Source organism: Halovenus halobia, assembly GCF_051414135.1.
In the GTDB taxonomy this organism is placed as follows: domain Archaea; phylum Halobacteriota; class Halobacteria; order Halobacteriales; family Haloarculaceae; genus Halovenus; species Halovenus halobia.
Genome location: NZ_JBLKOA010000008.1, coordinates 1 through 57671 on the forward strand (window position 1 = coordinate 1; position 57671 = coordinate 57671).

Below are 57671 nucleotides of genomic sequence, written 5' to 3' on the forward strand. Positions count from 1 at the left end.
AAGCCGATGCTGAAAATCAGCAAACGACGCTTGGAACGTATGCGTCTTGAAACCTGAAACGGCGAAGCCGGGAATCCTTTGCCGGGATTCCTCCGCCTTCAGGCGGAGGAGGAGGTCAATCTCGAACAATAACCCGGACACGAACTTCTATGACGGCGGCCGTCGACTGTGCTCGTATGTCCGACTCAGAACCACCGATGACGCGCTTTCCCGTTCCGGATCTCGAGGACCTGCCCGAAGACATCCGTGAGCATATCGAGGAAGAGACCGAACGCTCCGGGTTTATGCCCAACGTCATGCGCGCGTTCGCCTACGCCCCCCACCAGTACCGGGCGTTTTTCGACTATCACGACGCCATTGTCGAGCACTCGCCGCTAGAGCGCGAAGAAATCGAGATGATTATCGTGGCGGTCAGCGGCGCGAACAACTGCCTGTACTGTGTCGTTGCCCACGGCGCGCTGGCCCGCATCTACGCGAAAGACCCGCTCATCGCCGAGCAGCTGGCGACCGACCATACCGCCGCGAACATCAACGACGCCCACCGTGCGATGTGTGACGTGGCGGTCAAACTGACCGAATCGCCCGGCAGTATCGAGGAGTCGGATTTCGAGCGACTCCGCGAACACGGCTTCAGCGAGCAGGAAATCTGGGACATTGGCAGTCTTACCGCACTCTTCAACCTCTCGAATCGGATGGCCACCTTCGCCGATATGCGACCGAACGAGGAGTTCTATACGCTGGGTCGCGGCGGGGAGTAACAGGGCTGCACTGCCGATACAGAGTGTACTCCGTAACGGGGGTTGACGCCACCGGAGATGGAGTGTGTCGAGCGGTAGCTACATTCTTATAATTCCACACATTAACAGCCACTAACGTGAGTGATACAGCGGATATTCAGGTTCTACACGTTGACGACGACCCGGCCGTGACCGAGATTACGGCCGAGGTTCTCGAACGCGAGCGCGACCGGCTGGATGTCGACACTGCACACAGTGCGAGCGAGGGTGCAGACACACTCGCTGCCGAGTCCTTCGACTGCATTGTCTGTGATTACCAGATGCCCGGGCAGACTGGCCTCGAGTTTCTCGAGACGATTCGCGAGGAGTATCCCGAGTTGCCGTTTATTCTCTACACGGGCCGAGGGAGCGAGGCGGTCGCTAGCGACGCTATCGCTGCCGGCGCAACCGATTATCTGCAGAAAGCCAGCGGCACCGAGCAGTACGAACTGCTGGCGAACCGGATTGAAAACGCCGTCGAGCAGTATCGCTCCCACCAGCGTGCGACCGAATTGAACCGAATTCACAACATTACCGGAGAGATCAAACAGGCGCTCGTCCGGGCAGATTCGCGGGTAGAAGTCGAAACACGAACCTGCGAGATATTCAGTCAGTCTGAGCCCTACATGTTTGCCTGGATTGGCGACCATAAAACCGACTCCGAGCAGCTCGAACCACGGGCCTGGGCAGGCGTCGAGGAAGGGTATCTGGAGAATATCACCGTCACTGCCGATGACACCGAGACTGGCCAGGGGCCCGGTGGGACTGCAGTTCGCGAGCGACGGGTTGCCGTCTCGCAGAACATCCACGAGGACGCGGAGTTCGAACCCTGGCGTGGCAATGCCCTCGAACGTGGCTATCAGGCGGTTGCCGCTGTCCCGCTGGAGTACGAACAGACACTGTACGGGGTTCTTGGCGTCTACTCGGCGCGACCGTATGCCTTCGACGAGGAGGAACGCGAGTTGCTCGCAGAACTCGGCGGTGACGTTGCCCACGCAATCCACTCACTGGAACTACAGGCAACCCTCCGTGCCGAACGCGAGTTCATCGAACAGGCGCTCAGTGAGGTTCGGGATATCTTCTACGTGGCCGACACTGATGGCACGTTGCGCCGATGGAACGACCGGGCGGTGGCCGTCTCTGGCTATTCCGAGGACGAACTCGACGGCATGGCTGTGACCGACTTCTTCGGCAAAGAGGACCAGTCCCGAGTGCTCGAGGCACTTGACGAGGCGCTGACAACCGGCGAATCTGTCGTCGAGGCTGCGTTTCTGACGGCCGATGGCGACAGCATTCCTTACGAGTTCAAAGGCTCACGCCTCACCGATACCGACGGGGACGTGGTTGGTGTCATCGGCGTCGGGCGGGATATCTCTGACCGACAACAGCGCGAGCGAGAACTGCAGCGCTACGAGACGATTGTCGAAGCTATTGGCGACCCCGTGTATCGACTCGACGCCGAGGGCAACTGCACGTTCGTGAACGACGCGCTTGTCGAGATGACCGGATACGAACCTGCAGACCTGCGCGGCGAGCACGTCTCGATGGCGGTCCCCGACGAACACGTCGAGCGAGGACGAGAGGTCGTCCGGCAACTACTGGACGAAGAGCACCCCAACTCGCTGACGTGGGAGATGGAACTCCACACGACCAGCGGCGATGTCATTCCCGTCGAGAATCACGTCGCATTAGTCCCCTCGGAAGACGGATTCCGCGGAACTGCAGGTGTCATTCGTGACATCACTGACCGAAAACAACGAAAGCGCGACCTCGAGGAAAAGAACCAGCGTCTCGACGAATTTGCTGGCATCGTCAGCCACGACCTTCGAAACCCACTGAATGTGGCCCAACTCCGACTCGAACTGGCTCGCCAAGAGTGTCCCAGCGAACATCTCGATGACGTGGCCCACGCCCACGAGCGGATGGAAACGCTCATCGACGATGTGCTGGCAGTTGCGCGGCAGGGCGACGATGTCGATGAAACTCAGGCTGTCAATCTGGCGACCCTCGCCGACAGTTGCTGGCGAACTGTCGAGACGGCCGACGCGACGCTCCGAACCGAGACAGAGCAGACGATTCGAGCCAACTCGGGTCGACTCAAGCAACTGCTGGAAAACCTGTTCAGCAATGCGGTGGCCCACGGAGGCGACGACGTGACCGTGACGATTGGCTCCATCGACAGTGGCGGCTTCTACATCGAAGACGATGGTCCCGGAGTCCCCGAGGACGCTCGGGACAGGCTGTTTGAGGCGGGCTACTCGACCACGACGGATGGGACCGGCTTCGGGCTGAATATCGTCCAGGCGATTGCCGACGCCCACGGCTGGACGATTGCTGTCACTGACAGCGACGCTGGCGGCGCACGATTCGAGATTACCGGTGTCGAGTTCGCTTGAGGCCCGACGAAGTTACTCCTGCTCGGGTCGCCGACGGTCACGCCGCTTTGCGAGCACGCGTGTAAGGCCCTTCCCCGGGCCGCCGTCAATTGGCCACCCACCCTGTCGCCATGTCGGCGGCTCTGGCTCGAACGCTCCACAGGAACTGCTGCACTGCCGCGGCGTCTGGTGGCAGTTTTTGGTCCGACAGACCGGCCGAAAGGCCGCGTCTGTCTCAGCAATTTCGAAGTGCCGGCAGTCCGAGCGCATCGAGTCGATGTACGAGCGCCAGCCGCGTTCGTAGGCACGCTCGGCTATCTCTCGTCGCTTTCCGGCCTTCCAGTCTGGGCTGTCGTACTCGAACCGACAGGCGGAGGCGTCGTGGTTGCCGCCGGAGGGCCGCTCGAGGATTCGCGTGCCTGGCTTCTCGACCGGGAGTCGTTTGGGTTGCCAGCGAACTGTCGCGGCGTCGGGACCGCGCCGTGTCGGGTCGATGCTCAGCACGCCAGCCTCGACTGGCAGGTCTTCGAGCAGGACTCGGGGAATCCGTTCGTCCGTCCGCTCGGTGGCGACCCACACTTCGTCGGCCAATGCGAGCGCAACGTCGCTGTGCAGTTGGTCGGCCAACTGGCGGGCAGCGCTGGCGTCGAGGTCGGGCTTGTTCTCGATGGCGACGATTCGCTCGACCCACTCTGGATACTCGAACTGGCGGCGGAGTTCGATCCGGTTGCCCTGCCTGCGGCGTTCGATGACGCCGCGGTCGGCAGCGCGATGGACTGCCTCCCGGACGTACCGCCACGGGTAGCCGGGGTCGGGCAGGCAATCCTGGTACCACGCCCACTCTTCGGGGGCGTGACGGACCACGTGTAGCAGGTCGCTGTCGAGTCGTTGCGCGCCAAACTTGGCGCGCTGGCGCAGTCCCTCGGGGTCGCAGACGAGTACGAGCGTATCCCAGCGTCGGTGTTTCGTCCCGAGTTGCCGAGCGACAACCAGTGGCTGCTCGCGCTCGCGTCCCGGTGGCCAGTGCTCTTCGGTGTACTGGCAGACACTCAACTCGAAGCCAAACTCGCTGTCCACACCGGAAGTCAGCCCCTGCGTGAAATTGAAGCTATCGGCCCAGCATGGCTTACTTGACGCTGTAACCCGAACGACTGGCTATGGCAACAATCGACCCCCACTCTCTGTTCCCGAACGACCGAACAGTCGAAGCCGTTGCGGCCGGCAAGATGACACAGATTCACCGCGGCCAGCAGTACGCCGAGGAAGGCGACACCTTCGAACTTGACGGCGAGACGTTCGAGGTGGTCGACGTGACTGAACGGACACTCGGCGATATGACCGACGAGGACGCTCGCCGGGAAGGCTCTGAGGACCTGGATTCGTACAAAGAGCGGATGGTTCGTGCCCACGGCGGCAACTTCGAGTGGAACGACGACGCCGAAGTCATCCGCCACCGCGTCGCGAAACAGTAGCTACACCAGCGGCTCGCTCTCGCCGTAGGTTGCGAGAACGACCGCAGTCGTATACTCGTCGGGTGCCGACTCGGCGGTCACAATCTCTGTCTCGACATCGCCGTAATCTAAGTCGCGGATGTAACAGCCACGCTCGATACCCGCCCGGAGCAGTTCGCCGACCGTCTCGGGGTCGGTGTCGGCGACTTCGTAGAAGACGCCCGTGCCATCCTCGCCGCGAACCCACGCCAACCCGGCGGCGGCGCGGGCCCCCGGCGGGCTCGTCTGGCGGGCCAGCACCACATCAACTGCGTTGCCGGTCGAGCCAAGGTCTGGTGCGGAGCCGACTCGCTGCAGGTCGACACCGGCCGGAATCACAGACGAGAGTTCGCGCAGATTGTACTGGTGGACTCCGGCGTCAGCCAGCGCCAGGTCGAACGACGCTTTCTCGGTGGAAGCGTGACCGGTTCCCCAGACGAGCCGAATCATACACGTTCTCACCTTCCGAGCGGTTTCAGCGTAGCGATTCGAGCCAGACCAGAACGTTGAGGACCCTCGGCGGCGACAGAGTCGGTAGTGGCAGACGAGCCGCCTGATACTGCCGAGGACCCCTCCGCAGCGCCCACTCCGAGTGACGACACTTCCGACACCGAAGACGACTCAGACTCCGAGCAGTCCATCACCGAAGGGAGTCTCCTGCGACCGCTGTTCCGACTCGCGTGGCCAATTGTCGTCATCCAGCTGTTGCAGGTCATGTACAACGTCGTCGACACGCTGTATCTCGGCCGGCTCTCCGCGGACGCTGTTGCGGCGATCAGTCTCTCCTTTCCACTTATCTTCCTGCTCGTCTCCGTCGCCGCCGGATTCACCACAGCCGGCGCGATTCTCGTTGCGCAGTACACTGGCGCAGAAGGCGACCGCTCGGCGGGGCTCGTTGCTGGTCAGACAGTCGTCTTCGTCAGCACGCTGTCGCTGGTTATCGCCGTCGTCGGCTTCGTCTTTACCCGGCCGGGGCTGAGACTGCTCCCGACTGCGACCGAGACCGGTGACCGAATCATTCCGCTGGCGGCGGCGTACATGGAGATTTTCTTCATCGGGATTCCGTTCCTGTTCGGCTTTTTTGTCTTCTCGGCGCTGCTGCGCGGGTACGGCGACACCCGCACGCCGATGTACATCATGGTTCTCTCGGTGGTGCTCAACATCATCCTCAATCCGTTCCTGATCTTTGGCTTCGCCGGCAACCCACTGTTGAACGTCCTCTTTCTGGACGGCCTCCAGTCGTCGCTGTTCTCGGCGACTGGCTTCACCGGCTTCGGGGTTCGCGGGGCAGCGCTGGCGACGATTATCGCTCGCGGCGCAGCGAGCGTGATTGGGCTGTATCTGCTCTTCGGAACAACCATTGGACCACAAGTTCGGCTCGAACACCTTCGCCCGAATTTCGAGTTCATGGCCGACATTGTCAGGCTCGGCGTGCCGAGTATGGTCGAGAACTCGATGAATGCGCTGGCACAGATTACACTCATCGCCATCGTCGTTGGCTTCTCGCCGGCAGTGGTCGCCGCCTACGGCCTCGGCAACCGCATCGTCTCGCTGGTCTTTCTCCCCGCGATGGGACTCGGTCGGGCCATTGACACGATGGTCGGCCAGAATCTCGGTGCGAACCGCTCCGACCGGGCCGCTCGCTCGGTGTATCTCGCCGTCTCGACAGCAGCAGGCGTGATGGTGCTGGTTGCTGTCGTCGTGGTTGCCGCCACGGAACCGCTGGTGGGTGTCTTCCTCGGCGATGTCCCCAACGCGGCTGAGACGATTGCCAGCGGTGTCGAGTACGTCCGCATCCGCTCGGTAGAATTTGCCTTCATCGGCATTACGCAGGTTATCCTCGGCGCGTTCCGCGGTGCCGGCAACACGAAGACGGCGATGACCATCTCAATTATCACGCTGTGGATCGGTCGCGTTGGCACTGTCTGCCTGCTCGTCTTTGGCTTTGGCTTCGGCGAGCGTGGTATCTGGATTGGAATGGCTGTCGGGAACATTCTCGGCACGGCAGTCGCTATCCCGTGGTTCCTGCGTGGTGGCTGGAAAGACGCGTACATCGACGAGACGGGCAACGGCGTTGCCGCCGACGACTAACGACGTTGCGATAGCCGTCCAATCCCGACGAGCAGAAACGCCAACACGAGAAAGAACGCGCCGATGCCAGCCACGCTCGTGAGGACGAACTCGTAGCCGTACTCAGCCACGTCCAGGAACGGGTACGGATAGCTGTTGGCGAGTTCACCCCGAACGAGGACGAACGCTGTGTACCCGGCCGGATAGGAGAGCCACACCGGCGGCCCACGCCACGAGAGGGCTGACTTTGGCGTGACGAGCCACCAGTAACCTACGAAGGCAACTGGCACAACGTAGTGCAACAGGAGATTGAGTATCAAGTCGAGACTGAGTGGACTCCACCCACTCCGGAGCAACAGTTCGTAGACGAGCGCAACGAGCGCGATGCTCGCGGCGGCCCCGGTGACGACGCCCGGGCGGCGGAAAAATCGCCCTGGACGGGAGTTCGGAGCAACGAGCGGGAGCGTCACCGCAAGCGCAACGACGATGTTCGTCCAGTAGGTAAAAAAGCCGCTGAACACGAGTATTCCCTCTGGAATCGCTCCGAGACCGCTGCCGGCCGCGAGCAGGGTTCGCAGGAAGGAGGTCCCAACCGCGAACCAGCCAGCAATCGCAATCACTGTCGCCAACTGTACCGTCCGGTCCGTCTGCGTAATCGATGTTCCTGACATTGTTAGCGGACGAAGTACGGTTCGCCGTCTGGGAGAAATCGCCCGAGGTCTGAAATCTGGTGGTACTCCGAGGCGAGGAGGTTACGGAGGCGGTCAACCAGTGTCTGCTCGTCCTCCTTAGTCCACGCGTTGGGCGCTTTGATTGGGATAATCAGCCAGCCCGACCCGCGCTGTTCGGTCGCGTGCAGGTCGCCCATCTCACTCGCTCGGTCGGCGTCGAGTGCGGTGTACTGCTCGAAGACGTGTCTGGTTGCACGCTCACCAACAGGGAGCAGAACGTGGGCGGTGATTGCCCGAAGTTCGGCGTCGAAAAACGGTTCGAGGTCGGCGTACGACGACTCAGAGGGTTCGCCGTCGACGGCGCAGGCGTGAATGTACGAAAAGTACGTCCGTGCGGTGTCGACCCGGCCAGCACCGAGGTCGTACTCGTCGATGAGTCCGCCGCCGGCGAGCACCTCGAAAAATCGCGCTGACCACGGCTGGTCGGTGAACGGAATCTGTGTATCGAGGCCGCCGTGAACGTCTGGATGGTCGCCGATGACGTGAAAGTCGGCGTCCGTTGGGCCGTAGCCCGGGATAGACTGCTCACAGGGCGGACGCATGCCGAATGGGTTGCGGCTGCGGTCTGCGACAAACTCCACACCTGCGGTATGTCGGCGTCCGTCAAGGATATTTCGGGCGCAGCTCACCCGGGTACGGGCGAGAGCAACTGGCCGCCGTCGACGACAAAGTACGACCCAGTAACGTAGGCGGCCGCTGGACTCGCCAGAAAGACGGCCATCGGCACGCAGTCTGCGGGGGTTCCGAGTCTGTCCGCCGCGATGTCTTCTTTGACCAACTGCTCGGCAGTCGCCTCGTCCATCACCTCCATCACGCCCTCGGTCTTGATGACGCCCGGTGCAATGGTGTTCGCTCGCACTCCGTATGGGGCCCACTCCGCGGCGACCGACTGCATCAGGTTGTGGACGCCGGCTTTCCCCGCGCCGGAGTGGGCATAGTACGGCGCACCGCGAACGGAGTTCGTCGCGCCCATCGAGAGAATCACGCCGCCGTCGCGGTCGAGCATTCGCTCGCCAACCTCGAAGGTACAGTAGGCGGTGCCGTCGAGAATCGTCCCGACCACGGACCGCCAGCCGTTCGTCGAGAGGTGTTCGGAGGGCGTGAGAAAGTTCGCCCCGGCGTTGTTGATGAGCACCGTAATGGGACCGAGCTCGTCCTCGACGGTGTCGACCATCTCCTCGACACGGTCCGGGTCACGAACATCGACCGTGGTGGCACAGGCCGCACCGCCGCGCTCCTCGATTGCCTCGGCGGTCGGTTCGAGATGCTCCATCGACCGGCTGGCGATGGCCACGTCCGCGCCGTGGTCGGCGAAGGCCAGCGCGATCTGCTCGCCGATACCCGTCCCGCCGCCGGTGATGAGTGCTGTCTCCCCTGCGAGCAGGTCATCGGCGAAGATCTCTGTACTGGGCGGTGTTTCGGGGAAGTGCTCGGTTCCGCTCATTTTCCCACCCCCATGATTTCGCGGGCCTCGTCCGGCGTTGCTGGGTCGCGGTCGACCTGTCGGGCCATCTCTGCCGTCGCTGCGACGAGGTCGGCGTTGCTTTCGGCCATCTCGCCGCTGGGCAGGTAGAAGTTGTCCTCCAGCCCCACACGGACGTTGCCGCCCATCGCCAGCGCGGCGTTTACGAGTGGCCACTGGTCGCGGCTGATACCGATGACCTGCCACGTCGAATCGTCGGGCAACTGTCGGACCTGATGTGCGAGATTCTCAACAGTCGCGGGAATCCCGCCGAGGACGCCCATGATGAGGCTGACGTGGAATGGATTTTCGAGGACCCCGTCCTGCAAGAGCGGGCGCGTGTTGCCGATGTGGCCGGTGTCGAAACACTCCAGTTCTGGTGTGACGCCGGCGTCGTTCATGCCCTCCAGCAGAGTTGTAATTTCCGAGAACGGATTGTCAAAGACCATATCGAAGACGAAATCCTCCCGCTTCTCCGAATATTTCGCGTAGTTCATCGACCCCATGTTGAGTGCCGCAACCTCTGGCTGAACTTCCTCGACGTACTCCAGTCGGTCTTCGACCGGCGTTTCGACCGCACCAGTCGAGAAGTTGATGACGATATCTGTCCGGTCGCGCACTTCGTCGTAGATTTCCTGATACGTCTCCGTCGAAAATGTTGGTGAGCCCTCGGGCGTGCGAGCGTGGATGTGCGCGACAGCGGCACCGGCCTCTCGTGCGGCGGCGGCCTCCTCGGCAATCTCCTCGGGCGTGTACGGAATTGCCTCGCACTGGTCGCGGGTCGTCAGCGCGCCGGTCAGTGCCGCCGAGATGACGACTTTCTCGGGGTCGTTGCCTTTCGTGGATTCCTGTCGTTCGTAGATAGACATTATCGACCCCTCCAGTCTGGTTCGCTGTCGGTCAGGAAGGCGTTGATACCCTCCTCGGTCTCGTCGCTCATCGCAATCAGGGTAATCATCTCCTTGAGATAGGAAAGTGCCTCCCCGAAGCCCATGTCGCGCTGTTCGTAGTACGCCTCCTTACCCATCGCAATCAACACGGGCGAGTTCGCTGCGAGCGTATCCACCAGTTCGTCGAGTTCAGCGTCGAATTCGTCGGCTGGTACGATGTCGGTCACGAGGCCAATCTCCTTTGCGCGCTCTGCGTCGACGCGCTTGCCAGTAAAGAGCAAATCGAGGACGGCTTTCTCGCTGCCCGCGCGGGCAATCGGTGCCATTGCCTGGGCTGGAAAGAGCCCAACCTCGACTTCGGGTGTGCCGAACTCGGCGTCAGCACTGCTGATGACGAACTCGCAGGCACTCGCGAGTCCGAGGCCGCCGGCGAGACAGTAGCCCTCGACGGCAGCGACGGTGAGCGCGTCGGTTGCGTGCATTCGCTTGATCAGCCCCGACAGCGCGCCGAAATTCTCGCGGTAGGCCTGCGTTCCCTGCCCGATTGGAAACTCGGTCATATCGCCACCGGAGCAAAACGTCCCTTCCGCGCCGCGGATGACGACCACGCGCTGGTCGCCGTCGTCTGCGGCTTCAAGCACGTCGTGCAGTCCTCGGATGACGTTCTCACCGAGTGCGTTGCGCTGGTCGGGTCGGTCAATCGTCGCTCGCACGACGAGGTTGTCGTCGCTGACGCTCACTGCGAGGTCATCGTTCGACAGTGTCTCATTCATTGTCGGTCCCCCCACGTGGGGCGCGCTCGCCCCCTGTGTGTCCGCGTGACATACAGTTGCCTTCTCGCGGCTGTGACTAAAATGCCCGCCCGCGGAACCGGGACAGTCCGTACCGGACTCGCCTCCGCGTCAGTTATCGGCTCTGGTCGGTGGCGTCCGGCCGCGTGCCTCGGTGAGCCAGTCGGGTTCCGACACGGACGTCTGGCCGCGGTCGGAGACTGTCCGGTGGGTTTCGTACTGCATGGTTCCCTCGTCGGTCGCGGTCACGAACTTGTAGTCGAGTTCGGTTATTAGTCCGTCCTCAACGACGACGGTGACCGAGACGTTTTCGAGCGTTCCGTCGCTCGGGCCGTCGCCGACCACCTGATCTGTCGAATTGACGGTGAACCGATGACGCTGTTCACCGGTGCGCTCGTGGACGAAATCGAACTCGTTGTCCAGTCGCTCGACCCCCGAGAGTTCCGCCGTTTCTCCGATTCGGACGCGCTCGTAGGTGCTTCCGTCTGAATCCGGGACAGTGTGGCGGAGGAACGTCCACTGCTCGGCGCGGTAGGACTCTGTGACCGTCACGGAGTTGTTCGCGTCCGGGACGGATCTGCGTGTCACACCGTAGACGTGGCCGTCGCTGCCGACCCTGAGCGTTCGGTTCTCGGTGACTGTCTCGCCGTCGCTGCTGATCGCTGTCTCGATTCGGATTGTGAACGACTCGACGCTGGCTGCGTCTTCACCGGTCAGTGCCACATCGCTGATCTCTTCGACCGGTCCATCGCTGGTCCCGTTGCCGGAGTCACCGGGTCCGTTGTCCGGGTCGGGAGAGTCAGCGGAGTTGTCGTCGCTGTCCGTCGGGTCCGAGCCACCGGAGCTGCCGCAGCCGGCGAGGGCGACGGCGAGAGCCAACACTGCGACCACGAGCAGTTTTCGGCGCCGGGGTGTCAGTCCCCTCATTCGTCCCCACCCTCGTTGCCGTCAGGGTTGTACTCCGGGACTGTGCCGTCGGTTGCCCCGTCGATACCGTCGATACCGGCCAGACTGTCAGCGGTGACCGCACCGAGGTCGGTGTACGACTCCTCGACGCCTTCCATCGCCGCCTGTTGGATCCGCGAGGTTGCGATGTCGACGGTCTCGACCTGTGTCGCGTACTCTCCGCCCGGCATCTCGTGGAACTCGAATGTGAGCCATTCCGTCGAGGGCTGGAGGTAGCCAGTCTGACACGGCGAGTCGGCGTCCGGAAGCTTGTCGTGTCGCGGCAGGATGTTCCCGTTCGGCCCGACACGGATGGTCGTTTCGCGGTGGCCGGTTGGCGTCTCGCCGCTGCTGGAGATGTCGAGACCCGTCCGGACGTAGTCACTGAGCGAAAGGTCGCTCCCGGCCGGCGGTTCGATCCCGCGGCGTTCGAGCGCCGCGACCGTCGCCTCGACCGTCTGCTCCTCAGAAATATCGATACCGGCCTCCGCGGGAGTCGGGGGAAGCTCTTCACCCACGAGCGACTCGGCGGACTGCTGGTAGAGGGCCGATAGCCTGTCCAGATCACCGACCGTATCGAGCACCGCCGAGGACTGCTGCTTCTGGGACTGCAACAGTGAGTCCAACGATTCGCCGTCCGAAACGCTCGGTATACCGCCGCTCATCGCGCCGTTGGGGTTCTCCGACGCAGCAGTGGTCGTTTCGGAGACGCTCGCACCGTCCTCGCTGCGCTGCTCGCGGACCGTCTGGAGTTGCTGTTGGGCCTCTGCTCGTGCGGCCTCCTGCTGGGTATGGACGGCAAATTTGCCGCCTTCGGTGTCTTCGTACGAGAGACACTGACCGATTTCGACGGTCACCGTCCCGGAGGTTGTGGTTGCTCTGTCGATCGCGAACGAGATCTGGTCGTAGACCGACGACGACCCAGACCCTTCCAGCGGGAGTGGCTCCGAGAGCTGGTAGGTGGTGACCTCAAACTCGTAGACTCCTGGCTCGAGCCAGATGGGGAACCGCGCCGGGTTCGGGGCAAACGCCCGGTACGACTCTGATGTTATGTCCGCCAACCGGAGACTCGTCTGCGTCGCGATCCCCACTTCCGATCCCGCGGGGGAGAGCTGTTCCTCCCAGGCTCGGACGAATCCGGGGTCCTGTCTGGGCACTCCGGGGACACCGACCGTCGCCACTTCGCCAGGTGCGGCGGTCTTGTTTATCGCCGTCACGCCACCCCTCTGGACCGCGGGCGTCCCACCCACTGTAAGCGGGTCGGAGCTGTTGACGGTGGCAGTGAATCCCCAGCCACCGCTGTGGTCGAGCGTGACCGCCGCTTCGTTCTCGCCGGCTTTCCAGCAGGTTGCGTTGATATTCCCCGGGTAGCCCGGGCCGCTGCCGGAGACCGAACACTCCAGTTTCGGCTCCTCCTGCGTCAGTACTGACGGGGCTGCTGCCGACGCGGGCCCGCTGCTCGCGACGCCGAGGGCGAGTATCGACAGCGCAGCGACCGCGACTGCGACGACTGCGCACCCGCGAAGGCCAGTCGATTGCTGGTTCATACGCTCCCCTCCGTCGACTGGGAGTCTGTGCGCCGTGACATCGAGGGCGATTCGGTCCGCTGATGTCGATTGGCGGCCGTGCGCGGGATACGTACCATTGCCCAGAAGTCGACCGGTTGGTGGCATATAACCCGACCCTATGTCTCTAGAGACCCGTTCTATGTACCCCACACCGGAAACGGTCCCGTATGGAATTGATACCTCTGCTCACGCTCCGGTCCCCAGGACCGACCGTCGGCCTCGCGTTCGTCGCAGTCGGTGTCGGCGTCCTGGCGGTGTTTGCACGGCGCTCGGTCGCCCGATTGCTCACGATGGTCCGCACGGAGACACGACCGGTCAGAGCGGTCGAACCGGGACAGGTCGAAATCGAGGGGACGGTGGTGTCGGCGGGTGAGGTGGCCGCCGACGGCGGGGGCAGCGTCTACACGGGCGCAGACAGTCCTGTGATAGCCGAGTCACGCCGGAGCGACGGCGAGGGACGGAGCTTCATACCCCCGGTGCCACAGCGGTTCGTCCCCGATGTTCTGACCGAACAGAACTGTGTGCCGTTCTACGTCGAGGACGACACTGGAACGATTCTCGTCGACCCGGCGCTCGCCGACGTGAGTCTCGCGTCCGACTACTCTCAGAGCGATTCGTTGAGCGGTCACAAACATATCGAAGCCGCTCTCGAACCCGAGGAGACCGTCACAGTGCTCGGTCAGGCGATCCCGGCCGATGAGTACGACCAGCGCGCGACCCGCCGGAGCGGCTTCCTCAGGTCGGTCTATCGGTTTATCCGGCCGCCGCTGAACACGACTGCCGACGAGGTGGTCGACGACGACGAACTCGTGATCACCCGCACCTCGGGGTCGTCGCCGTTTTTCATCGCCGACACGTCAGCGCGATGGGGTTCGCTCAGGCAGGGCCTGATGGTCGCGTTCTGGCTCATCACAGGACTGTTCAGCGTCGTTTTCGGCCTGTACGTCCTGAGTCTCGGCCTGCTGTAGCCGGGCGGACGCGGTTCGGAGACGTTCGTGCAGAGCCCACCCTCGGCCGACGGCTTCTCGCACACGAGGCAACCGCCCGGTCACGGGAATCAGGACTCCCGGTCGGTGTCGAACAACTCCGCGAGAATCGACTGCTCGGCCTTCCGGAGATGTGAGTGTAGCGTCGCCGAGGAGATATCCAGCGTCTCGGCGACTTCCTCGGCGTTCGAGTCTCGCGGCCAGTTGAAGTAACCGGCGCGGTAGGCGGCTTCGATGGACTCCCGCTGGCGGTCAGTCAGTTCGTCGAGGTGGTCGGTCGACAGCGAGTTGTCCTCTTCGAGTGCCTGCGTGCGCTCGACTTTGCTGAGGACGCTCGTCTGGCTGAATTGCCGCCCGAGTTCGTCCAGCAGCGACCGGACGCTCGACTCCGAGGCAATCGTGAGTTCGTACTGCGCTTGTCCGCCGTCAGCCCTGACCTCAGTGACATTTGCGCCGTACTCGACAAGCGTCCCGAGCAGACTGTCGCCGGCAACTTGCCACTCCAGCAGTGACTCGTCGTCGTCCTCGCGGATCAGGCTAACCTCGCCCGTCGCCGCCGCGAGTACGTCATAGACCGACCCAGCGTCGTCTCCGGAGGCGGTCACGTATGCGACTGGCCCGCCTTCTTGTGCGGGGACGACACCGCGGAGTTCGAGTCGACAGGAGAGCTCTGCAGTCGTGGCGACGAGTGGGTCGCCGTCATCGGTGCTCTGGAGTTCGAGTTCGATGACTGTCCCCTCCGAGAGCAGTTGGCGTGTCTCGATAGCGTTGAACGCGTGGCCGACCGTCTCGCCGAGTTCGCCAAGAATCGAGCGCTCGCGGTCGCTGACGTGCTCCCGTTCGGTGTACAGGCCGAGCGCACCGTAGACAGTTCGACCGAAGACGACGGGGACGACGGTCCAGCTTCCAGCCTCGTCATCGCCCACAGCCAGCGGCGGCGTCTCGTCCGTACGCTCCTCCGTCGCCGGCCGGAGTTTGGTGTCGAGTGCCGGCGGCGACGGGGTTGGAGTCCCGCCGTCGGCGACGGTCCAGCGGTTAGCGTCGCCGTTCCACGTCGGGATATCCGCGAAACAGACCGACTGGTAGAGGTCGGAGTCAGCGAATCGCTCACAGACCGTCTGTTCGATTTCCTCGCGACTCCGCGCAGAGACGAGTGCCTGATTAACTCCACGTAACACCGCGTTGAGGTCGTTCAGCGTCTCGAGTTTATCACGTTGTTTCGCCAGTTGCCGTTCGCGCTGTTGGCGTGCGGTCACGTCGTGAATGACGAGTGTGTTGCCAATTCGGCGGTCCTGTCGGTCGGTGATCGGTGAGGCGCGAATCTCGTAGACGTTGTCACCGCGGGTAATCTCTGCCAGCGCGTCCTCGGTCTCGAAATCGAGGCGTGACCTATCGACGAGCAGTTCGATATCTTTGCCGACGGCGTCGGCGGCCGTACAGTCGAGGACATCCTGGGCGGCGGCGTTACAGTAGATGATCCGGTTCGCGTTGTCGACGATGACGACACCAGCGTCGAGCTGGCTAATCGCGGTGTCCCGACCGAGCTGGCGAGTGGCGGGGATCAGGTCGAACAACTGGTGATGGAACAGGGCGTAGGCAAAGGCGACGCCCGTAATCGTAAACGCGTAGGGCGTCGGGTCGATTGCTGCCATCTGGTTGAACACGAACACGTCGAGCACGCTCGTCAAAAACGGGACAACGATACCGACGAGCAACAGCGCCGATTGGTCGGTATAGAGGTAATCGGACTTGTAGATCAGTCGGACCAGAAGCGCCGAAGCGACGGCGACCAAGAGGTAGGTGTATACAACTTCTGCCCAGAACAACACACCCCACGTTGGGTTTTCGACCACCAGTCCACCGACGCTCTGGAAGGAGTGCTCGACCCAGAAAAGATGGTGTACCGGGTTCGTCCAGATGCCGACAATCACGACTGTCGGAACCACCAACAGCCCAGCCACCGTTCGCCGTGTCACGAACTCGTCGTAGCCGGTGTACGCGAGCGCGAACAGCAGCAACCAGACCTCGATGGTTCCCGTCGAAAACCAGACCATCCCCATCCAGAAGACCCGCCACGGACCCGCAGGCGTGAGCAAGCCAATCGCGTAGCTGACCGACCAGCTCGCCAGCACGGCCATCAACACGACGAAGGCGGTGGCACCCGGCTCCTGGCGCTCCCGGAACGCATAGAGCCCCAGCGCCGTCGTCAGGGCTGCGGAGATGGTCAACAGCGTAATGTGGAGCGACGCCGCCCCAATCACAGTCTCACCCCCGGCGAGAGCCAGCCCTGTTGGTTCTCCTGCATTGATACGTTGTCGCTACGATTCGCGGTGGGAATAAATAATGTGGTGTTACTCCAGAGACACGTCTCCGCTCCAGCCGACCGTTTTGCGAGCGTATTTCACTTTCACCGAGGTACGCGAACGCTTAACCCCGACGCTGTGCAAACAGCAAGTGAATGGCAGCGACAGACGTCAGTGAGACAATCGAGCGCCCGCTGGTCACCGAGGGGTTGCTCGAAGCACGCACGTACCAGCTGACGCTGGCCGACCGGGCAGCGAAGGAACACAGCCTCGTCTGTCTCCCGACCGGACTCGGCAAAACCGCCGTCTCACTGCTCGTTACAGCTGATCGACTCTCGACTGTCGGCGGGAAATCCCTCTTGCTCGCGCCGACGAAACCGCTGGTTTCCCAGCACGCCGACTTCTACCGCGAGGGGCTGGAAATCCCCGACGACGAGATCGTCGTCTTCACCGGCGAAGTCCGGCCCGATGACCGCGCCGAACTGTTCGAGGACGCCCGCATTATTATCGCCACCCCACAGGTCGTCGAAAACGACCTCGTCGGGAATCGAATCTCGCTGGCGGCGGTTACCCACTGCACCTTCGACGAGTGCCACCGTGCGACCGGTGACTACGCCTACAACTACATCGCCGAGCGCTACCACGAGGACGCCGAGAACCCGCTGGTGACGGCGATGAGCGCCTCGCCCGGCGACGACGAGGAAGCAATTCTGGAAATCTGCTCGAATCTCGGCGTCTACAACGTCGAGGTGATGACCGAGGACGACGCCGACGTGGCCGAGTACACCCACCAGACGACGGTCAACTGGGAGCGACTCGAACTCCCCGACACGATTACCCAGATTCGGGACCTGGTCCAGGAGGTCATCAAGGACCGACTGGTCGAACTGAAAGACCTCGGCGTGACCGGCAAGACAGCCCCAGACGTCTCCGAGCGCGAAATTCAGAAGATTCAGGGTCGCCTCCAGCAGTTGATGGATGGCGACGATTCCGCCGGCTACGAGGGGATGAGCTACCTCGCCGAAGTGCGCAAGTTGCGCACGGCGATGACCTACATCGAAACCCAGAGTGTCGAGTCCTTCCGACGGTATATGGACCGCCAGCAGGAAGCGGCCCGTTCTTCTGGTGCCTCGAAGGCAGACCAGCGAATGGTCTCGGACCCGAACATCCAGATGGCCATCCGCAAATCTGAGGAGTACGACGACCTCCACCCGAAATTCAGGCGTGCACGGATGCTCATCGCCGAGACGCTGGGCATCAACGACGGCGAGCGCGTCATCGTCTTCACTGAATCTCGGGATACAGCAGAAGCGTTGACCGACTTTCTCGACGACCACTTCACTGCCGAGCGATTCGTCGGCCAGTCTGATACAGATGGTAGTGACGGGATGACACAGACCGAACAGCAGGATACCCTCGACAGGTTCCGTGCCGGTGAGTTCGAGGTACTCGTCTCGACATCTGTCGCCGAGGAAGGACTGGACGTGCCGGAGGTCGACCTCGTCCTGTTCTACGAACCTGTCCCGACGGCAATTCGTGCCATCCAGCGCAAAGGCCGGACGGGTCGCCAGACCGAGGGTGCGGTGACGGTTCTCTTGGCCGAAGATACCCGCGACGAGGCCTACTTCTGGAAGGCCCGACAGGACCAGAAGAAGATGAAACAGGAACTGGGTGCGCTCAAAAGCGCCGCCGGCAAAATCGAGGCGGCGCTCGGACAGCAGGTCAGCCTCGACGAAGTGGACGCAGACGACGCGGACGGCGACGCAGCGGACGAGCAGTCACCTGTAGACTCGACTGACACTGCGAGCACAGACAGCAATCAATCCGAAGAAAACAGCGACGGCCAGACCGGTCTGGGTTCGTTCACCAACGAAGACGCTAGCGACGGCACACCTGCCGAAGACACGGCAGATGACGAATCGGAGGCGGACGAAGATATCGAATTGGAGACAGACGAGGATGAGCCGGTGGCCGACGAAGACGCCGTCGTCGCAGAGGCGGCAAGTGACGAGAGCGAGCAGGTGGAAATCGTCGCCGACCAGCGCGAACTCGACTCGACCATCGCCCGTGACCTCTCGACGCGAGAGGGAATCGATACACGACTGGAGACGCTGGCCGTCGGTGACTACGTCCTCTCGGACCGCGTCGTCGTCGAGCGGAAAACAGTCGAGGACTTTCTGGATACGCTGACCGGCGGCGACCGCTCCATGTTCGAGCAGGTTGGCGACGCCGCCCGCAACTACGGCCGCCCGGTGGTCGTCATCGAGGGCGGTGACCTCTACGGCGAGCGCAACATCCACCCCAAAGCGATTCACGGCGCACTCGCCTCGCTGGCTGTGGACTTTGGTGCGAGTATCATGCAGACGGCCAACGAGGAGGAGACGGCCGACCTGCTCGAAGTAATCGCCAGTCGCGAGCAGGACGACGAAGGCCGAGAGATTAGTGTCCACGGCGAAAAACAGTCCAAGACACTGTCCGAACAGCAGGAATACGTCGTCGCCTCGATTGCCGAGGTCGGTCCTGTAACTGCACAGACGCTGCTCGAAGACCTCGGCAGCGTCGAGAACGTGATGACCGCCGACGAGGAGGCGTTGCTCGAAGTCGAGGGTGTCGGCGCGGTCACTGCCGAACGGATTCGGGAAGTCGTCGGGCGGTCGTACTCGCCCGAACACTGACGTAGGAGGCGGCCGTTATTTTCGAGTATGGCAACACAGGCTCCCGAAGAGACTATTCTCTCCGAGACAGCGTGGAACAAGCGGCGACTCTACGCCCTCGCACAGCGTATCGGCCCGTCGGAGAGGGAGTACGACCTGACGATGCCGGTCACTGCGCCGGTAAACGACGAACAGATCGCCGAGATTCCCGAACTCGACGAGGACGATGTCGACCGGGCAGTCGAACAGACCCGCGAGGCAGCAGGCGAGTGGCGCGAGATGAGCCTCGACGAGCGCGCCGACGTGCTCACGAAATTCGCCAATCTCGCGGCGAAGAACCGGGGGGAACTACTCGACCTCCTCCAGCTCGAAACGGGCAAATCACGAGCACACGCCCTCGAAGAGACGATCGACGTCCCGCTCAATGCCGACTACTATGCCGACAAAGGCCCCGGTATCCTCGCGACTGAATCGCGGTCGAGTGGGATTCCAATCGCGACCAGTGCCGAGGTCCAGTACGACCCGAAAGGTATCGTCGGCATCATTTCGCCGTGGAACTACCCTCTCGTCCTCTCCTTTGCAGACGCGATTCCTGCGCTGCTTGCGGGTAACGGCGTCGTCCTAAAGCCTGACGACAAGACGCCGTTCACTGCACTTCGACTGGCCGAACTGCTCGAAGAGGCGGGACTCCCTGAAGGAGTCGTCACCATCGTCACCGGCGACGGTCCGACAATCGGGTCGGCGGTCATCGAGCGTGTCGACTACCTCACCTTCACCGGGAGTTCTGAGGTTGGCAAACTCGTCGCCGAACAGGCCGGGCGCAACCTCATCGATTGCTCGCTGGAACTCAGCGGCAAGAATCCGATGATTATCCTCGACGACGTAGATATCGAAGAGGCGGCCCGCGGCGCGATTCAGGGCTCGTTCACCAACGCCGGCCAACTCTGTCTCGCCAACGAGCGTATCTACGTCCACGAGTCCATCTACGACGAGTTCCTTGCGGAGTTTGTCGAACAGACTGAAGGCCTCGAACTGGGTGCAGAGTTCGAGTTCGACTCCGACGTTGGCTCGATGATCGATGAAGACCAGCTCCAGCGCACCAAAGACCACGTCGCCGACGCCGTCGAGGCGGGTGCGACGGTCGAGGCCGGCGGTAACGCACGCCCGGAAGTTGGACCGTACTTCTACGAGCCGACGATTCTGACCGATGTGCCGGCGAGTTCGTTGCCTGCCTGCGAGGAGACCTTTGGTCCGCTCGCTGTCGTCGAACCGGTCTCCTCTGCTGCGGAAGCCATCGAGAAGGCCAACGACTCCGACCACGGACTGAACGCGAGTGTCTGGTCGGCCGACCGCAAGCGCGCCAAAGAGGTTGCCCGACAGATTGAATCCGGGACGGTCTGCATCAACGACCCGTTCCTCGTCGGCTGGGCCTCCTACGACGCGCCGATGGGCGGCGTCAAAGAGTCCGGAATTGGCCGCCGACACGGCCCCGAAGGAATCAAACGATACACCGAACCGAAGACGATTGCCACCTCGGCTGTCGGCCCGCTCGGTCCCGTGCCGGGGATTCCGGACTCGGTGTTCGCTAAAGGCTTCTCAGCTATTTCGGACCTCCAGCGACGGCTGAACCAGCTTCGGCGCTAACTCGACGTTTTCTTTCTCTGGCTGGCCGGCGGCGTTTTCAGCACGACTGATCCCGCCAGCGGTGCGTTTAGGATTGGGCCGTCCCAAACCGTGGTATGACTATTCGCGATGTCACCGATATCCACGAGGAGTTCGGCGGTGAGCGCCTGCCGCCCGGCCAGAGCGAAACTGCGGAGTTTCCCGTCCTCTCGAAAGGCGACACGCCCGAGTTCGACCCCGAAACGTGGACGTTCACTGTTACCGGCGCGGTTGAGACGGAGCTGCGGTACTCGTGGGCGGAATTTCAGGAACTGCCGACCGAGACACAGCGGCAGGATTTCCACTGCGTGACTGGCTGGAGCCGACTGGACAACGACTTTCGTGGGGTTCCGTTCCCGACACTCGCCGAGCGCGCGGGGGTCGACGACGCGGCAGCGCACGTCATGTTCACTTCTCTCGATGGCTACTCGACGAATCTTCCACTCGAAGACTGCATGCGCGATGACGTACTGTTCGCGCTGGAACTCGACGGCGAGGCGCTACCCCCGGACCACGGCGGACCACTCCGCGTCGTAACTCCACACAAGTACGCATACAAGGGAGCCAAGTGGGTCACCGGCGTCGAATTCTCACCGAGCAGGAACGCGGCTACTGGGAACAACGGGGCTACTCCAACACTGCGAACCCGTGGAACGAAGAACGCCGCAGTTAGCTCTGAGGCCGAGTCGGGAGAGTTATTGAGCCGGCAGCCCTCCTGACTGGTATGTATCTCGCCGACGAGACCTGGCCGGACCTGGGCTCGTACTTTGCCGAGGAATCGCTCGCGCTCGTCCCGCTGGGGTCGACCGAACAACATGGCCCGCACCTCCCCGAAGGAACGGACCACCTCATTGCTGAAGGATTCGCCCGCGAAGTCGCCGACCGCACTGGCTATCTCTGCACGCCGACGATCAACATCGGCGTCAGTCCACACCACAAACAGTTTCACGGCACGATGTGGGTCGACGCGCCGGTGTTCCGTGACTACGTCGAATCGTTCACGCGAAATCTTGCCTACCACGGCATCGACCGTGTTATCTTCGTCAACGCTCACGGCGGCAACGTCGACCACCTCCGGGAGGTTGGCCGGCGCCTGCGTGACGAGGAGGTTCTCTACGCCATCGAGTGGATGTGGAACGACAGCATCCCTGACCTCGTCGACGACAGCTTCGAGAACAACGGTCCCCACGGCGGTCCGAAGGAGACAGCGATGATTCAGCACCTCCATCCCGAACTCGTCCACGACGACGAACTCGAATCGGCTCGGGACGGCGGTGTCCCAAGCGTCGAAGCTGCTAACACCGAGAAATTCGGCTCGCGGACGTTCTACGACGCCGCCGACAACACCGACAACGGCGTGCTCGGTGACCAGACTGACGCGACTGCTGAGAAGGGCGAAGAGATGTTCGAGGCGGCGTCCGAGCAGCTGGTAAAACTGTGTGAGTGGCTGGACGACCAGCCTTTCGAGGACCTGACGCCGAAAGACCACGTCTGATTCTGGGACGGCGGCGGGTATCGTAATCCTTTTTTCCACGACCACCATCGACTCTGTTGCCAGCCGCCTTAGCTCAGACTGGGAGAGCACTCGACTGAAGATCGAGCTGTCCCCGGTTCAAATCCGGGAGGCGGCATTACACTCAGAGTTCAAATGCTCATAGAACTATCTGAACTCTGCGGGCGTGTGCGAGGACAGGCTATCTGAGACATTTCTCCCTCGTTAAGAACATCCATCTTAGCACCCGGGTTTCTTCTGTATCCGTCGTCTGTATTGGTCACAGCGCTACTCACAGGATTCAAGCAGTTAGCGAGGTTGCTGCTGAATACAACGCGCAAGTACGGCGCAACAGATAATCTAATCAAGTTGGGGCTGTAGCGGTTGGAGTGCCCCGGTCATCATTCGTGTTGTACAAAAACGATTTAACACCGTGTTGTAACTATCTGCTAATGAGTGGAGATTCAATTGATGAACATCTGCAGGAAATCTGGTCAAACTGGCGTGACCGGAATAACCAATGTCAGGGTTGCCCTCACTGGGGCAACGGTGGTGGGAAGGCGCCTCACTACGGAGTCGGACAAATAACGGATGAAACTCCGACTGTCGCGTTCGTGGGGCATGAAGGTGGGCGCAGCGGGAATCCAGCGTTGGAACACATAGCAAACCGAGAAACGCTTGATCTATCAGAAGGACAGGTAAAAGAAATCAAAGAGTACATACGCGAATCGTATCCTGAGCACTTTGAAAACTATAGAGCTACAGACCTAATGGAAACCGGCATGTGTAACGGGGACCTCACCGACGATGGAACCCCACACTCACCGTACATGAGGGCGTGCTACGACGCATTCCGAAACGGGGATAATAATGAATATGGACTCTACTTCACCAATATAAAAAAATGCGGTGAATCATACACATTTGACGAGACGGAGAGTAAATCAAAAAAGGCGGCCAGCCGGTGTATTAAATACCTGACTCCCGAGTTGAAGCGGCTAGCACCTGAGATAATTGTTCCATTCGGCAATAAAGCGGCTGGTGCAGTGTTTAGCAAATACGAATTTAAAGACGGCTGTCCGACTAACTTTGATGTTGAACACGCTTACGATGCAGGCGGTATTGTCTCAGAGTCTCTGAAACTCTACGAGACAAAAAACGGTATTGGGATCATTCCTTCTATCCACTTCAGTGAGTTCTATTTCGATTCTTGGTTCCCTAAAGTGATTAAGGGCCGTGACGATCTCCAACGAATAAAGTCCAAGTCCGACTACTGGGAGGAACTCGTCACGATCTCGGACAAGTTCTTACGTGATGGATAATCTGTTGTATATATAATAACTGTCCTAAATCTCTTTGTGTCTCTCCTATTGGTCGTTACGGTGTTTTAGTTCACTTCGGTAGTGACAGGTGGGTTCGTAATGACCGCCAGTGTGCTGAATACAACCTCTGTATCGGTCACGCCCTAACTGACAGATCTCTATCGGTTGACGAAGGCGCTGCTACATACAGGACGCATATGTGGCACTTCGCACATCAAGATAGAGCCGTCTGCTTCGCTCAGTACAGCCACCGCATTGAGTGACAGACCAACACAAAACTTATTCTAAAATCAGAATAGGACAGCCATATGCTCCCGCTGTCGCCGTTCGAGTTCCTCCTGCTACTCGCTGCGCTCTTCTTCAGTACGGGGTTTGCTGCCGCGATTTATTTTTCAAGTGAGGAGACGCCCACTCGCCCGCACTCATTGATTCTGTTGAGCCTGTTTATGCGTCTCCTGACTGTCATCGGTGCCGGGGCAATCCACCTGAATGCCGAAAAGATCGATTATACCGTCGATCAGTCGACCTGTACAAGTTCGGAAAACGACTTCAGCGAATTATCTCCGGAAGCCCAGACGGTATTCCGGTCGACACTCCAGGCAGATGGCGAGTTCACGACGCGAAAACATCCCGACGAGTTCGATCTCTGGCCACAGACCGACGCAGTGGACGAGGGAGTCACGAACGACATCCAGTACGAATCGGCGTGTTACGCACTCAGAGGGGATTCATGGCGTGGGGCTGGCACTGAAGTCATGATGTCTGTAGTTACGGGAGTCGGGAGCATTCTCGCCATCGTATTCGGATTCGCCAGTGCAGCCAGTTATGGGGAGTGTCGTCGACAGGATTTGTCACAGAGGAGATCGACTGAGGGCACGGAGGCGAGAACCTGTCCGAATTGCGGCCTGACTCTCGCTATGGGTGTCGAGCAGTGCCAGCGGTGTGGCTGGTCGCGCACAGATAACGAGACTGAAGATACCGACTCGTCATAACAGAGCATACACATTGTGGTGAGTTTAGGCGGGAGATCTGTCTATCCACGCTCGTTTTCTAGTTTTTATATCGACCTGTGCCAACGATTTAAGATGCTCTCGACTGTATACCGGCTGAATGGATTCGAACCGATACACTTCGTCTGCTGTACTCGACGATCTCGACTTCGACACCCAGAATGCGACCGACCTCTCTCCCGAGCAGCGACAGCGATTACTCGGCGAAACCAGAGAGGTCGCAAACCACGTCGACCGGTTGCTGCCGAAGATCGCCCAAGTCGATGCACGACTCGTTGATGATGTGGGCACGACCAAAGGAATCGTGATAATCAACTCGCCAATCGGGCCACCAGTGAGCAAAAACATCGGGACGCCTGCCGATCCGACTGCAGCGTCATACCTGAGTACCGAGCAGAAGCGCGAGATTGCTACTTCTTTCGTCGCAAATGTCGTCGGGCAACTCATTGCTGCAGATACCCAGACTGATGGGTGGCCGAGTTCCTGACTGCGGTCAGCTGAGCTGTGTCGTTTTACTGGTGAGACTACGTTGAAGAGACGACAGTCACAAACGGAGACTACGCCGGATTTTATAATCTTTGTCAGAGTTAGGAGTCCGAGATAATCACAGAGGCCAGATTAGAGCGCCGGATCGTCGCTGAGTTCTCGATCCAATCGGACAATGTCCACGGCTGCGTTCGATGCACAGTACCGCGTTGCGCCCGGGGACAGCGGCCCTTCAGAAACGATCAGCAATTTCCAGTTGTCGCCTGGCACATAATCTTCCAGCTTTTGCACAATCATGTCCGTTGTTCGTTTTTGATCGAGTTGAAATTCGACCTGGTAGCGGCGACCATCAGCGTATTCCAGCACAGCAGTATACCAGTCAGCGATGACAACTTCAGTAAGACAGGCATCCCGATACCGAGTGGCGAGAGTACAGGTTGCTCGTGTGAGCGTTTTCGGAGTCACATTATTGACGCCGGCTGACAGCAGATCCGAGAGAAACAGCTTCCCAGTCGAAACGGAGTCCGGCTCAGCGACCTTGACAGGCAATTTTTGAGTGGATTTGGCGAGCATCCGGCCTGCTATTTTGGCTTGCAATATTTAACCCCAACTTTATACCTGAGTGATGTTTTTGGGAGCGATTGAAAAATCTGGACCGATAGTGGCCCATCCAGCGTTGCTATCCTGCGCGCGGTTCCTGCAGCGATTCTAAGGGATCATCCATCGTGATGATGTTCTCAATCCGGTCTAAATCTTCTTCGGGGAATGAGATGGTATCGACCGTATCCCACGTTATCCCAACATCGCCGTTATCAGCAACCCCCAGGAAGACCATCTGTTGTCGTTCAATTTCAGCTTCACCCTCTGGTGGAATGCGAAGCACGTACCGCCGCTCCCCAACCGCTGAGAGGTCTTCAACATAGAGGTTCCCCAGGTGTTTCGTTTCATCTCGGGGGTCGATAAGCGGCATTTGTGCAGCGAACTCGGGTTTATCGACAGTGTCGTCCTCAAGGACGATTTCCTGAATGATTCGATCCGCCACAGTTTGCGGTTCGACGTACTCCCCCAGCGTTTCACGAGCTGCAGTCAGCGTTGGAGCCATCCGGACAATAGCCCGCACACGACCGGGATCCAAATCAGCACGATCCCGGAGTGCTTCGGAGATAAACTGGGTCACATCCATTCGGATTTTCATAATATCCAAGTCTATGTATAAATCTGACCTTTTACTGGATTCCTCGAACTTAGAACACGTAGGTCACAAAGTATCTCAGCAACCAGATGATTTTTCGACTCCCAGTTAATCTGGCGAACCAAATTCTACCCTCTTAACTGCATCGTAGAGACATTCTATGGATTTTACCCCGCGGATCGGTACATCAGTACCGAAGACAGACCAGTCAAACATCGACAACGCGCCCTTACAGTCCCAAACCCGGAAACACGGAAGTAACCCGAGTAATCTCATATGCACACCATCCATGTGAATATTTATGCGACAGCAGGACTCGAAAGCTGCCAATCACCAGATTCAGCAGAAAGGTCGGACACTAATTGATCTAAAACAATTAGAAGACGAAAGTTGGATTGCTACACAAATGGATATCGACATTGAGGGGAGCGGCGAGACGGCAGCATTAGCACTCATAGATTATTGCCGACAAGTTGCTGCGCAGAATTCCCCATCTGACACGAACGCTCCGTAGACTGCCTGATACTGAGAGCGTGCATCCCGGCCAACTTTCTATGGAGAGAGACTCAAACACTATAGAGACAAAACACTAATTGCTGCCCAATAGACGGTTTTCCATGGATGAATTAGATCAAACCGTTCGCAAGGAATTTGTCATCGCCGGAGCCCTACTCAGCTTGACAGTCATAGTGACCACTCTTGTTAATCTCCCTACTGCGGCGTTACCAACCAATTCGAAGGGGCTCGTTCTATATCTCTCCGGCTGTGTACTATTTGGGTATGGACTTGCCGTCGTTGTAGCGGAATCAGGGCTGCTGATATAATCCAGGAATCTCTCTCATTATCTGGACCGTGGATCTAATTCCACCAGCCGAAACTCAACACATCCACGCGAGTTGACCTCACTCCAACCCGAGACTTCTAGCTAACCGACCAAGTGATCGATTCACGAACGCTTGAAATGATGTGAGGACCGTCATTAAAACTCCTGAAATAACGAATCCGCCGCCAAGCAAGAGAAACAACACTGGAGGTACAGCGGACTCACCAAACAATCCTGTACTCACAGCAAAATAGAACGCTAAGAGTACGGTTGCAACAATAAAAAATATCAATCCAAAAATTGCCCACAGTGAGGTTGACGTTTGACTGTGTATCTTAATCACCTCCCACAGGTCGCGATATAAACCGGAGACTGCCTCTGTCGCCTCTTTCTCTGCAGGGTTATACCGATCCGTATCCCACTCAAACGTCGTCTGGTTTTCCTGCCGAGCGATCCACCCGTCATTGTGGAGCGTTGCGGTGAAATCACTCACGCGGCTCTGTGAGACACCAACCCTCTCAGCCAATGCAGACTGAGTGAACTGTCGATTATGATCCTCGACCAGCAAGCGCGCTAAAATAAAGAAGGAGTCGCCGTAATTCTCATACTCTTGTTTGAACTCATCTGGGAGCGTCCCCATACTATCTCACAAACAGAGCCCTCACTAAAACCTGTACCCCGGTGTGTACCGCTCTGAACACCACCCTTCATCGCTATGAACACCCGTATTACACGCTTAAACTGTCAAATCCTGTTTTTACCGGGGCATCAAAGGTTACTCCCGTAGATGCTTAGTACCGCACTCATCGTCATCGAATCGAACCGTTCCCTACACGTAAATAGCATTCAGGAGGCGCAGAACACTGCGGAGCATTGCTCCGAGGTGAATGAGGATGCGCAGTAGCACTCTCACTCCTCAAGACGTAATCGACAGGCAACTACTCATAGACATCGGCTTCGTCGGCCTGCTTATCGCATTTCTCACTGCCATCCACGTTGGATTGCCTGCGAGTAAGCGAGCGGAACTCGTCTTCCATCACAAAACAGTCGACCCCTGGACTCTCCTCACAAGCGCATACATCCACCATGACATAGCTCACCTGCAAGGCAACATCATTGGATTGCTTATTGCTACCAGTACCGTGTACGCGCTTTGTTGGCAATTAGGCGCTCGCCGCTGGTTCCGACTCACAACAGCTGCGTTCTTGACACGCCTCCCGGTTCTGGTAAGTCTCTCCAGCTACGCTATTTTTAGAGCTATTGCTCCACAAGTATCACTCACCAGTCGCGGCTTTTCTGGCGTTGTGGCAGGGTTCGGCGGGTTTCTTTTCGCGGCCTTGATCGTCTGGATAGCATCCTCCACATCCCGTACTACGGCTGTGTATCTTGGCTGTTGCCTCACCGTGTTCATGACGTGGCTCGTGTCGCTCATCTACAGCGGTTTCGAGGGTCCAATTGCAGCGCTATCCATCATCGGCATAGGAGCTAGCATATGTGGACTCGTCGCCGAAACCGATTCAACACACCTACGCCCACAGTGGCAGGAACGCGTTCCAAAAATGGGCGTTGGTCTCGGAATAATATTGATATTACTATGGTTTGTCGTTGCATTATTCCCCCCGAACCCTACCAGCGGCGGAGTAACAACAAATATTTTCGCACATGCCGCTGGCTTCACCTGGGGTACTCTAATCGCACTGGTCCTCTGGAAACACGGAATGTAGCTGCCGCGAGGCACTCTAAAGAAAATCCAACTGACGGTAATTCCGTGAGTCACCAAAGTATGGTTGTTCAATAGAACACACACGTTAGAAGCCGACGTGTCGTTCCGACTGTGTCTCCTGTCTCTCGCATAGTAATCTTCCCACGGATTGCGACTCCAAGTAGTACCGAAGTACTCACTCAGTTCGACGAGAGCGCATCTAAGCAGTTCGTAAGCGCCGTATACGTCTGCTCAACGTGACCGATTGTCCTTCCGTTGCCAAGTCCCTCGCCGGTATGCTGGACAATCAACTGTGAGTGTGCAACAGAATTGCGCAGGTCTCTCACGTCGTCAAGCTGGCTTGACGCCCGTTTTTCGTTCTCAAATCCACACGCCTGCCAGCAGTCCTCGATACTGCTAATAATGACTACGAGCGTCGAGAACTGGGCGTAATGGATCTCATCTAAGCCGATGTTCGACCGCTGAGCCTCAGCGTGTCGGTCCTCAATACCTTCAACAATACCTGGACGGAGTGAGACGCGGTCCCTCCAGTCAGGTGCAGTGGTGCGGATCAAGTCACGGAACCGTTCTTCGAGCAGCGTAATGCGGTCAAACAGGTGGATCATCGCTGGGGACGTGTTCAGGTCGGCACGTGTCAGGATGCCAGTCAGTCGGTTCTGCCCACCGAGGAAATAAAACGGCGAGTCGTACAACGCTGGGAGAATCTCGTCGAATGCCGCATCACTGCTGATGATCTCTTCAATTGTGATTGGCTCTGTGTATTCCCCGATCTGTGCGTCGGGTGCCACGTCTTGGAGTTGCCCGAGTGTGACGTACCCAAGTACCGTATCATCACCGTCAAGCACTGGTGCCACATCGAACCCATTTGCCTCCAGCCAATCAACTGTCTCTGTGACCAGTGTGTCTGATGATTGTGACGCAATTGACCGCGTTGCAAGGTCGTTCGCGGTACAGCGGTACAGGTCTTGACTCATGGCTCCCGCTGGCGTCGCCAAGTGATATAGTCGTTTTGCCGGCACAAATAATAAGTGAGTGTAATTGTTTGGTATTAATTAATGAGTATTGGACATTTCTACGAGGCAGGTGGATATGTCGACCACGGAGACGCAAAAATACTGTTGCCAGTCGATGAGTTGCAAGCAACGGTACACACCCACCGAGACGCCGAAATCGCCCTCAAAAACGTTCCGGCAAAAGCTGTCCTCGCCGTCAGACCAACCGGCATGGCGAGCAGTTACGCACTGACACAGCGCCCGCTTGCCGCAATCGAAATCAATTCACTTCCTGAAGAACCGCGGGCCCAACTTGATCATCTCATCAAGGACGACCTCAGACAATTTGAACTGGTGCAAATCGGCCGCCAACCCCACACATCACAGAATCGGAGTCTTGCCGAGTTTTAGTGAGAACCGATACACAGTCAATCCCCACGGATATTTTGTGTACAATATTTGTTGTTGAGAGGTCGAATGCCCTTCGAGGCGGTCAATGCGCTCAACTACAGCGGCCACTACGATGGTGAACGACTCCACGAGGCCGCAACCTCACTCGACAACTACGGTATCGAACTCGTCTCATTCGGGTCAGTCGGCCCCATCGCGGAGATCACGAACACCGTCGACATCACAGCCTACGACGCTGCCTACGTCGCACTCGCCGCCGAACGAGATGCAACAGCCTACACCGCCGATGGGAATCTCCTGCAAGATGTAGACGGGAGTGAGTACGAGGACACCGTCGCCCACATCCAGACTTACTGAGCGACGAGTTGCGTTTCCTGCTGCATACACCCTCTGTATCTCGTACAGAGTTTATGACAATTTGAAAGTATTTCAACAGAGTATTTTAGATACATATGATCATCTAGGTTCTTCCACTCTTCCAAGGTCTTCGCTGACTCTTCCCCATCACCGAATAAATACCACTTGTCATCTGGTGCTAATTCATCACTCTAATATCAAGAGTCGTCGTTTTTATCCTCAAACAATTGTATCTCATCAACAGCTAATATTGCAGTATTCGGAGTATTAAGATAATCAGAAATTTCTCCGCTAATTGAATCATAGTCAACAGTATGCAGTGTTTTGATTCCTTGGATCTCGTATCTTCGGCATACCGCATAAGCGTGTTTAAGTAATTCCTCTTGCTTACGATCAAGGTCGCCATCGGGTTTGTCAAAGAAATCTTGCTTATCAAAATCAAGTGCCCAAATATATGCCATACCCCAGATTCGCATTGGAAAAAGAGGCACCAACGTCGCATATGTCTGTTGCATGAACTCTTGAGGCGAGATTTCGCCACGTTCGTATCGTAGAACCTGTTCTCGACATGCTTCGACCCACTGCTCTGCCTTCGCCTCAAGTGTTTTTTTGAGGTTTTTCAGTTGAAATCTCGCCTCTGTCGTTGAGTAAAACCTCTTTTGACCAAGCCGCTCGGATTGGATGAGGTCCAACCGTTTCAACTCCTTTAGTCTAGAGCTCACTGTTGGTTTGGCCACATCGACTTCCTCATGTTCCACAATCTCCGTGAAATACATTGACTGACCGTCCAAAAGGTTCAACAGTTTCTTTTCTCCTTTGTGGAGCCCCTCCAAATCTAGTGTCATCTTGTATCGTGTTACTGGTGTAGGCAACCAGTTTACTCTTTTCCCCGGGCCTTACGAAAGAATGGCGTCACCGATGATAGCCCAATAATACGAAACAAAATATACTGTTCGCCCCCCGTTAGATCGCAGGGGCCACAATACTGCGATTTTCCACCGGCGGTGCATACCTGATCTATTGGGAGATCAGATCTACCGGTGCGATACTAAGGTGTAAGCATCTGGAATATCCGTCATAAGAGGGAGGAGCGGGGACCCCAGTCCGCCATCACGGAGCTAGCTGAGAGCGAACGTGTGTGGTTATCTGATCAAAGAGCAGTCACAGAACAACGATATCCCGTTGTGCCACCAGCTTGAGCTGTCCCTCTTTGGATTCAACGGGATACCACCATCTTATACACACAACCAATGGACGAAAACGACACACGTCAGATAGTTGCATCGACAAAAAACCGCCCCCAACCTTACTACAGTCACGACCTACGCAATGATCAGAATAGGCCATCCGAACCAACGAACAACAAACCGGAGTACAGCCTTAGCGACATTTCCCAGATTCACTGTAACGAAGTAACTCGATATCAACAGTCGACAACCACTCGGGAAGCTGGGCATATGGATACCGAGCGCAGACAAGAGTTATGTCGTCAACTTGTCCGAAACAAATTGTAAAGATCGGCTGAACCAGATTATATTGACCCAACACGTGCCATATGCCTAAATTAACCAGTCGCTGGATTACGGTAGAACTTCTCCAGATATCAGCCCCACACATCGGCAGTAGTATCTCATCACAGGAATATCGGCTTGAAAAGGTTCTGTTAAAAATAGGAATAATACAATAGGCAATCTTCCAGAATCACCCTAACACATGTACGAGTTCGACTACACCACGACTCGACGTAACGCACTCAAACTGACCGGTACAGTTCCGTTCGCACTTGCATTAACGAATGAAGAAACTGCCGCTGAGCTAAAGGCAAAAAATGTTGTTTTGGGACCGAACGCAATCCCAGACGAGTACACCGAGATCGACCATAATCCTCTCGAAGCAGATTTTTATCAAGAACTCTCTCAGATGTATCAAAAGTCTAAGGAATCCGATGCCGCTTCAAGTGTCTATTTGCACCCTTCCCTGCCAGCGACAGGTATGGGGAGTAATGTCTACGTTTTCAACGAGGCACCACACCAGCGAACAATCTATCAGACGATGGTAGAATGCTTCGATGGGTTTCCCGAAGAACTCGCTGGCGATGCAGAGGCGTCCGTGACTACCCGTACTGACACGATCGGAGCCGAGTGGCACATCAATATTCCAGATCCAGATTGGTATCCTGAGAGTGGATTTTCGGACGTAACGCGACTAGAAGTCGTAAATGGAGTCGTTCTTGCGACTGTTGTATACGGTCCAACGACAGGTGATATTCGCCCAGAAAAGCGGGCGCGCCACCTTGCAGCAGACATGCGTTCGCGAGTTCGAAAAGAAGTGACTGGTTCCGATGAATAATCCAGCACCGACCGAAGCCACTGGAATGCTTAGTCACACCGAGCGTCAGTTCCTTTTCGGCGAGCTATCCACCGAGGAGGATAATTTGCCTGAGGATCTGTATCAGCAGATTCGCAAGCGTCTTGAAATCAGCTTAATCGATTTCAAAGCATTATACTGTGGTCTTCGGGACGAGGACATACAGGCAGTATTCGACGACGAGACCGGCCAGGTTACAGCTGCCCCGTTCCATGACATACTGGTCTTGCTCTTCTACAGTATGCTACAGACAGACCGGCAGCCAGAGGCACACATCGAGCGAGCGCTCAAGCATGCGTACGCTGCAATAAACAAGCATGCGTCGACGCAGCTAGATGTTGTGACAGAGCCGTTTCTCCCGCCAGAGCGACGTCTTGAGGCCTTCGCAGAAGACGGCCTCAGTCGTGTCTCCATGGATGCACTAGAACAGTTGTACTATGACGAGTTGGTTCCTCCCGAAGCCTTCGAGGATGTCGGTGACGGCTCCGAACTCCTCCCGTCAGCTGAGGAGATCCAGCAGGTACGAGCAGACGTAGCTGGTCTTGAACGGGTACCGCTGTCTGTTGTTTTGGACGCAAATATCACAGCTATAGATGCATCCAACGAGAGCGAGAAGGAATGAACGGAATGTACGGTCTAACACTAGCTAAAAAATATTAATGGGAATGACAAGTTATCCTAAACTCAAATCCAATTTCTTACACTGGTTGAAAAACGAAATTGAAAAATGTGGGTGCGAGATGACAATTCATGGCCATAGCGTATATGAAATACAGAGCGATAGGACAGTCATTGGTTTGGTGAGGGCGGTCGTCGACCAAGGGAATGTGTCACCCGGTTCAAGAACAACTATTCGACTATCAGTCGACCCAGAACACGATATTCCTCAGGAGGTAAGAGAAGAAGCTGATAAAATTACGACGACAGTTCTTGATGCTGGAGACAGAACGAATTGGGATTCTGCCCGAGACAATTTTTATCCGTTAAATCGTGGCCATGTAACCGGTTCTTCAGACAGAAATAGCGACGGAGGATATCAATTAGCCCTAAGCCTCAATGATGATTTCGTACAGCGCAGAGAGAACAGGCTGTATTATTTATGTTCGAGGTGTGGTGAGAAGGCCGAGGCGAGATCTAAGTTCGATTCTTCTGACACTCAGTACAATAGTATTATTGAGGATATTTATGAGTAAATCTAAGTATGCCATTCAGAGCTAATTGGGAGACAGCTTCTGGTATTTTAATAGGAATTGTATATTTGGGCTCGTCAGTTCACGGTTTATCAGATAAGACGTGACTTCGGCGAGAGTCCGGGCTCTGAGCGACCCCCCAAATACCGCACAAGTGCAGAGAAACTCAGCTGTCGAGCGCGTCGAAGATCTCCCGGTCTTCTTCGATAATCCGGTCGATCTGTTCGTCGAGATCTTCATCGTCCTTCTGTTTCAGGCTCATTCGTGTTATGGATATGGCTACTACAGACCTAAAGCTTTGCGCTACCGAGGGTGGAACCGCTCTTCGTCGATCTCGCCACTTTTCAGCCACTCAGCAATCTCTTCAACGCTGAATGATCGGATGTTCCTCAACACCCGCTCAACGCGCTCTCGGTCAGCTGGGGCCTCTCGATGATTCTCCAGATATTTCCTCGTGGTCGCCCAGCCTGTCCGCTTGTTCGCATCCTCGAAGTAATGCGCAGTAATGATCTTTCGAAGGAGGGCAGCTGCGCGCGTGTGCGTACCCTCGAATTCGTCGACTTCCTCAAGGAGGTCCTCAAACCTGAGCCTTGGAGCCGCTACGGAAGCACCAGTGTGTTTGAGGTTGTATTCATCCTCAATTCGCTGGTGAATCTGGATGATTTCTGCAGGATCGGGAAGATCGTCGCCTATCTCTTCTTCGTCTTCAGGGTCGTATCCGGCAATGACATCCTCTGGATCGGGGAGATCGCGATCTGTTCCGTCATCATCGGTCATTGTCACTGAGTCTCAGCGTGATGTAATTATTATTCCGGGCGCTTGCAGCTTTTGTTGGTTGAGAGATCTCGAATCACGATTTATTCGATAAAGCGTGAGCGATTGCCGTAATTCACCGTCAGACACATCCTATTTCCTGCGAAACCCAGCCCTTTCGTATCGAACAACAAATACAACATCACGGAAACTCAACAAAGCGTATGCGTGTCGAAGCGACTGACGGAAATCAAACGAAAGTCTGGCTCACTGATGACGAGATCGAAGACCTCAGACGTGCCACAGCAAGCCTTCGTGATGATATAATCATCCAACTCGGAGCGTTTGTCGGTCTACGGGCATTCGAGATTCCCCAGGTCCGCCCATCCGGCATCAGCACAACGACCAATGATGAGTACCGACTTCACGTCCCTGCTGGTAAGGATACGACAGGCTCTGGTGGCAAGCCTCGTGAGGCATACCTTCCAGCCAGCGTCGAACGTGATCTCCAACGTTACCAGAATGCAGAGAACGTCGCGCCGAACGACTCGTTTATTGATCTGACTACTGACGGTGTTCGTCGGGTCGTAATCCGGACAGCAGAACATGCGGCGGAGATGAGCGGCGAGCAGCAATTTGAACACGTCAGCTCACACGACCTCCGACGGCGGTTCGCACAACGCCTCCTCGTCGACGAGGAACTGAATCCGCGGGTCGTGATGGCTGTCGGTGGGTGGGATTCTTTCGCCGCTATCGAACCCTACCTGACCGAACCCACTGAGGACGTGATCGACGAGGAGTTCAGTTGGATGGGAACATAACCAACGGGGAGGGTTCCCTACGTAAAGACACCACAGAAAATCGCCGACGCGGCGGTTGGGTCCAGGGGCGATGAGTTCGTCCGAGAGAACTTTGCGATGTATTTTGACCCTTAGCTGATCTGTGCGAGTCTCAGTTCATCACCGTCAGGACCCTAATCAAATTTATCAATTTTAATATCCAAGTCCGTGTCTGAAAACCCCATGACCTCGAAGAAGTCTTCCACGTCCAATTTGATGGAGGTCTCACTTTCCCCCAACTCTCCGTTAATCCGGTCTGTAGCCTCTATTCTTATTTCGTAATCATGCTCTTCGTTGTCGACTGTGTAATATCCACCAATGTTGTCATTCCCGTTTTGATGTTAGCAATCAATTCGCTCATGAGAGAAGATTAACCCCGAATTAGATATTCCTTGTGGTAGACACAACCTCTATATCTTGTACGCGGCAGTAGTATATTTCCGACAATTCCTCCGTATTATGCAAGATGGAGAGCATGTATTCAACGCATGAGTGCAGTCCAGATCATCCGTGTTTGTCGGTATATTTTTTCAAAGCCAGTTTGATCGCCCCAGGTCGTTTGGTAACCTTACTCTCGGCAACTCGAATCAGCCCTTGAGGGTTATACCTCTCCTGATAACTGAAAATTCGGTTTACTGCCGCTTTCGGGACCGACACCGGGTCAAAACCCTCTAACGTATAGATGAGCTGAGAAGGAGCGTTTTTCCAAAAGATCGCACTGGCCCATTGCTCTTCATCTTCAAATGTGGTTCCCACCCAACCAGCACCAATGTATCTACCGTCCTGATAGAACAGGACAAGGTCGTCAGAACCCATCTTCTCGAAGAAATTTCTGTTTCTTGTTCCCTCACGAGCACCCCAGAATCGAACTGTGTCCATATTAGCCAGCGGTTCAGGGCGATCCGGATAGTCCCCCAAATTAATTTCTGAGAGAACTGTTCGCTCAAAATTCCCAGGGTCACATGGTGCCAAAAATATGTTGGAATCCATATCTAAGAATAACAATCAACAGAGGTAATGAATTTGTGGATACAGAGGCACCAATCAATTTGTATATTTGATGACTATACGCTCTACGCCTAGCCGCTTATGATGCAATCTTGGGATTTTTAGTACTGAATGAGATAGAATACGCGTGTCGATTCGGCACCGAGGCGTATGGAGTTTAACCGAAACTCCAGGTATCCCAAACAATTCAATCCTTTATAGGACCGAGGACTGACTGGAGCTCATTTCTGATAAGGTCAGAGCGCTGTCTAAGGAACCTATCGAAGTTTTCTATTCGATGCGTTTCAGGATCGGTCGGAATCAGGTGGCGGTCGTAGAATGATTTATCCCGACTTTCAAGCCATTCCTCGAACGGTGTATCCTGCTTTGCCTCGTTTTCTCGACCGGTTAGAAGTTGGAGGTTGGCGAGGCGGTCTGCCTGCGCGTCGAATGCCTCAGCAGTATCTCGATCGAATCCCTCATCGAGAAGGTGGCTTTCATCTAATAGCGAACTTGGGAAGATGTGATCCTGATGGTACTGGATACTTCCAAAGTCTACCTGGTCATATAACAGTGTCAGCGTGAGGAAAGTCCGACTACCGCCTTTTGTGTACTCTAAGACGTTATCAATCATCTCCTCGTTGAAGCCAGTCATTTTCCCAAGATCAGCTATCTCCGCCTCAATTGCTGCCATAGGGAACGTCTCGCTTGACTCTTGTTTCAGTACTTCTCTAATTCGGTTCAACACGGAGTCTGCACTCCCGGAGAACGTCCCATGAAGCAGTGATGTAATGAACCATCGCTTAATGTCCCGCTTGGTCTGGACTCGGTTACTTTCATCCCGGCGTAGTTTCTCCGCTGTTAAGCCGGTCTGTTTGAAGTAGTACGCAATTGGGATGACAGCATTTCGACTCAACAGTGTCTGTCCACCAATGCCGAAGTAATTAACCAGCGTAGCAGCTTCTTCAATGGCCCGACGGATCTCGGGCCACTGTGCTTCCATTTTTGCTACATTCTCACGCTTGAATTGGCTCACCCGATAGCGGACCGGCAAATCAGCCAAAACAAGCGATGACTTCAGAAGGAAGTCCTTCCCGTAGCTGTTGGTCATCGGGAGTTGTGTATTGAGGTGGTCCACGAAAGTTGTGAGTTCTTCGCGAGCGTCGTATTCTTGCCAGTTGGCTTGGGCAATCGAGAGGAGCAAATCGGATTTACTTAGCTGTGTCCCCCCGTCGTTTGTCCGTATGAATATCTCCAGGACGCGATCGATGTCCTGTTTCTGCTCCTCGAAGTAGGTGATGTACTTCTGGTCGTGAACTGCCAGCCGGAGGTCACGGAGGTTCTGTCCGAACGCTCCCTCGTCTTCGATATCCAGTTCTGCTGTCTTTCTCTCGATATAATCCCGGAGATCGATGGTATCTGGGTAGTTAAGAATCGCACCGGCACGGAACCACCAATCACCATCTTGCCGAACCAGCGCGTCGTCATATTTCTCGGCCGAAAGAAATTCGAACTCATATCTGGTGTTGCGATCTCCACCTTCTTCCGCCTTCGCTCGTGGGTCTGAACTGAGATTAAGGTACAGCCGTGACTTCGTCCAAGAACTTCGATTTCGGTACCACTTGTATGACTCCTTGTAAGTATAAGTTCCCTTGAGCCCGATGTAAAACGAAGAAAGTCGCTGCTGTCCGTCTAATATAAGTTTTAGGTCTCCTGCACCGTCTGGCTTTACTTTTGAGTTGCGTGTCTGTGCGTCTGTCTCGATCCACTTTGTAGAGGTTATATAGTTCTTAATAAAGCCGTACATCGTATACTCGTCCCAATTCTCTTCGTGGATATCCCAGTAGAGGAAGGTGCCAATCGGATATCCCTGAAGGACGGAGTCAAATAGATCGGTAATCTGGTCACGCTCCCAGACGATTTCGCGCTGAATGGCTGGAAGAAGGTAATCCCCATTCTCTATCTGCCGCACCGCATCGCGGATTGTCACCCGCTGGTCGTACATAAGCAGTACTGGTGTTGTGGATACGCTTAGTCGTTAGGGCGTACACAACTAATCACCAATGTGGAGGTCACTCTTTTATTTACAGAGAGTCGCGTACCAATACGCAGACAGACGCCAATATTTCCTTCAGGCGGAAAAGAGTCGTATTCATTTTTGTCCTCTCGGATTCTTGCATTAGGCCTGTCCGCTTCGGGGAACGTCGGTTAGTTCGTAGGGCCACTGAACAGTTGGTATCTTAGACTAATCGTGACACAAGCGGAACTATAGTAGAATCTGGAAGTCTTTGTAGCACCTATTGGTAGAGCAGAGTGCTGTCTCTCGATTTCTGAGATTGCGCTGTAGAGTGTGTGCAAACACTTCTGGAGATTATTATAGTGTGTTAAATCCGACCTTTATATTCCGGCTACACCATGGCCAGTTACGGAGAAGTGTAACAAGGCATTATATTCTACTTCAGCGATCATCAGCAACGTATATGAGTGTCTGAACATCGATCATTGATGCCTCCCCAGCCTTCGTTTCAACCATCTCAAGCAAATCCCGACAGGCCAGTGCGACTTCACGATACTGTTGTGCATTAAATCCAGTATCCAGTCTGTCTGAATTGGAATATTCTGAAAAGAACCGGTCCATTCGTTCGTACTGAAATGCAATATATTGCTGTGGGTACGCGTACATAAGCAATGCTGTTGCTGCTCTGAGTAGCGACCCTGGTGACCGGTCGTTTTCATCTTGGACAGTTAAGTGATGTACAAACTCGTAGAACTCATTGAGACGATCGACAATTGGCAGTTCATCGTCGAACAGGTCACTCAATACTGCCGCAGCCTCGACGGGATTTTGATGACAGTAATCAACAATATCGTTCCACGCCAACCGGTGAAATTGACCGCCCATCATTTGCGCTGGGACGTTCGACACTGCATCGAAGTCTTCTGTTGGCTCCTCAATCGCCTCGAATAGGGCGAGAACATCCTCAGCAGTCAACGCAGTCAACTCGAACTCTGACCAGACCACAGTCTCGAAATAATCTTGAAATTGCCATTTCCAAGATTCAATATGCGTACCGCCCCAATGACTTTCTTCGAGGTTATCATATGCACCCGAGTCACGCGCTTCGACGTGATCCTCAATGAGCGCCTCGACACCACTCCACTGAATCGGATCAGCAGTATCCTTGTGGATACTGTGGCCGATTAGTGGGCGGAAAAGTGGTGCATATTCCCCTGTGAGCTGTGCGTTGATTATCTCCCGTTCTAACGAGTCAATAAGTCTAAAGAACTCATCAATCTCCGCGTATATTGGGAGTTCATACTCAGTCCCGGCAGAGGCGTGTCCAGCGTGAGTCTCGTACGTCTCTTTAAAATCACGAATATGTTCAGAAATCACGTCCGGGTCATATGCCACATCGTATCCCAATCCTTCGAGCACTTCCTTGGCTTCTGTTGAAGGAATGGGGTCGTGTCCGTCCTGTAGGCGGGCAAATAGTTCATAAAGTCCCCAGCCAGTGGAATTCCCACCGAGGTATTGAACCCACTCTGGCTGAAATTCGTCAGCGTCGTCCATCTCGGAAAGTAGTGTGTGTAATTGCTCTACCGCTTGGTCGGAACTTAATAACGAGTGTGCGTTTGGAGCCCAGTAATCAGCTAGTGTTTCGTCTTTCCACAGTTCACGGAATGTTTCTTTTGATGGGTGTTCGAGAAACGAATCGAACCGTGCGTTACATAATCTGGTTCGGTTAGTCTCAGAAAAATTGATACCGGGTCCAGTCGGACCGTCTCTGACCAATTTCCGCCATGAATGCAGCGCAGGAATGAGTGATTGGCCAAGAGTGGACTTTGCCATATCCACGAATATCAACGCTCATACGTAAAATCCCCTATCATTTGGCTATTTGATAACTGAGCGGGACTTATGCTTGACTTGAGCAGATTATGTCGAACAGGTTATATTCCAGGGACTGTCACGACCTGAGTGGTTTGAGGCTGGTTCGGGCAGTTAATTTCAGCCCAATACGTCGATTATCTGTATCGAAAATACAGTGGGCCTGTAGCAATTTAACATTCAATTCTGCCGCCATGTGATATTCAACCAGAATACTCTTGAACCGATATGTCATATATTTATTGTGCGCACACAGATTACCTTCGTTCTAGACTCGTCGGGTTCAATGTCGAAGATCGAAGACGATACCAAAGGGGGGTTTAATGTCTTCATTCAGGAACAACAGGAAGAAGAAGGAACGGCAACCGTGTCATTATACGAGTTCAACAGCACCACAGATCTCGTTTATCAAAACAGGCAGATAGCTGACGCGTCGAAATTGACCCACGAGAATTACCAACCTGGGGGGAATACCGCACTCTACGATGCGCTGACCCGTGCGATCGACGAAACCGCAGACGGTATCGAAGGAAAAAAAGAAGCGAATCGGCCCGACAACGTCATTGTCGTTGTATTGACTGACGGGAAAGAAAATGCATCTGAAACGCCACAGGATGTCGTCCGTACCCGTGTCGAACAGCGTCGTGAGGAAGACGGATGGGAGTTCCTGTTCATCGGCGCGAATCAAGACGCGGCACTCACGGCTGAAAAGATGGGGATGGATCGAGACAAATCGCTAGACATGAGCCACAGTGGGGAAGGTGCTGAGGAGGCGTATCGGTCCACTTCCGAAAGTATCAGTCGGGCACGTCAACAAGGCTCAACTGGTGGATACACCGACGAGGACAGACAGCGACAAGAAGAGGCAGAGAAATAGTAGACGCAACGCCACCCCTGTAATTATTGCTAACACCACAAATTGATTTAGGCAAATAACTGGTTACGTGTTCACAGCATAAGGTTAGCCCAGACCGACCTCTATAGATCTTAGCTGAGAGTCCTCTACGAGTAACTCTTGTCTAATATCACCACTCGCTTATGTGTGGCAGGAGAGCATCATTTATGCCTACTCTCCGACAGTACGTGCCAACATCGTCACAAACAGGCTACTATATTCAGGCAAACGTCGGTGCTGGTGCTCCAATCACACTGCAGGTATCTGAGTTGGCTGAAAAAATCTTCACCGATACTGGATACGACGACGGGGATACCGTACCTACGAAATTCGTCTGGGCAATGTACGATGTTGGTTTGATTTCGACAGGTGACGGAGACACCTCAACCATCAAGAGTGCGAACGTCTACTCCGCATTCACGGGCCACAGTGTCTCGGCAAAGTTGAGCGATCAAACACGCGCCGAATTAATACAGTATCTCAAAGACTATCGGGGCACACAGCAAAGACGAGTCGGTCGCCTTCATCGTGAACTTGCAGATTCTGAGAAGACCGGAACATCCGGTTCAACAGTGAGCACGTCTGACTTGGGTTACGGATTAGCGGATAGTATTCGCCGCATCTGGCGACATATCGTGGACCGTGTCCGTCGTTGAGAGGTCGAATACGCTGAGAGCGTGCAGAGCTTATAGCCGCTGTAACAACTCTTCTACCTCGGTGTCTTCGGTAGTTACTGACTCTGTTCCCTCTTCTGTTTCAGTGCCCGGTACTTCGATATCTTTGTTCACTGCTGGTGTCTGTCCGTCTGCATCGTGAAGCGTTCGTTCGGCATCTCCGACCGTCCCGGGCATCGACTCTCCAATGATGTGTCCACCGCCGCTTCGATACCGTCGACCGTTTGCGTCTGTGTTGTCGTGAGTCATGATAGTACCGTGTTGTCGGTTACCCTCGCCGCCAGAACTCGTTCGCCCACGAGCCTTCGAACAGTTTGAGTTGGATCTCTTCGCGCTCATCGTAGGTGTCGTCTACGCCGCCGAAGTAGTACCCAACACCCTCCTCAAGAGTGATATCTGCCGTCCAAACCGTACAGATGACACCGTCTCGGGTCGTATCGTCACCGAGTTTCACACGCTGTCGGGGCTGATGCGAGGCGACATCTTCGGTCCAGTTGACGAAGCCCTTCGTCTTCACCCAACCACGCGTACCGTCGAGGTCGCCGAGATCAACTACTGGTGGTCCGCTCATCACTGCTCACCTCCCCGAACCAACGTTACACCAACTGTCGTCTGCTGGCTTGGAAGCGGTTCTCCACACCACTGGCAACTCCCGTCTGCTCGGAGAGGATCATACAGACCGTTACAACTTGGACATGTTGACAGACCGTTGGTTTCGACGCGGCCGTCGTTGTTCAGCACCGTCCTGAGAACCCCCGAGCGCTCAACGAGGAGCGCATCGTACGGGGCATACAGACGGGTGCTGTCGGCCTCGCACTCCGGAGTGTGGATCGGAACAGCCTGCTTCCACGCCTCTTCGAGCGAGAGTTCGGCAGGCGTCCGAGTCCGCCACTGATCGGGTGCGTGCGGTCGGTTAATTTGTGGAACGTACGACTGGTCGTGCGTGTAGTGGTTTGCATCGAACATAGGTGCTGAAATGCTCTGGACGGCGACGGTGAGACTCAGCCAGGCATCGCGGACGTATCGACAGTGTCGCCACTGGGCGTGGGACACGAAGTCAGTCAGAAGAGCCACTGACGAAGTGGACTGAATGCTGAGTCAGTGGGAACTCTTCGAGAAGGAAGGCGGTGCTGAGTACTCGTTAAACGCTGTTAGAGGGTAGCGCGCGAATCGTGCACGCGTGGTGAAAAGTACGGATTCTCCACAACGTGATTTTTCCAAACGAACCTCGAAAGGGGTTCGCCCACGGGCTACATTAACAGGTTTAATAGCTCTCTCTGAAGTTCTTCTACAGTTCAAAGCCACAAGGCTTTGTGGTAGAGTTCAGAATGAGCTTGGATGGATAGAACGTTCAAAGCCACAAGGCTTTGGAGAAGGGTCGCTGACCGGCCACGATAGCCATTGGCCACCAGATCCCCTTCGGGGAACTGCTGACCGAACCGCCTCAATACGCATATTGTCGCAAGAACTACTTAAAGGAAGTTCAGCACCCCCCCGAGACGGCAGGGTCAGATTGAGGGAGCAGCCCTACCGCAGTGGCCCGTTTTCCCGGTCGAAGTACCCGATTCGATCGAGTTCCTCTTTCACGAGTTGGGTGATGCTGTAGTGGTCATCTTCCGATAGCCCGTTCTCTGAACAGAGATCCTGAAAGTCGGTGTCTTGGCTACACCGATCGGGAAAATCGTCCGCACTCACCTGGGAGAAGTCGAAATCTGTCGGATCCTGACCCGCCAGAAACCAGCGCCGCCTCTCGCGGTCGACGACGATTCCTATCGTACACAGCGCGACCTTTTCGATTCGTTTCTGCTGCCCAAACCGATCGAGATTCATTTGACTCATCGCAGACACCGCCCGATGTTGCTTATACGCCGTCACATCGAGGCTCGAACAGAACGACTCGGTAATTCGTTTCTTGTCTCGGGCAGCCTCACGCGCACTGTGATCACCATCACTGTGATGACGGCCCTCGTTAAGCCGGACGAGTCGTTCGACCTTACCGTCTGCCGTGCCCACACCAACGCGCGTCTCTCCCGCTGAATCGTAGCCGGTCGTGTACGCGTCCGGTTGGTGATCACGTAGCTGTTGGGCCGATGGGACTTGTTTTGGTGTCTCTTCGATGTTTGTGTCGGCCTCGTTCTCACTCGCGCCCGATTGTTCTCTCGCCTGAATGCGTTCTTTTCCCATCGGTGTCGGCCGGTGTCCGAGGAGACATATCGAGGCTTCATAATGTTTTGCTTGGGAACGCCGGCTGCAAGGGTGGAACCCTTCTCTGGATGGCGATATCGCCAAAGGGACTAATTGAATCTGTTGAAACCCGATTATTCAGACACAATGTTGCAGAAACAGCCGTTCAGTAGCCTAACCTATTGAGTGGTGAAGAAATATGTAGATTAAAAATAATTTCCTTTGGTATGCAAAATAAAGGGCGCAAATGCAGCAGTTTCTTTCGAGACTTGAGAAAATCTTCACCACCCAGCTCAAATCGTTCGGGTAGCAGTATCCAATTAATTTTGTGGGGACTGTCGTTAGTCTCGTTTCCGGAAAACACTCAGTAGTGCTATTGCCGTTGAATTTCCCGGCTTCAAGTGGCATGCAAACTTAGCAGCGTATTCAGTAATTTTTGACTCGTGTTCTACTGATAGCTGAGCGTTCTACTCTATCTGGGCAGTCTACCCAAAGACTTGAGGAATTGCCTTGTGAATCTTGGTTATCTCACGACTTTACCAATACGCAGACTCAAACGATAAGACTGGACTGTATCTTTTGGATGGATACAAGGGAAACAATACGACTTTCCAAGTCAGAGATCCTGCGGAGAAATTATTTCAACATTTAGACTATCAACCAGGTATCCGCAATCAATATCAAGGCCCCAGAATTCCAGATGAACTCCACTGGGGATTATTTGAAATTAACTGGATATATACAAATGAATCAGGCGTATCACCACCAACAAATGATGTGGGCGAAGTGGTCATAACTGGTAACGATGTAGAGATTACAGAAGAGATAGCTGAAGACCTGAAATTATTCCTTCAACAGTCGCATGGAGACGATGTGAGAGAACTCGCTGAGATTCTTAATATCGATATATCTGATAAAACAGAAAAATCTGATATTAATGACCTCACCAAATCAGAGCAAATAGAACGATATGATGCCAGCAAGGCAACACATATATGTGAACTCCCAGACAGTCGCTGTCAAGAAATAGCGAAGCAAGTAGCACAGCAGGTTGATTTAGATAGTCTCTCAGATGGAATTCCAGAGTGGGAGACCACCTACACACATGGCGGAAAAATAACTCAAGATGCCGAACAATATCAACTTATAATAAAGACTGAGCGTAAAACCGGCAGTGAAGAACAATATTTTAACAAGATTATATTTACACCTGAAGATGGAATCAAGACGGTTTGGACAATGACAAATGTAATGATTGACTGGAACCAACGAATCCAGTTAGAACAGCAAAGAGGAGAAATTATCAAATCTGTTATTTCTGTAGCTGTTGATGAAGATCTGGATATCGGTGGCTCGATGTGTGACCTGGAGCTGACCACCGAATACGAACCCTCAATTGACCAATTTTGATGTCCACTAGATTGCTGATTAGCCCCATTCTCACATCGTTTAGTGTCGTACAGATAAGACGGAGAGATATTGACAACAAAGACGACTCAGCCGAGGCTATCCCAATAGCCTCAGATGCTTCTGGTGCAACAATGGGCCGAGTATGACCAAAAGCATCGGAAGTGGACTGTCAAGGACCTTCGACTAACGTTCTGGCTACTCATCATCATCTGGGTCGCAGCATCAGTGTGTCAGCTATTATCGTAGTGTATCCATCATCTCTGTCCAGTTTGATCTCATCATCAGTGGAGATGATATCGTGATTGAGAATCCAGTCGCTGCCCTCTTTTTAATATGCGCACATTCACATTTACTGTGACTTGGCGGTTTCAAACCGGAACCAACCTCTGAGATTGCCTGGTTGCTGGTTACCAGTCAGGCTGCAATTGGGGTATTTTGATCGCTGTTTTGTCCTTGGTAGACGGGCCAGAAATACATCCTCTGCATATTTCAGCGGCTTTCTGATGGATTTTGTATGGGTCTAAACTCGCTGCGGTACGCGTGTACCCTGTATCGACCGAAAGCAAGTCAAGTATGTCTCCTGCAGAGTATTTCGACAGAACCAGCTAATTAAATATCCACAAGTGACCTTCCTGTTAATTCAGATCTTGTACTCCAGTCGAATCGCCCTCACCGAAATCAGCACTCTCTGACCGTGACGGTGACCGCTGTTGTTTGTCGTACGCCTCCTGCCACTCTTCGACAACCGCCCTGCTTCCCGCACCGTGAGGTGTAATTCGCGGTCGAACTTGAATTAGTGCCGGCGTGTTCATTGCGTCTCCTGAGACAATTGCCTGTCCAGGAGTTAATCCTGGTAGTTCTCGGAGGACATCTTCACCGGCGGCTTCAACAGAGTTTTTAATCGCGTCTTGATCGCCTGGATTCTTAATCTGCATCGAGATTTGTGTGCCACACTGTGATAGCACGTCCTGATCAATTTTCGACGGGCGTTGGCTGATAATCCCGAGGCCGAACCCGAACTTCCGACCTTCCGACGTAATCGTTTGCATGATTCCTAACGAGGGAGCATCACCAGAGGCCGGGGCAAACCGGTGCCCTTCCTCGAATAGTGCAAAGATCGGGTGCTCAATGTCAGATTCCCGGCCACGAACATCGTCAAGCCGTTCCCGATACAGGCGACGAAGCAAAACGGTCGTGATGAGTTGCTGATTCCACTCATCCAGCGTATCCATCTGGAGTACCGTACACTGGCCAGGGTCAACAATCTCGTCAAGCGGGACGTTCTCCTCTGGGTGGAATAAGTCGTTGCGCTGAATCGACCGGTTCAGCCGCCACTCCAATGCACCGACACTCGCATCATCCTCACCGTAAATCTGCTCCATCTGAGCGACTAGTTCATCTATTCCCCACGTTCGACTCTCTTGTCTCTGCATCGCGCGCCATGCCGTCGAGAGTCGCTCCTGCATTCGGTTGCTTGGATTATCCAAGATCGCCATCACATCACCGAGTTCCAATTCAGAGATTCGGACACGAAGTTGCTCTGAGTCATAGTATTTGACCTCAGGTTCGTACCCATCCTCACCTTGGAAGGCAGCCTCGCCCTGCATCTCAGCCAGTGTACCGTACTCACCGTGCGGATCGAACAAAAGGAGCGATGCGCGGGAACTCGGCTTCATCATCTCCTCGACTAAGACAGAGGCCGTGTAGGATTTTCCGCTGCCAGTTGATGCGAGAATCGCCAAGTGTGTCGACGCGAACTCCTCGATTGGGAGATGGAGATTCGTCGCTTCTCGTGGTCGATTCAATAGCCAGCCGACGTGCGCGACTCCGTCAAGTGTTGCCACATCAATAGTGTCTGTTTCGCACCCAAGGTTCGGAAGTACAGTTTCGAGTTGTTTATCTGGAGCAATCGACAGCGGTGTTCCGGGATCAGGAAGCTGCCGCGGATTAGCGAACGTGGTCATGGTGGTATCGTAGTAGCCGATGACCGTTGCCGTCAACCGATATAACTCGGTATCGTCGGTCGGCACGCCGAGTGTCGCCGCGACGGTCTCTGGGCCAACTTCTGGATCCGCAAGAAATCCGTCAGGAAGCCCGCGAATCAACTCGCGGTTTGTCACCCGAGCGAATACGGAGCGTGGTTCATCTTCAACCGAGACAGTGTACGTAATGAACTCGCCTGTTTTGATCGATTCATTTGATGGGGCGACGAACACGAATTCATTCGGATCTTCACCCGGACCGGCGACAGTCCCGATTACGTCTGAGCGGCTAGACATTAGAGCGCACCTCGCTGTTCACGCGCCTGCCACTGTACGTTTTGTTCCACCACGTCCAAGACTCGCTGGTTGGAATCATCATCCGGAAGCACCCTTCGGAGTCGGTTAATCAACGCAACGACGACCTCCGATCCGAGGTCGCCTGCAATATCCAAGAGTCGGTCCATGTACGCCATCTGGATCTGGTCGTCGACAGTATGGAAGGACACTGTGACTTGGTCTGGACAGTGAAAGACGGTATCATCGACTTCTAACGTCCACCGCGGCATTTGATGCGTTGACTCGTGAAGCGCCCCATCAGAACCAATTTCCGCGGTGCCAAGAAGGGCCACGCCAGCGAGGGTCGTTCGCTCTTCGATATAGCCCGGCGTGAACTGGGCTTGATCGTCTTGTGCTAATCGCGGCCCAGTTCGCCCTTGATCAGGGTCAACTAACTGTGTATCATAAATCACGCCAATAACCGCATACTGGGTGCCGTCGACGGTCTTCTTGATGAAGACCGGCTGCCCAAACTCTCGCTCGTGGAGTTCTGGTGGACGATCACAATCTCGTTCCTTGTACACCTCAACCACGTAATCCAAATGGCTGTTCGAGGACACAATACTACCAATCCGAACGCACGAATCGAGATCTGGCTGGTCTCCGTTAGTTGTGTCTGTCATGCGAACACCTCTGCACTGGTGGATCGTCGTTGAGCGGCGCCTCTGCCTGCTGTCGTCATGGTATTGTAGTTAGTCATCGTCGTCGAAGTTCCTTGCTTAGTGCTTTCGCGTCCCATTCGAGCGGCATATCGTTCGATTCAGCCCACCGTTGAACCACTCGCTGGAACTGCCGGCGGTCTTGCTGATCTAATACAGCGTCGCTGTCAGCCTGTTGCAGGATCTCAGGATAGCCGCGCCCAATGCCCGCCTCGGCCCGCACAATATCGACGGTGTACTCGTACATCGAATCGTACCCATCAGGACCATCGTGACGGCACAGCCAGCCCGGGAACTCAATCCGGTCGAGGCCAGCGCCTGGCGGCACATTCAGGTAAGAGAATAAGATGTCATCGCGGAATTCGTACTTTTCACCCTCGTACGTTGTCTGCAACGCATCGACGCTTCCATCGCGTTTCGAAATGAATGGGATTGTCGTATCACCCCAGGGACTCATCAACTCCGTCAGCACGTGAGCATCGGGAATCACACGATCCGTTCCGAATTCCTCACGCAGGAGCAGTCGCGTCATCTTCACGAGTTCCGTTGCGCTTGACCCAGCAACGTAGCCGACCAGCGGGACTTCGTGATGCTGACTTGCTGCAATAATCCGACTCAGTGTCGAGATGTATCGCTCCCGAGTTTCTGGCTTTAACGGATTTGCAAACGATGCAATCAATGGTCCGTCGTAGAACACAACCGGTGTGCTATCAATGTCGCCTGCATCACGCGCGGCAGCCAACTCCGAGAGTTGATCGATGAGCAGTTGTCCTTCGTGCTCGAATCGGTGGTGCCCCACGAGCTGCGAGTCAACGAACCGGTGGTCACCGTCGCTTGCTTCTTGCGTAACTTCATCAGGAGTCAACAGCCGCCCCTCAATGCCGCGGTCAAGCCGCCCTTCGGCATGATGATGGTTGACTGCCCATGCTGCCTGGACGTACGCGAGCGGGACGTTAAATTGCGTTGTCGGGGGGAGTTGTGACCCATCAACAGCCATCACCGGCACGTCACTGATGATCTCGCGTGCCCACTCATTGACCTCTTCGTGGTTCTCCCAGCCATCGCTTTCTGGGTACGGAACGATGAGACTGTCCACATCATCGAAATCGTCTGTTGGAAACGCGCCTGGGTACGACGTGTCTTGAAGTGCGGCTTGAATCTCATCGCTTGTCCAGTCGGTAGGCAACTGCTGCAACGCGTCTTGATACCGCTCAACGATTCCTGTGTCGTCTTCGAGGTACGACTGTATCGCCTCACCGTTCGCTTCCAGTTCAGACGCAACACTACGTTTATCAATCGGCATTAGTTGACCGACACCTCCGATGTTTGCTGGTCTTTCTCGATGGTGACTGTGTAGTCCGTCATCGAATCGAACGTCTGGTCGTGACTAATGACGGTCAGCTGCTCAAAGCTATCCAGTTGCTTGAGTTGCGTGACAAGGTTCCGTTTCTTTTGCCGGTCGAGGTTTGCTGTTGGCTCGTCGAGGAACGCGATTCCAACCGACGCCAGTTGTTCGAGAATCGCCAGCCGAACTGCGAGAGCGGCCGCCATTTTCTCCCCGCCGCTTAGCGTCGAAAACGACTTTTGAACATCCGCATCATGCACCACAATCTCGTAATCGCTCGTCCACTCCAACGTCTCAGCTGACGCACCGCGAATCGACCGGAACAACTCGTTCGCCCGAGACCCAATCCGGTCGGTGATTATCTCCCGCATTTTCGGCCCGGCTTCCCGGACGTTTTCCCGGACCCAATCGGCGAACTGCTGATCCGCCTTCAGCTCTTTCAGTTGCTGGACTTTCTCCTGGCGTCGCTCCAACTTCGTTTCCAACTGATCGACCCTTTCATGCGCCTGCTGTAGGCTCTCCTCTTTCTCGCTAAGTGTCCCTTTCGTCCGGTTGATCTCACCTTTGAGGTCGTCAATCTCTGACTCCAGCGTCTCGAATCTCTCTTCATCGAACGATGCTCTCGTCTCTTCCAGTTCGGCCTGTGTCTCGTCGAGATTCGCTTCTAAGTCCGCCAGATCACTCTCTATACCTTCCACTCTCTCCTGGCGCTCGTCCACCTGGGATGCCTGCTGTTCGTGCTTGATATACGTTTGATACGCCGACTCTGTTTCATTCAGCGTTTCTTTGATTTCCGCTAACTCCTCGTCTAAGCCCTCGAACGCTTCCAACTCGTCGTCAATCTCCGCAAGCACCGACTGTTCCTCCTCCAATTCGGCCTGTTTTCTCTCTAATTCGTCGGGAACATCAGCATGTTCCTCAACTCGGAACTCAGCAGTCTGATACTCTTCATGGGCCTCTTCTAAGTCATCTTGCTCAGCTTTGAGGTCTGGAAGATTCGCCAACTCGTCTTCCAACTCCACGAGTTCCTCTTCCTTTTGTTCTTTTTCAACACGTAGATCTTCGGTCTCGCCTTCCAGCGACTCGACTTTCTCCCGGTGCACAGGAAGTTTATCAACACGCTTCTTGACCGCTCTCGCCGCCTCACGCCGCTCACGCAACGTATCAAGTTCCTCGTCGAGTTCCTTGCGTTCTGTCTGGATTTCCTCAAGCCGGGCTTCGCGTTGTTCGATCGTCTCCGACCGATGATCCTCGTCTAACGGGCGCTCACACGTTGGACACGGCGCATCGACAGCAGTATCACGCAGTCTGTCAAGTTGCTCTTCAACCCGCTCACGTTCGTTTTGCAATTGCTTCCGCCGAGCCTCCCGGTCGTTGATCTCCTCGGACAGCGTTTCTGGGTCCGTAGTCGCTTCCCACTCATCCTCTATCTCCGCAATCGTCTCTTCCACAGACTCAATTTCGGCCTCATTCGATTCGATTTCCTCGGCCAACTGCTCAGTTTCTTCTTCTAACGCTTCTACGTCGTCCTCACTGTCTTTCAACGACGCGATACGCTCATCGAGTTCCTCATACCGGTCTTTCTCCGACTCGCGCGTTTCCAACGTCTCCTGTGCCGCCTCCAGTTCTTCTAGCTCGTCTTCGAGTTGCTCGACCTCGAATTGGAGTGCCTGAACGGTGTCTTTTTGCTCGTCTCGTTCATCGACGAGAGCATCGCGTTCAGCCTCCTGTTCCTCTAATTCATCTCGCCGATCGCGTGCCTCCTCGTACTGCTGGTACTCTTCACGGTTCGTATCACACTTCTTCTGAGCCTTTTCAGCGGCCGCGAGTTCTTCCTTCGCCGTTTCCAAGTTATCTTCCGTTGAGCTGCGTTCTTGTTCCAGCGAATCAACCTCCTGCTCAAGCTGATTGATGTCTTCTTCAACGGCCTCCAAGTCTTCGTACTCCGACTCTTTCTCCGACAGTTCAGCGGTCTTCTGGCCGATTTGCGATTCGATTGTCTCAACCTCGTCAGCCAGGGATTCCGCTTCCGAGCGCTTGTCCGGAAGTTCCTGTACTTCGCCAGTGAGCGTATTGATCTCTTGGCGGAGATTCTGTTGTTGGGCCTCAATTGCGTCTGGAACGTTCTTCAGCGTCTCCCATGACTCCTCGTACGCGTCCAGATTCAACAGGGAATCGAACGTTGCCTTGCGGTTCTGAGGCGTTTGTGAAAAGTCAGACAGGAATCGTGTTTGGGGGACACCGATACTGGAACTCCAGAGACTGCTTAACTCGTCTCCATCCTCAACATCGAACCGCGTACACAACCACTCTACCAGCTGGGACTTGGAATCAATATCCTGGTCAATCCACTCGTCAGTGTCGGGGTCGTACCGGTGCACACCGTACTTCGACCGACCGACTGACCGAACAACTCGATATTGCTCTGTCCTGTGCTGCGTATCCTGCTCGAACGTCACCTCGACAGTTCCCGAACTCGCACCCTCGCGCACGAATTCATTGTTGTTGAATGGAAGCGAATCAAACAATGCGAACCCGATCGCTTCCTGAACCGTCGACTTCCCCGCACCGTTCTCCCCAAGAATCGCCGTCACACCGCCTTCGATCGGGACGACGGTGCGGTCCGCGTACGACTTGATATCTTCTAACGCAACTTCCGTGATCCTCATTGCTCCATCACCTCCTCTGTCTCTCCTTCTGCTTCATCGTCTGTCGTGCCATCAGACGCCTCCTCGGCCGCTTCGTCATCAATAAACGGATCCTCTTCGATATCCAGCACCACGTCATCCGCCAATTCCGGGAATAATTCCTGCCGTGCTGAACTCACTGAATCACGAATGTCCTCAACGGCCTCCTCAGCCTGCGCCATCTGATGAGCGTTCCCCAACACCTCAGCCACATCGTCCGCCTGATCAGCATAAATTGATTCGTTCGCAATTGTCTCGAACACACGGTTTTCTAACGCAGTCGTGTTCAACTTCCCATCTTTGAACACCTCGTCCTCATCAATCTCCGAGAGCAGTTGCTGCACGTTTGCCGTCCGAATCCCCGTATTCACCTGCACGTACAATGCGTCACATGTGTCCTCCGTCCACGCTGCAAGCTCGTCCGTCCGGAAATCCCCGCGGCTAAATTGCAATGTTCCCGTGAACCGTAGGTCAATAATCGGCGCTCGTGGCTCACCGTTTGCTGTGAATTCGTCCTGGCTGCAGTACTCTGTTATCGCAGCCTCTTCATCCCGAACGTGATCCTGAAACGCGGCTTCAAGATCGCCTGGCGATTCATACGCAGTCACATCGAATTCAATCCGATAGTATGGGCGTCGTTTTGTCGGATGGTGCTCAACCTCGAACCCAGCTACATCGCCACCAGTCTCGGATTCTTCAGCGTCAAGCTCGATCGAGTAATAGCCGTGGTCCCACTCAGGCCGCCCTTCGCGTGTATTGTGCGCTTCGGGCGACCCGGGATTGTAAATCCACCCACCGGACTCGTACCGCTTGTGAATATGCCCAAGAGCCAAGTAATCCACAACGTCTTTCAAATTTCGTAGTTCGCCGTGGGTGACGGTCCCACCGAGTGTCGGCACCTCGTCTTCGATTCCGAAATGCCCCAGCAACACGGTCCACGCCGGCTCGCCGTGCATCTCATTTGTTTCTTGGATGCCATCCGCCACTTGCTGGAGCGCCTGTCCGGTCTTCGCGCCGCGCCACTGCAGACCAAACACGCGGACTGGTCCATCCAGTCCCTCAGTATCGATATCGTAGAAGCCAGCTGAGTGACCAGGTTCATTTGGATTATACGGGTTAAACCACGCTGTCTCTGGATCAGCCTGCAATTCGGCTTCCAAGAACACAATCTGTCCGCGCTGATGCAGGTAATTCAACCACGTCACATCGCGCGGCGTCAAGTTCTCATCGTGATTCCCACGCGACACCAAGACTGGAATCTCATCAGGGACCTGCTCAAGTTCCTTTTCAATCTGATGCAAAATCTTCGGACGGAGGTCACGCGAGTGAAACAGGTCGCCCGGTAACAGAATCACGTCCGTCTCCCGCACCTCAATCATCTCATCGAGCGCAGCACGCACGGTCGAGACCATATCGTCTTCGCGTTGTTTTAACCCGTACTGCCGGTGGCCAAGATGTGTATCAGCGATGTGTGAGAGTGTTAGCATTGTCAATGAATTTTGAAGGGTAGTCATTTAGTCAATCATACGACCGGACCGTGTGCGTGAAAGTCTATGATTACATCTAATCGGAGGGTAATTAAATGCCGGTCAACCAGAGTGAAAGTAAAACTAGAATTGACATCCTAATTGCCGGCTCGAATAAAAATAGCGAGGTTACGTGTGCTCTACTTCTTGCGCTGAGCCAGTTGCTGTCGCTGTTGTGCCCCATTCGCCTCGGGTTTCGAACGGAGTCGTCCGCCAGCGGGAGAGGAACGAACCGTATGTGAGTGAGACTCCGAGCTGCGTCCCTTTGAGAGATCGCTCGTATCAGGGCTCATACTCGGTTGCGATGGCTGCGTGCGTTCAGCACGGTTCACCAGTTTCGCCTCGAAATGAGACCCTTCGTCGACCAGTTGGACATCGTATGTCTCACCAACACTTACCTCTCCTGCAGAGACAAGAATTGATTTACCAGCCTGTTGCTGGCTTGCGATGGCGTTGCCGCTGTTGCTGATGCGGTCTACGGTTACCGTCTCCGCTGATGGTTGTGCCATCCACTAGCAATGACTCAGAACAAACATATAATACTACTGCACAAAAACAAGAACATCGCGAGTTACGAACGCTGTGTAGCTGATAGAAAAGATCAACAGGCAAGAGAGACATATCGGCCTGATCAAATAAGACTCAATCACACTAAATAATAAGTCAACTAATCAACATACTGTGACTTTTTTATTCTGCCAGGAGACGGGAATTCTGACTCCATTGCATCTTGCTGGAATTCGTCGATTGCATCAATCGCACGACTGAGTCTGTCAACATTTTTGAGAGGTCGTCGGTATCATGCACAAGCGTCTTTGTAGGGTGCATAACGCGGTTTCTGAGCGCGGTGTCTCAACGTATGCATATTAATATCACTAAACAAGCCCGCTGGTAATTTGGAGTGGCACACATCGAGAATAGAGCCAGTAACGGAATAGCTCGGAGTTAACCTAATCAGCTGTAACTCGACGTGACTCAACAAGTCCTGCTGAACGAACGTATCCGACCATTGCATACACAAATGGCGTATCGAGGAGTGCAATTAGGAGTTTGATGACGTACTGTCCGAAGATAAGCTGCAGCAGTATTGCACCGCCCAGTGCCTGGCCAGTCCCGATGATAGACGGGACAAGAAGGAATGCCATCAAGACGAAAATAGTTGTGTCGATCAGTTGGCTCGTCCCAGTAGAACCGATGTTTCGCAGCCACAGGGACTCACCGTCGGTGTAGTCGCCAATTGCGTGGAATGCGATGACATCCCAGTTCTGACTCACAATGTACGCCGCGAGGCTGCCAACCACGATGTTTGTACTCAACCCAAGGACAGACTTGAACGCTGCCGGATCAACGCCTGCCGGAGAACCAGGTGCAGCAATTGCCACCCACACCAAGGCAAGCAACACGAAATTCATCGCAAACCCGATATTCACCATGAGTTGCGCCGGGCGGCGGCCGTACAATTCTGCATAACAATCTGACGCAAAAAACGTCACTGCGTAAGCGAGGACCCCAGCCGGAACGAGGACAGTGCCCCCGATTATCGGCACCGACGAAGGAAACGGCACTACGAGCAGCTTTACCGCAATCAACTGCGCCGTAACTAAGGAGGTAATGAACAGTGCAGCTAACGCTATCTTCGGTCCATCAGAACTAGAGTTATTCATCTTCCAGCCTCCCGTGACGAGAGTCAATTTCGTCGAGTATATCCAGCGTTTTCCGGATCGACGACCGAATCGCATCACTTCGATTCACGAACTTTCCACCTTCTCCGACGTGTTCATCAAGATCGTTGAGGAGTTCTTCTGGAATCTCCACGCTTATTTTGGGCATATTAAGATAATCCTTCAAGAGCACCGTAATATTATCGGTGTTTGATTCAATGTGACTATACGTTTCTCCGATCGCACCGATTGTGATCCACTTCGATTTGTATTGATTTGTCGGTGTATTGTGGTTCTCTTCTTTTCGTGTCAGTTTCGAATCTGCGAAACTGAGTTTGAGAGGGCGGGGTATTCATCCAACTAAATCAATTAGCAACAAATGGTGTCCGAGGTTACTAGTAGACGCCCTAACTAGAATGAACAATGACTGATCGAAGTGATCAAGAACAGAATGGTTTGTCTTTGAGTGAAATTGACTCAATGAGGACTCTTGATGAAAAACAGAGAGATGGCGCATCTGGGGAAACAGTGTATCAGCTAACATTTCACAAAGGCCAAGAGCCTACGATAGAAGAGGGAAAAGTGACTGAAATCGGTTCATTAGACGATTCTCCTCCGATTGATCTCCAAGCGCTTGGTACAGATACCTACACCTACTATGGTATTTTTCGTATGAAGGACCGCTCAACCACGATGGTCGTCCAGGATAAAGATGGAAAAACGTACAAAGCGCTCTCGTTAGGCAAGGATACAGTCAGGGTACCTTATCCAGTGAGTATTGAATCATAACCCAGTATATATTATAATCATAATTTTAATTGCCAATCTGGAAAGTACATATCCAGCCGGTAATGACAATACTTTGACTGCAAAGGCGGCTTCGTTCCACCACCACTCGTATCATTACGGCGCCTCGGATAAGATAATGCAGATATTGGGTCTCCGTCGTTATTTTGGTCTTTTACATACGGTTTGCAGACCAAGGTAGTTACTTGCAAAGTTGGTGATTCCTGTTCACTAAAAAATAGCACCATTGGATCGCGGGTTGCAGCAGGACAAAAGACCCACACGTCTAACAACTGCTCTTTTGTGAGGAGTCGTGGCTACGTAAGCTAGAATGGAGCTGGCTAAGAATACGAGGTGACTTCGGAGCTATTGATCTCGGTGCAGTAGTCTTATTATGTCGCGGATTAACCGAATTAATAATGGTGCCCTCATGCGGAGTTAGAAGGAGTGTCCAACAGGTTCGTTCTCGTACGTCCTGGAAATGTTAGAACTGAATATGAGGTCGCAGTCATTCAAATAGAATCTCGAAAACTGAATCCGATTCCAAGTAACTACCTATGAAATTTTATGCGTCGATGACAGTAAGTCCTACTCTCATCGATAAGATGTATGAAGAATTATCTGAACGATACGGTTCTCTTGATCCTATGAAATCTCTGATATATACACCTATTGCCACGGGTGATAAGCTCACTGAGAAATTAAGCGGACTTAGTGAGGAAGGGTTCGAGATAATGTTTGATTCTGGTGGATATCATGTTCAGACAAACAATGGCGATTTTGAAGAGTTATATAAATACATTATGCCATTCTACGAACAGAATGATTGGGGCCACAGATATGTTTTACCAGACAATGTACCCCTTAGCGATGATGACGAAGCGACGGTAGATCAAAAAGTGAAGGAAACACGTGCCAATGCTAGACTCTCGTATTATTTTTTACCAGATAAACTCAAATCAAAGGCGATTCCAGTTATCCAGGGGAGTA

The 57671-nt window shown here is 55.0% G+C and carries 51 protein-coding genes, 1 tRNA gene and 1 pseudogene (1 of these 53 running past the window's edge); 23 read left to right on the top strand and 30 right to left on the bottom strand.

The window, feature by feature from the left end:
* Positions 1 to 176: 176 nt before the first annotated feature.
* Positions 177 to 758, top strand: coding sequence for a peroxidase-related enzyme (locus ACMGFM_RS15155; protein WP_436903502.1), 582 nt, complete (start codon positions 177 to 179; stop codon positions 756 to 758).
* Between the two features lie 116 nt (positions 759 to 874).
* Positions 875 to 3172: a PAS domain S-box protein gene (locus ACMGFM_RS15160; RefSeq protein ID WP_436903503.1), complete on the top strand. Its 2298-nt coding sequence runs from the start codon at positions 875 to 877 to the stop codon at positions 3170 to 3172.
* 12 nt (positions 3173 to 3184) lie between these two features.
* Here ACMGFM_RS15160 and ACMGFM_RS15165 read toward each other — a convergent pair whose 3' ends face one another.
* On the bottom strand, positions 3185 to 4228 hold the full coding sequence (locus tag ACMGFM_RS15165; protein ID WP_436903504.1) for a DUF5787 family protein: 1044 nt from the start codon (positions 4226 to 4228) through the stop codon (positions 3185 to 3187).
* Between the two features lie 80 nt (positions 4229 to 4308).
* Here ACMGFM_RS15165 and ACMGFM_RS15170 point away from each other — a divergent pair, with 80 nt between their 5' ends.
* Complete coding sequence (locus ACMGFM_RS15170; protein WP_436903505.1) at positions 4309 to 4623, top strand: ASCH domain-containing protein; 315 nt, start codon at positions 4309 to 4311, stop codon at positions 4621 to 4623.
* Here ACMGFM_RS15170 and ACMGFM_RS15175 read toward each other — a convergent pair whose 3' ends face one another.
* The gene (locus tag ACMGFM_RS15175) at positions 4624 to 5091 is read right to left on the bottom strand and encodes a pyruvoyl-dependent arginine decarboxylase (RefSeq protein WP_436903506.1); all 468 of its coding nucleotides are present in this window, start codon (positions 5089 to 5091) and stop codon (positions 4624 to 4626) included. It lies immediately after the preceding gene.
* Positions 5092 to 5178: 87 nt separating this feature from the next.
* Here ACMGFM_RS15175 and ACMGFM_RS15180 point away from each other — a divergent pair, with 87 nt between their 5' ends.
* Entirely contained in the window at positions 5179 to 6732 is a 1554-nt protein-coding gene (locus ACMGFM_RS15180) for an MATE family efflux transporter (protein ID WP_436903507.1), read from the top strand.
* Here the strand turns inward: ACMGFM_RS15180 and ACMGFM_RS15185 are convergent.
* The 7 genes from ACMGFM_RS15185 to ACMGFM_RS15215 all read right to left on the bottom strand — a co-directional run bounded on the left by ACMGFM_RS15185 (position 6729) and on the right by ACMGFM_RS15215 (position 13077).
* Complete coding sequence (locus ACMGFM_RS15185) at positions 6729 to 7382, bottom strand: Pr6Pr family membrane protein (RefSeq protein WP_436903508.1); 654 nt, start codon at positions 7380 to 7382, stop codon at positions 6729 to 6731. The genes ACMGFM_RS15180 and ACMGFM_RS15185 overlap by 4 nt on opposite strands.
* 2 nt (positions 7383 to 7384) lie before the next feature.
* Entirely contained in the window at positions 7385 to 8023 is a 639-nt protein-coding gene (locus ACMGFM_RS15190; RefSeq protein WP_436903509.1) for a uracil-DNA glycosylase family protein, read from the bottom strand.
* A 44-nt stretch (positions 8024 to 8067) separates the two neighbouring features.
* Complete coding sequence (locus tag ACMGFM_RS15195; protein WP_436903510.1) at positions 8068 to 8886, bottom strand: SDR family oxidoreductase; 819 nt, start codon at positions 8884 to 8886, stop codon at positions 8068 to 8070.
* Positions 8883 to 9773 (bottom strand): beta-keto acid cleavage family enzyme, encoded by an 891-nt coding sequence (locus ACMGFM_RS15200; RefSeq protein ID WP_436903511.1) that lies wholly within the window; start codon positions 9771 to 9773, stop codon positions 8883 to 8885. Before ACMGFM_RS15200 ends, ACMGFM_RS15195 begins: the two co-directional genes overlap by 4 nt.
* Entirely contained in the window at positions 9773 to 10567 is a 795-nt protein-coding gene (locus ACMGFM_RS15205; protein WP_436903512.1) for an enoyl-CoA hydratase/isomerase family protein, read from the bottom strand. The genes ACMGFM_RS15200 and ACMGFM_RS15205 overlap by 1 nt, the downstream gene beginning before the upstream one ends.
* A gap of 129 nt (positions 10568 to 10696) precedes the next feature.
* The gene (locus tag ACMGFM_RS15210) at positions 10697 to 11512 is read right to left on the bottom strand and encodes a DUF7537 family lipoprotein (protein WP_436903513.1); all 816 of its coding nucleotides are present in this window, start codon (positions 11510 to 11512) and stop codon (positions 10697 to 10699) included.
* Positions 11509 to 13077 carry a hypothetical protein gene (locus ACMGFM_RS15215; protein ID WP_436903514.1) on the bottom strand — a complete coding sequence of 523 codons (1569 nt, stop codon included), beginning with the start codon at positions 13075 to 13077 and terminating at the stop codon, positions 11509 to 11511. Before ACMGFM_RS15215 ends, ACMGFM_RS15210 begins: the two co-directional genes overlap by 4 nt.
* Before the next feature lie 188 nt (positions 13078 to 13265).
* Here ACMGFM_RS15215 and ACMGFM_RS15220 point away from each other — a divergent pair, with 188 nt between their 5' ends.
* A complete protein-coding gene (locus tag ACMGFM_RS15220; protein ID WP_436903515.1) occupies positions 13266 to 14066 on the top strand; it encodes a hypothetical protein in 801 nt (266 codons plus the stop codon).
* Positions 14067 to 14155: 89 nt separating this feature from the next.
* Here ACMGFM_RS15220 and ACMGFM_RS15225 read toward each other — a convergent pair whose 3' ends face one another.
* On the bottom strand, positions 14156 to 16345 hold the full coding sequence (locus ACMGFM_RS15225) for a histidine kinase N-terminal 7TM domain-containing protein (RefSeq protein WP_436903516.1): 2190 nt from the start codon (positions 16343 to 16345) through the stop codon (positions 14156 to 14158).
* A 197-nt stretch (positions 16346 to 16542) separates the two neighbouring features.
* Between ACMGFM_RS15225 and ACMGFM_RS15230 the strand changes: the two genes are divergently transcribed.
* From ACMGFM_RS15230 to ACMGFM_RS15265, 8 genes and pseudogenes are all read left to right on the top strand, one after another.
* Complete coding sequence (locus tag ACMGFM_RS15230) at positions 16543 to 19062, top strand: DEAD/DEAH box helicase (protein ID WP_436903517.1); 2520 nt, start codon at positions 16543 to 16545, stop codon at positions 19060 to 19062.
* A gap of 27 nt (positions 19063 to 19089) precedes the next feature.
* Positions 19090 to 20685 (top strand): succinic semialdehyde dehydrogenase, encoded by a 1596-nt coding sequence (locus tag ACMGFM_RS15235; protein WP_436903518.1) that lies wholly within the window; start codon positions 19090 to 19092, stop codon positions 20683 to 20685.
* Between the two features lie 95 nt (positions 20686 to 20780).
* Positions 20781 to 21376, top strand: a pseudogene (locus ACMGFM_RS15240) (sulfite oxidase-like oxidoreductase).
* Between the two features lie 51 nt (positions 21377 to 21427).
* Positions 21428 to 22198, top strand: coding sequence for a creatininase family protein (locus ACMGFM_RS15245; protein ID WP_436903519.1), 771 nt, complete (start codon positions 21428 to 21430; stop codon positions 22196 to 22198).
* Positions 22199 to 22260: 62 nt separating this feature from the next.
* Positions 22261 to 22334 (top strand) — tRNA-Phe (locus ACMGFM_RS15250).
* Positions 22335 to 22647: 313 nt separating this feature from the next.
* Positions 22648 to 23517 carry a uracil-DNA glycosylase family protein gene (locus ACMGFM_RS15255; protein WP_436903520.1) on the top strand — a complete coding sequence of 290 codons (870 nt, stop codon included), beginning with the start codon at positions 22648 to 22650 and terminating at the stop codon, positions 23515 to 23517.
* A 308-nt stretch (positions 23518 to 23825) separates the two neighbouring features.
* Entirely contained in the window at positions 23826 to 24509 is a 684-nt protein-coding gene (locus tag ACMGFM_RS15260; RefSeq protein ID WP_436903521.1) for a hypothetical protein, read from the top strand.
* Positions 24510 to 24627: 118 nt separating this feature from the next.
* The gene (locus ACMGFM_RS15265; RefSeq protein ID WP_436903522.1) at positions 24628 to 25014 is read left to right on the top strand and encodes a DUF5811 family protein; all 387 of its coding nucleotides are present in this window, start codon (positions 24628 to 24630) and stop codon (positions 25012 to 25014) included.
* Positions 25015 to 25145: 131 nt separating this feature from the next.
* On the opposite strand, the gene ACMGFM_RS15270 is transcribed toward ACMGFM_RS15265, so the two are convergent.
* From ACMGFM_RS15270 to ACMGFM_RS15280, 3 genes are all read right to left on the bottom strand, one after another.
* Entirely contained in the window at positions 25146 to 25586 is a 441-nt protein-coding gene (locus tag ACMGFM_RS15270; protein ID WP_436903523.1) for a hypothetical protein, read from the bottom strand.
* Positions 25587 to 25692: 106 nt separating this feature from the next.
* Positions 25693 to 26196, bottom strand: coding sequence for a hypothetical protein (locus ACMGFM_RS15275; protein ID WP_436903524.1), 504 nt, complete (start codon positions 26194 to 26196; stop codon positions 25693 to 25695).
* A gap of 911 nt (positions 26197 to 27107) precedes the next feature.
* Entirely contained in the window at positions 27108 to 27668 is a 561-nt protein-coding gene (locus ACMGFM_RS15280) for a winged helix DNA-binding protein (RefSeq protein WP_436903525.1), read from the bottom strand.
* A gap of 253 nt (positions 27669 to 27921) precedes the next feature.
* Between ACMGFM_RS15280 and ACMGFM_RS15285 the strand changes: the two genes are divergently transcribed.
* Complete coding sequence (locus ACMGFM_RS15285) at positions 27922 to 28752, top strand: hypothetical protein (protein ID WP_436903526.1); 831 nt, start codon at positions 27922 to 27924, stop codon at positions 28750 to 28752.
* Between the two features lie 178 nt (positions 28753 to 28930).
* Here ACMGFM_RS15285 and ACMGFM_RS15290 read toward each other — a convergent pair whose 3' ends face one another.
* Complete coding sequence (locus ACMGFM_RS15290) at positions 28931 to 29725, bottom strand: CBS domain-containing protein (RefSeq protein WP_436903527.1); 795 nt, start codon at positions 29723 to 29725, stop codon at positions 28931 to 28933.
* A gap of 81 nt (positions 29726 to 29806) precedes the next feature.
* On the opposite strand from ACMGFM_RS15290, the gene ACMGFM_RS15295 reads away from it, so the two are divergent.
* Together ACMGFM_RS15295 and ACMGFM_RS15300 are read left to right on the top strand one after the other, a co-directional pair.
* The gene (locus ACMGFM_RS15295) at positions 29807 to 30154 is read left to right on the top strand and encodes a DUF8165 family protein (protein WP_436903528.1); all 348 of its coding nucleotides are present in this window, start codon (positions 29807 to 29809) and stop codon (positions 30152 to 30154) included.
* A gap of 66 nt (positions 30155 to 30220) precedes the next feature.
* A complete protein-coding gene (locus ACMGFM_RS15300) occupies positions 30221 to 30511 on the top strand; it encodes a type II toxin-antitoxin system VapC family toxin (RefSeq protein WP_436903529.1) in 291 nt (96 codons plus the stop codon).
* A 197-nt stretch (positions 30512 to 30708) separates the two neighbouring features.
* Here the strand turns inward: ACMGFM_RS15300 and ACMGFM_RS15305 are convergent, their stop codons facing one another.
* Entirely contained in the window at positions 30709 to 31356 is a 648-nt protein-coding gene (locus tag ACMGFM_RS15305) for a winged helix-turn-helix domain-containing protein (protein WP_436903530.1), read from the bottom strand.
* An 868-nt stretch (positions 31357 to 32224) separates the two neighbouring features.
* Between ACMGFM_RS15305 and ACMGFM_RS15310 the strand changes: the two genes are divergently transcribed.
* The gene (locus ACMGFM_RS15310) at positions 32225 to 32860 is read left to right on the top strand and encodes a hypothetical protein (protein ID WP_436903531.1); all 636 of its coding nucleotides are present in this window, start codon (positions 32225 to 32227) and stop codon (positions 32858 to 32860) included.
* Positions 32853 to 33500 (top strand): DUF8102 family protein, encoded by a 648-nt coding sequence (locus ACMGFM_RS15315; protein ID WP_436903532.1) that lies wholly within the window; start codon positions 32853 to 32855, stop codon positions 33498 to 33500. The genes ACMGFM_RS15310 and ACMGFM_RS15315 overlap by 8 nt, the downstream gene beginning before the upstream one ends.
* Positions 33501 to 34371: 871 nt before the next feature.
* Here ACMGFM_RS15315 and ACMGFM_RS15320 read toward each other — a convergent pair.
* The gene (locus ACMGFM_RS15320; protein ID WP_436903533.1) at positions 34372 to 34845 is read right to left on the bottom strand and encodes a Fic family protein; all 474 of its coding nucleotides are present in this window, start codon (positions 34843 to 34845) and stop codon (positions 34372 to 34374) included.
* A gap of 200 nt (positions 34846 to 35045) precedes the next feature.
* Here ACMGFM_RS15320 and ACMGFM_RS15325 point away from each other — a divergent pair, with 200 nt between their 5' ends.
* Positions 35046 to 35642, top strand: a complete 597-nt coding sequence (locus ACMGFM_RS15325; RefSeq protein ID WP_436903534.1) for a tyrosine-type recombinase/integrase — start codon at positions 35046 to 35048, stop codon at positions 35640 to 35642.
* 522 nt (positions 35643 to 36164) lie between these two features.
* On the opposite strand, the gene ACMGFM_RS15330 is transcribed toward ACMGFM_RS15325, so the two are convergent.
* From ACMGFM_RS15330 to ACMGFM_RS15340, 3 genes are all read right to left on the bottom strand, one after another.
* On the bottom strand, positions 36165 to 36650 hold the full coding sequence (locus ACMGFM_RS15330; RefSeq protein ID WP_436903535.1) for a hypothetical protein: 486 nt from the start codon (positions 36648 to 36650) through the stop codon (positions 36165 to 36167).
* Between the two features lie 205 nt (positions 36651 to 36855).
* Positions 36856 to 38652 carry a GmrSD restriction endonuclease domain-containing protein gene (locus ACMGFM_RS15335; protein WP_436903536.1) on the bottom strand — a complete coding sequence of 599 codons (1797 nt, stop codon included), beginning with the start codon at positions 38650 to 38652 and terminating at the stop codon, positions 36856 to 36858.
* Between the two features lie 453 nt (positions 38653 to 39105).
* Entirely contained in the window at positions 39106 to 40497 is a 1392-nt protein-coding gene (locus ACMGFM_RS15340) for a hypothetical protein (protein WP_436903537.1), read from the bottom strand.
* A gap of 283 nt (positions 40498 to 40780) precedes the next feature.
* Here ACMGFM_RS15340 and ACMGFM_RS15345 point away from each other — a divergent pair, with 283 nt between their 5' ends.
* The gene (locus ACMGFM_RS15345; RefSeq protein WP_436903538.1) at positions 40781 to 41413 is read left to right on the top strand and encodes a vWA domain-containing protein; all 633 of its coding nucleotides are present in this window, start codon (positions 40781 to 40783) and stop codon (positions 41411 to 41413) included.
* A gap of 704 nt (positions 41414 to 42117) precedes the next feature.
* On the opposite strand, the gene ACMGFM_RS15350 is transcribed toward ACMGFM_RS15345, so the two are convergent.
* The 4 genes from ACMGFM_RS15350 to ACMGFM_RS15360 all read right to left on the bottom strand — a co-directional run bounded on the left by ACMGFM_RS15350 (position 42118) and on the right by ACMGFM_RS15360 (position 44289).
* Positions 42118 to 42354: a hypothetical protein gene (locus ACMGFM_RS15350; RefSeq protein WP_436903539.1), complete on the bottom strand. Its 237-nt coding sequence runs from the start codon at positions 42352 to 42354 to the stop codon at positions 42118 to 42120.
* Positions 42355 to 42373: 19 nt separating this feature from the next.
* Entirely contained in the window at positions 42374 to 42676 is a 303-nt protein-coding gene (locus ACMGFM_RS15355) for a hypothetical protein (RefSeq protein ID WP_436903540.1), read from the bottom strand.
* On the bottom strand, positions 42676 to 43071 hold the full coding sequence (locus ACMGFM_RS16670) for a DUF8122 domain-containing protein (RefSeq protein WP_495849259.1): 396 nt from the start codon (positions 43069 to 43071) through the stop codon (positions 42676 to 42678). Before ACMGFM_RS16670 ends, ACMGFM_RS15355 begins: the two co-directional genes overlap by 1 nt.
* Positions 43072 to 43632: 561 nt before the next feature.
* A complete protein-coding gene (locus tag ACMGFM_RS15360; RefSeq protein WP_436903541.1) occupies positions 43633 to 44289 on the bottom strand; it encodes a DNA-directed RNA polymerase subunit epsilon in 657 nt (218 codons plus the stop codon).
* A gap of 579 nt (positions 44290 to 44868) precedes the next feature.
* Between ACMGFM_RS15360 and ACMGFM_RS15365 the strand changes: the two genes are divergently transcribed.
* The gene (locus ACMGFM_RS15365) at positions 44869 to 45699 is read left to right on the top strand and encodes a hypothetical protein (RefSeq protein WP_436903542.1); all 831 of its coding nucleotides are present in this window, start codon (positions 44869 to 44871) and stop codon (positions 45697 to 45699) included.
* A 635-nt stretch (positions 45700 to 46334) separates the two neighbouring features.
* On the opposite strand, the gene ACMGFM_RS15370 is transcribed toward ACMGFM_RS15365, so the two are convergent.
* The 7 genes from ACMGFM_RS15370 to ACMGFM_RS15400 all read right to left on the bottom strand — a co-directional run bounded on the left by ACMGFM_RS15370 (position 46335) and on the right by ACMGFM_RS15400 (position 56064).
* Complete coding sequence (locus ACMGFM_RS15370; RefSeq protein ID WP_436903543.1) at positions 46335 to 47978, bottom strand: ATP-binding protein; 1644 nt, start codon at positions 47976 to 47978, stop codon at positions 46335 to 46337.
* Complete coding sequence (locus ACMGFM_RS15375) at positions 47978 to 48640, bottom strand: DUF8166 family protein (protein WP_495849260.1); 663 nt, start codon at positions 48638 to 48640, stop codon at positions 47978 to 47980. Before ACMGFM_RS15375 ends, ACMGFM_RS15370 begins: the two co-directional genes overlap by 1 nt.
* A gap of 73 nt (positions 48641 to 48713) precedes the next feature.
* The gene (locus ACMGFM_RS15380) at positions 48714 to 49979 is read right to left on the bottom strand and encodes a DNA double-strand break repair nuclease NurA (protein ID WP_436903545.1); all 1266 of its coding nucleotides are present in this window, start codon (positions 49977 to 49979) and stop codon (positions 48714 to 48716) included.
* Positions 49979 to 52690 (bottom strand): AAA family ATPase, encoded by a 2712-nt coding sequence (locus ACMGFM_RS15385; protein ID WP_436903546.1) that lies wholly within the window; start codon positions 52688 to 52690, stop codon positions 49979 to 49981. The genes ACMGFM_RS15380 and ACMGFM_RS15385 overlap by 1 nt, the downstream gene beginning before the upstream one ends.
* Positions 52687 to 54195: a metallophosphoesterase family protein gene (locus ACMGFM_RS15390; RefSeq protein ID WP_436903547.1), complete on the bottom strand. Its 1509-nt coding sequence runs from the start codon at positions 54193 to 54195 to the stop codon at positions 52687 to 52689. The genes ACMGFM_RS15385 and ACMGFM_RS15390 overlap by 4 nt, the downstream gene beginning before the upstream one ends.
* 989 nt (positions 54196 to 55184) lie before the next feature.
* The gene (locus ACMGFM_RS15395; RefSeq protein ID WP_436903548.1) at positions 55185 to 55898 is read right to left on the bottom strand and encodes a queuosine precursor transporter; all 714 of its coding nucleotides are present in this window, start codon (positions 55896 to 55898) and stop codon (positions 55185 to 55187) included.
* Complete coding sequence (locus ACMGFM_RS15400) at positions 55891 to 56064, bottom strand: ribbon-helix-helix domain-containing protein (protein ID WP_436903549.1); 174 nt, start codon at positions 56062 to 56064, stop codon at positions 55891 to 55893. Before ACMGFM_RS15400 ends, ACMGFM_RS15395 begins: the two co-directional genes overlap by 8 nt.
* Before the next feature lie 254 nt (positions 56065 to 56318).
* Here ACMGFM_RS15400 and ACMGFM_RS15405 point away from each other — a divergent pair, with 254 nt between their 5' ends.
* Both ACMGFM_RS15405 and ACMGFM_RS15410 read left to right on the top strand, forming a co-directional pair.
* Positions 56319 to 56684: a hypothetical protein gene (locus ACMGFM_RS15405; RefSeq protein WP_436903550.1), complete on the top strand. Its 366-nt coding sequence runs from the start codon at positions 56319 to 56321 to the stop codon at positions 56682 to 56684.
* A 644-nt stretch (positions 56685 to 57328) separates the two neighbouring features.
* Positions 57329 to 57671: the 5' portion of a hypothetical protein gene (locus tag ACMGFM_RS15410; protein ID WP_436903551.1), read on the top strand. Its footprint extends 572 nt past the window's final position; only the first 343 of its 915 coding nucleotides appear in the window; its start codon is at positions 57329 to 57331; the stop codon falls past the right edge of the window.

Excerpts from the sequence above, each read along its gene's own strand:
- ACMGFM_RS15340 (WP_436903537.1), bottom strand. The coding sequence starts at position 40,497 with ATGGCAAAGTCCACTCTTGGCCAATCACTCATTCCTGCGCTGCATTCA.
- ACMGFM_RS15185 (WP_436903508.1), bottom strand. The coding sequence starts at position 7,382 with ATGTCAGGAACATCGATTACGCAGACGGACCGGACGGTACAGTTGGCG.
- ACMGFM_RS15200 (WP_436903511.1), bottom strand. The coding sequence starts at position 9,773 with ATGTCTATCTACGAACGACAGGAATCCACGAAAGGCAACGACCCCGAG.
- ACMGFM_RS15235 (WP_436903518.1), top strand. The coding sequence starts at position 19,090 with ATGGCAACACAGGCTCCCGAAGAGACTATTCTCTCCGAGACAGCGTGG.
- ACMGFM_RS15320 (WP_436903533.1), bottom strand. The coding sequence starts at position 34,845 with ATGACCGATGATGACGGAACAGATCGCGATCTCCCCGATCCAGAGGAT.
- ACMGFM_RS15385 (WP_436903546.1), bottom strand. The coding sequence starts at position 52,690 with ATGAGGATCACGGAAGTTGCGTTAGAAGATATCAAGTCGTACGCGGAC.
- ACMGFM_RS15330 (WP_436903535.1), bottom strand. The coding sequence starts at position 36,650 with ATGGATTCCAACATATTTTTGGCACCATGTGACCCTGGGAATTTTGAG.
- ACMGFM_RS15215 (WP_436903514.1), bottom strand. The coding sequence starts at position 13,077 with ATGAACCAGCAATCGACTGGCCTTCGCGGGTGCGCAGTCGTCGCAGTC.
- ACMGFM_RS15295 (WP_436903528.1), top strand. The coding sequence starts at position 29,807 with ATGAGTATTGGACATTTCTACGAGGCAGGTGGATATGTCGACCACGGA.
- ACMGFM_RS15290 (WP_436903527.1), bottom strand. The coding sequence starts at position 29,725 with ATGAGTCAAGACCTGTACCGCTGTACCGCGAACGACCTTGCAACGCGG.
- ACMGFM_RS15350 (WP_436903539.1), bottom strand. The coding sequence starts at position 42,354 with ATGACTCACGACAACACAGACGCAAACGGTCGACGGTATCGAAGCGGC.
- ACMGFM_RS15210 (WP_436903513.1), bottom strand. The coding sequence starts at position 11,512 with ATGAGGGGACTGACACCCCGGCGCCGAAAACTGCTCGTGGTCGCAGTG.
- ACMGFM_RS15375 (WP_495849260.1), bottom strand. The coding sequence starts at position 48,640 with ATGACAGACACAACTAACGGAGACCAGCCAGATCTCGATTCGTGCGTT.
- ACMGFM_RS15260 (WP_436903521.1), top strand. The coding sequence starts at position 23,826 with ATGCTCCCGCTGTCGCCGTTCGAGTTCCTCCTGCTACTCGCTGCGCTC.
- ACMGFM_RS15370 (WP_436903543.1), bottom strand. The coding sequence starts at position 47,978 with ATGTCTAGCCGCTCAGACGTAATCGGGACTGTCGCCGGTCCGGGTGAA.
- ACMGFM_RS15300 (WP_436903529.1), top strand. The coding sequence starts at position 30,221 with ATGCCCTTCGAGGCGGTCAATGCGCTCAACTACAGCGGCCACTACGAT.
- ACMGFM_RS15285 (WP_436903526.1), top strand. The coding sequence starts at position 27,922 with ATGCGCAGTAGCACTCTCACTCCTCAAGACGTAATCGACAGGCAACTA.
- ACMGFM_RS15325 (WP_436903534.1), top strand. The coding sequence starts at position 35,046 with ATGCGTGTCGAAGCGACTGACGGAAATCAAACGAAAGTCTGGCTCACT.
- ACMGFM_RS15265 (WP_436903522.1), top strand. The coding sequence starts at position 24,628 with ATGGATTCGAACCGATACACTTCGTCTGCTGTACTCGACGATCTCGAC.
- ACMGFM_RS15400 (WP_436903549.1), bottom strand. The coding sequence starts at position 56,064 with ATGCCCAAAATAAGCGTGGAGATTCCAGAAGAACTCCTCAACGATCTT.
- ACMGFM_RS16670 (WP_495849259.1), bottom strand. The coding sequence starts at position 43,071 with ATGTTCGATGCAAACCACTACACGCACGACCAGTCGTACGTTCCACAA.
- ACMGFM_RS15275 (WP_436903524.1), bottom strand. The coding sequence starts at position 26,196 with ATGGATGTGACCCAGTTTATCTCCGAAGCACTCCGGGATCGTGCTGAT.
- ACMGFM_RS15310 (WP_436903531.1), top strand. The coding sequence starts at position 32,225 with ATGTACGAGTTCGACTACACCACGACTCGACGTAACGCACTCAAACTG.
- ACMGFM_RS15280 (WP_436903525.1), bottom strand. The coding sequence starts at position 27,668 with ATGGGGACGCTCCCAGATGAGTTCAAACAAGAGTATGAGAATTACGGC.
- ACMGFM_RS15355 (WP_436903540.1), bottom strand. The coding sequence starts at position 42,676 with ATGAGCGGACCACCAGTAGTTGATCTCGGCGACCTCGACGGTACGCGT.
- ACMGFM_RS15335 (WP_436903536.1), bottom strand. The coding sequence starts at position 38,652 with ATGTACGACCAGCGGGTGACAATCCGCGATGCGGTGCGGCAGATAGAG.
- ACMGFM_RS15305 (WP_436903530.1), bottom strand. The coding sequence starts at position 31,356 with ATGACACTAGATTTGGAGGGGCTCCACAAAGGAGAAAAGAAACTGTTG.
- ACMGFM_RS15230 (WP_436903517.1), top strand. The coding sequence starts at position 16,543 with ATGGCAGCGACAGACGTCAGTGAGACAATCGAGCGCCCGCTGGTCACC.
- ACMGFM_RS15220 (WP_436903515.1), top strand. The coding sequence starts at position 13,266 with ATGGAATTGATACCTCTGCTCACGCTCCGGTCCCCAGGACCGACCGTC.
- ACMGFM_RS15255 (WP_436903520.1), top strand. The coding sequence starts at position 22,648 with ATGAGTGGAGATTCAATTGATGAACATCTGCAGGAAATCTGGTCAAAC.
- ACMGFM_RS15380 (WP_436903545.1), bottom strand. The coding sequence starts at position 49,979 with ATGCCGATTGATAAACGTAGTGTTGCGTCTGAACTGGAAGCGAACGGT.
- ACMGFM_RS15175 (WP_436903506.1), bottom strand. The coding sequence starts at position 5,091 with ATGATTCGGCTCGTCTGGGGAACCGGTCACGCTTCCACCGAGAAAGCG.
- ACMGFM_RS15195 (WP_436903510.1), bottom strand. The coding sequence starts at position 8,886 with ATGAGCGGAACCGAGCACTTCCCCGAAACACCGCCCAGTACAGAGATC.
- ACMGFM_RS15270 (WP_436903523.1), bottom strand. The coding sequence starts at position 25,586 with ATGCTCGCCAAATCCACTCAAAAATTGCCTGTCAAGGTCGCTGAGCCG.
- ACMGFM_RS15395 (WP_436903548.1), bottom strand. The coding sequence starts at position 55,898 with ATGAATAACTCTAGTTCTGATGGACCGAAGATAGCGTTAGCTGCACTG.
- ACMGFM_RS15155 (WP_436903502.1), top strand. The coding sequence starts at position 177 with ATGTCCGACTCAGAACCACCGATGACGCGCTTTCCCGTTCCGGATCTC.
- ACMGFM_RS15360 (WP_436903541.1), bottom strand. The coding sequence starts at position 44,289 with ATGGGAAAAGAACGCATTCAGGCGAGAGAACAATCGGGCGCGAGTGAG.
- ACMGFM_RS15390 (WP_436903547.1), bottom strand. The coding sequence starts at position 54,195 with ATGCTAACACTCTCACACATCGCTGATACACATCTTGGCCACCGGCAG.
- ACMGFM_RS15315 (WP_436903532.1), top strand. The coding sequence starts at position 32,853 with ATGAATAATCCAGCACCGACCGAAGCCACTGGAATGCTTAGTCACACC.
- ACMGFM_RS15170 (WP_436903505.1), top strand. The coding sequence starts at position 4,309 with ATGGCAACAATCGACCCCCACTCTCTGTTCCCGAACGACCGAACAGTC.
- ACMGFM_RS15405 (WP_436903550.1), top strand. The coding sequence starts at position 56,319 with ATGACTGATCGAAGTGATCAAGAACAGAATGGTTTGTCTTTGAGTGAA.
- ACMGFM_RS15245 (WP_436903519.1), top strand. The coding sequence starts at position 21,428 with ATGTATCTCGCCGACGAGACCTGGCCGGACCTGGGCTCGTACTTTGCC.
- ACMGFM_RS15205 (WP_436903512.1), bottom strand. The coding sequence starts at position 10,567 with ATGAATGAGACACTGTCGAACGATGACCTCGCAGTGAGCGTCAGCGAC.